Here is a 56,910-nt window from a genome sequence, read left to right on the forward strand (position 1 = left end):
CTTTCGTCTCAACCGAGGCGCGCATTCTACAGCAGCCTCATTTGCTGTCAAGTGATTATTTTCAGAAGTTTTCGAGGTTTTCCTCAACAACTTCAACCACTTGCGCTTCCGATCTCTCGTTAGCGGGAGGCGAATTCTACAGCGTTACACGCTGCTGTCAACACCTCTTTTTCTCCGCTTTCGACCGAGAGGATCGAAACGTTAATAGAGCCAAACAACATTGCTCTACCAACTCCTTCTGGGCTTCGATGGACTGAAGCAACTCGCTGTCGAATTCTGCGTAACTCTTTGTTTACCAAGGAGTTTTCCGTTTCGACTGCGCCGGAAGTGGGGCGAATTATAGACCTCCAGGATCTGCCGTCAACCCTTAATTTTGCTTTTCTATCAATTACTTACGATCGATTAAAAAACAACCAGTTCTTCTATATAAAAACCCCTTCTATATAGAAGAAACACCTCAAATGACCCCCGCCTCCTTTAAAGCGGCTACATGGCCCGCCCCCAGCCCCAGCACCTGGCTAAGAACCTGGGCCGTATGCTCGCCCAGGAGAGGAGGCGCACTGCGATACTCCACCGGCGTCTTGGACAACCGCATAGGGCTCCCCACCTGAGGCACCTTGCCCGCCAGCGGGTGAGGCAACTCTATCGCCAGACCACGCGCCTGCACCTGAGGATCGGCAAACACCTGCGCCAAGTCATTGATCGGCCCACAGGGCACACCCACCTGCTCCAGCTGGGCCACCCACTCAGCAGTGGTCTTGAACACCGTGGCCTGGCGAACCAATGGAATAAGCACCGCCCGATTGGCCACCCGCAGCTTATTAGTGGCAAACCGCGGATCATCGGCCCACTGCGGCTGCCCAGCGACCTGGGCAAACTTGCGAAACTGACTGTCATTGCCCACGGTCAGGATGAAATCGCCGTCAGCCGTAGGAAAGTCCTGATAGGGCACGATATTCGGATGCGCATTACCCAACCGCTTGGGGGATACCCCAGTCGTCAGGTAATTCATCGCCTGATTGGCCAGACAGGCCACCTGGACATCCAGCAACGCCATATCGATATGCTGGCCACCACCATCATGATCGCGGTGCGCCATAGCCGCCAGAATCGCCACCGTGGAGTAAAGCCCGGTCAAAATATCGGTCAGCGCTACACCCACCTTGACCGGACCTTCACCCTCATCCCCCTCGGGGCGCCCCGTCAGGCTCATCAACCCGCCCAATCCCTGGATCATGAAGTCATAGCCAGCCCGCGCCGCATACGGCCCCGTCTGGCCAAACCCGGTGATAGAGCAATAAATCAGCTCTGGGTTGATCTCCCTGAGCGATTCATAGTCCAGGCCATACGCGGCCAAGCCGCCGACCTTGAAGTTCTCGATCAAGATATCCGACTTCGCCGCCAGGTCGCGGACCAGCTTCTGCCCCTCCGGCCGGGTGAAGTCGATAGTCACCGACTCTTTATTACGATTGGCCGATAAGTAGTAGGACGCTTCACTGGTGTTCTGACCATAAGCATCCTTAAGGAAGGGCGGCCCCCAGGCGCGGGTATCGTCGCCACTGCCAGGCCGCTCGACCTTGATCACCTCAGCGCCGAGGTCGGCAAGAATCTGTCCGGCCCAGGGCCCCGCCAGCACCCGTGACAAATCCAGTACCCGCAGATGCGATAGCGCGCCCATGGCCACACTCCTATTAATAGAACGCCTGGATACCGGTCTGGGCGCGCCCGAGGATGAGCGCATGGACGTCATGCGTGCCTTCGTAGGTATTCACCACTTCCAGGTTGACCAGGTGCCGGGCAATCCCGAACTCGTCGGAGATACCATTGCCACCGAGCATGTCGCGGGCCATGCGCGCGATATCCAGGGACTTGCCGCAGGAATTGCGCTTCATGATCGACGTGATCTCCACCGCCGCCGTCCCTTCATCTTTCATCCGGCCCAGGCGCAGGCAACCTTGTAGGGCGAGGGTGATTTCGGTCTGCATATCGGCGAGCTTTTTCTGGATCAACTGTGTGGCAGCCAGTGGGCGCCCGAACTGCTGGCGATCGAGGGTGTACTGGCGCGCCGTGTGCCAACAGAACTCCGCTGCCCCCAAGGCGCCCCAGGAGATGCCGTAGCGGGCCGAGTTCAGGCAGGTGAACGGGCCTTTCAAGCCACGCACATCGGGGAAGATGTTCTCTTCGGGAACGAACACGTTATCCATGACGATTTCGCCGGTAATCGAAGCACGCAAGCCGACCTTGCCGTGAATCGCCGGTGCACTCAGGCCTTTCCAGCCCTTCTCCAGGACAAAACCACGGATGTCGCCCGCATCGTCCTTGCCCCAGACCACAAACACATCGGCAATCGGGCTGTTGGTGATCCACATTTTGCTGCCGGTCAGGCTATAGCCGCCATCCACCTTGCGCGCACGGGTAATCATCGCGCCCGGGTCCGAACCGTGGTTGGGCTCGGTCAGACCGAAACAACCAATCCACTCACCCGAGGCCAGCTTGGGCAGGTACTTCTGTTTTTGCGCTTCGGTGCCGAACTCATTGATCGGCACCATCACCAGGGAAGACTGCACGCTCATCATCGAGCGGTAGCCGGAGTCGACACGCTCCACTTCACGGGCAATCAAGCCGTAGCTGACATAGTTCAAGCCACTGCCACCGTACTGCTCAGGGATCATGGCGCCCAGCAGGCCGGTCTCGCCCATTTCACGGAAAATCGCAGGATCGGTCTTTTCATGACGGAAGGCTTCAAGCACACGCGGCGCCAACTTGTCCTGGGCAAATTGCTCGGCACTGTCGCGCACCATGCGCTCTTCTTCAGTGAGCTGTTGATCCAGCAGCAGTGGATCGATCCAGTTGAAGCTTGCCTTACCGCCCATGAGTGAGTCCTCGCGAAGTAAATCAAAAGTCGTGCATGCAGCCTAGGCCGGGTCAGCGAAGAGGGCAAACGAGGTTTTTGCATAGCCTTGTGCTAATTTCTCACTCCGTGATGATCAAGAAGGGCAAAACCGCCTTTTATTAGTGAGGGTACGGTACATGCATAGGAAAATCCCCAGCACCACGGCCCTGGTCAGTTTTGAAGCAGCCGCCCGCCACGAGAGCTTTACCAAGGCCGCGCAAGAACTTTCTATCACCCAGGGCGCGATCTGCCGACAGATCGCCAGCCTTGAGGAGTTTTTAAGTGTCGAGCTGTTTCGGCGCTCGCGACGCGGGGTAAAGCTCACGGAGGCCGGGCTTTCCTATAGCCGGCGGGTCGCGATGCAATTGGATGCCGTGGAACGCGACACCCTGTCAGTGATGGGCCAGCAGGGCGCCAATGTGATCGAACTGGCGGTAGTGCCCACATTCGGTACGCAGTGGCTGATCCCGCGCCTCAAGGACTTCCAGCAGCAACACCCCGAAGTCACGGTGAACCTGACCAACCGTACCCGCCCGTTCCTGTTTGCCGATACCGAGTTCGATGCCGCGGTGTATTTCGGCGATGCCGACTGGTCCGGCACCGAATCCCACCGGCTGATGGGCGAAAACCCGGTCCCCGTCTGCAGCCCGCGCCTGCTGGGGAACCATACGCACTTCAGCGCAGGGCAAATCGCCGAGCTGCCACTGCTGCAGCAAACCACGCGGCCCTACGCCTGGCGCCAATGGTTCGACGCCCAACAGCTGAATATCCCCCGGGACATGACAGGCCCGCGCTACGAGCTATTCTCCATGTTGTCCCAGGCGGCCATGCATGACATGGGGATTGCGCTGATCCCACCGTTCCTTATTCAGCGGGAACTGGGCGAGAAACAGCTGGTGATTGCCAACCAGCAGGCGCTGACCAGCAGCAAGGCCTATTACCTGATGATTCCCGAGCGAAAGGTCGAATCTGCCTCACTGCACGCCTTTCGAGACTGGTTGATTGATCAGGCACAGCGCTACAGCCAATGATTCCTGGCGGGCCGGCGAATTACTGACTCTGTAGTCAAATAATTAATAAAACTACAGATATAAATATATGTCGCCTTTAGACAGACTGTACCGATCAACTGAAAAATGGCCTGAAAGCCAATGACTGCAAGCTCTACAGCGCTTATTAACGACCAATGACTGGCGACTCATGTCGAAATTTACGCAAATCGTCTTTTCCCGCTAGAAGCCTTTAAACACCTGTATTTAAAGAGGTTATTCCAGCTTATTGCGACAATCAGTCACAGGGTGACTTGTAGTTAATTTTTCGTCACCCGTCATAATCCCTTGAAGGCCGTAAAGTTCGCCTGCAAAATGCCGCGCCCTGCTGTCATTTCAGCGGGGTCGTGCTGATCGGCCGCCCCAGTTGCGCCACTCGCGGTGCACTGGCCTTTTTACAAAAATCAAAAGCAAAAAGATCATGCAGGAGATTTGACGTGCACATTGGTGTTCCTCTCGAAACCCAGACCGGTGAAACGCGGGTTGCTGCAACCCCGGAAACCATCAAGAAGCTGATCGGCCAGGGCCATAAGGTCACTGTACAAAGCGGTGCTGGCATCAAAGCCAGCGTCGTCGACAGTGCCTATGAAACGGCAGGCGCAACCATTGGCAGTGCCGGCGACGCGTTTGGCGCTGAGCTGATTCTCAAGGTGGTCGCCCCCAGCGACAGCGAACTGACGCTGATTAAAAGCGGCACCGTGTTGGTGGGCATGCTCAATCCGTTCAGTAACGAAACCATCACCCGGCTGGCCGAACATGGCATCACGGCCTTCGCCCTGGAGGCCGCGCCGCGCACCTCCCGTGCGCAGAGCCTGGATGTGCTGTCGTCCCAAGCCAACATTGCCGGCTACAAGGCGGTGTTGCTGGCGGCCCATCACTACCCGCGCTTCATGCCAATGCTGATGACGGCCGCAGGTACCGTGAAAGCCGCTCGCGTGCTGATCCTCGGTGCTGGCGTGGCCGGCCTGCAGGCCATCGCCACGGCGAAACGCCTGGGTGCGGTCATCGAAGCGTCCGACGTACGCCCGGCCGTGAAGGAGCAGATCGAATCCCTCGGCGCCAAGTTTGTCGACGTGCCCTACGAGACCGATGAAGAGCGCGAATGCGCCGTCGGTGTCGGCGGCTATGCACGCCCGATGCCCACCAGTTGGATGCAGCGCCAGGCCCTGGCCGTGCATGAGCGCGCCAAGCAAGCCGATATCGTCATCACCACCGCCCTGATCCCGGGCCGCAAGGCCCCGACGTTGCTGAGCGCCGAAACCGTCGCCCAGATGAAGCCAGGCTCCGTGGTGATCGACCTGGCCGCCGCCCAGGGGGGCAACTGCCCTCTGACCGTCGCCGACCAGGTGGTGGTAGAAAACGGCGTGACCATTTGCGGCCCGACCAACCTTGCCGGCGCGGTCGCTGCCGATGCTTCGGCCCTGTATGCGCGCAACCTGCTGGACTTCCTGAAGCTGGTCTTCACCAAGGAAGGGCAGTTTGAAATCAACCTCGAAGACGACATCGTCGCCGCGTGCCTGATGTGCCGCGACGGCCAAGTCATCCGCAAAAACGCCTAAGCAGGGATTCAGACGATGGAAGAGCTTATCTCCCCCGGTATCTACAACCTGATCATCTTCGTGCTGGCGATTTATGTCGGTTACCACGTGGTCTGGAACGTCACCCCCGCGCTGCATACGCCGCTGATGGCCGTGACCAACGCGATCTCGGCAATTGTGATCGTTGGCGCCATGCTCGCGGCCGCACTCACCGTCACGCCGCTGGGCAAGACCATGGGCACCCTGGCCGTGGCCCTGGCCGCCGTGAACGTATTCGGCGGTTTCCTAGTTACCCGTAGGATGCTTGAGATGTTCAAGAAGAAAGCGCCCAAGGCTAAAGAAGAGGTGCAGAAGTAATGAGCATGAACCTCGTGACGACGCTCTACCTGATCGCGTCGATCTGCTTCATCCAGGCCCTCAAAGGCCTGTCGCACCCAACCACGTCCCGACGCGGCAACCTGTTCGGCATGCTCGGCATGGCGCTGGCGGTGCTCACCACCGTGGGCCTCATCTATAAGCTGGGCGCGGAGCTGGCCACTGCCGGCATCGGCTACGTGATTGTCGGCCTGCTGATCGGCGGCACCGCCGGCTCGATCATGGCCAAGCGCGTAGAAATGACCAAGATGCCGGAGCTGGTCGCCTTCATGCACAGCATGATCGGCCTGGCGGCGGTGTTTATCGCCATCGCGGCGGTGGTCGAGCCGCAATCCCTGGGGATCGTCAAGCAACTGGGTGACGCGATTCCTGCGGGTAACCGCCTGGAGCTGTTCCTCGGCGCAGCCATTGGTGCCATTACCTTCTCCGGTTCGGTGATCGCCTTCGGCAAGCTGTCGGGCAAGTACAAGTTCCGCCTGTTCCAGGGCGCACCGGTACAGTTTGGCGGCCAGCACAAGCTGAACCTGGTGCTGGGCCTGGCCACCCTGGGCCTGGGCCTGGTGTTTATGTTCACCGGCAACCTCAGTGCCTTCGCCCTGATGCTGGCCCTGGCCTTCGTGCTGGGCGTGCTGATCATCATCCCGATTGGCGGCGCCGACATGCCGGTGGTCGTCTCGATGCTCAACAGCTATTCCGGCTGGGCGGCGGCGGGTATCGGCTTCTCGCTGAACAACTCGATGCTGATCATTGCCGGCTCCCTGGTAGGTTCGAGCGGTGCGATCCTCTCGTACATCATGTGCAAGGCGATGAATCGCTCGTTCTTTAATGTGCTGCTCGGCGGCTTCGGCAATACCCCGGATGCCGCAGGGCCGGCTGGCTCCAAAGAAGCGCGCCCGGTGAAATCCGGCTCGGCCGACGATGCCACCTTCCTGCTGACCAACGCCGACACCGTGATCATCGTGCCGGGCTATGGCCTGGCGGTCGCGCGGGCACAGCATGCACTCAAGGAGCTGACCGAGAAGCTGACCCATCGCGGCGTTACCGTGAAGTATGCGATCCACCCGGTCGCCGGGCGCATGCCTGGCCACATGAACGTGCTGCTGGCCGAGGCCGAAGTGCCTTACGACCAGGTGTTCGAGATGGAAGACATCAACTCCGAGTTCGGCCAGGCCGACGTGGTGCTGGTGCTCGGCGCCAACGACGTGGTCAACCCGGCCGCCAAGAACGATCCAAAGTCGCCGATTGCCGGCATGCCGATTCTCGAAGCCTTCAAGGCCAAGACGATCATCGTCAACAAGCGCTCGATGGCCAGTGGTTATGCCGGCCTGGATAACGAACTGTTCTACCTGGACAAGACCATGATGGTCTTCGGCGATGCCAAGAAGGTCATCGAAGACATGGTCAAGGCCGTCGAATAAACACTGCTCCAGCGCAATACCCAAAACCCCGGCCTCCCGTAGGCTGGGGTTTTTTATTAGCGGGAAAAACCCGACCAAAGGCTCTAAATCGCGACCTGGCATTCGACCATGGTAGCGGGACGAACGCCTTTGAAATCACTAGACTGCCCACCTTGCCTCCGTTGCCCGAGATAACAATCCATGTACCGTGATCGTATCCGCTTGCCTTCGCTGTTGAACAAGGTCATGAGCGCCGCCGATGCTGCCGCCCTGATCGAGGACGGCATGACCGTCGGCATGAGCGGCTTTACCCGCGCCGGTGAAGCCAAGGCCGTGCCCCACGCCCTGGCCGAACGTGCCAAGACCTCGCCCCTGAAAATCACCCTGATGACCGGCGCCAGCCTGGGCAACGACCTGGACAAGCAACTGACCGAAGCCGGCGTGCTGTCGCGCCGCATGCCATTCCAGGTCGATAGCACCCTGCGCAAGGCGATCAATGCTGGCGAAGTGATGTTTATCGACCAGCACCTGTCGGAAACCGTCGAACAGTTGCGTAACAACCAGCTCAAGCTGCCGGATATCGCGGTCATCGAAGCCGTGGCCATCACCGAGCAAGGCCATATCGTGCCCACCACCTCCGTGGGCAACTCGGCCAGCTTCGCGATTTTTGCCAAGCAAGTGATCATCGAGATCAACCTGGCCCACAACCCGAATCTGGAAGGCCTGCACGACATCTATATCCCGACCTACCGTCCGACCCGTACCCCGATCCCGCTGGTCAAAGTGGATGATCGTATCGGCAGCACCGCGATCCCAATCCCGCCGGAAAAAATCGTCGCCATCGTCATCACCAACCAGGCCGACTCCGCTTCCACGGTCACGCCACCCGACAGCGACACCCAGTGGATCGCCAATCACCTGATCAACTTCCTCAAGGAGGAAGTGGATGCAGGGCGCATGACCAACAAGCTCGGCCCGCTGCAAGCCGGTATCGGTAACATTGCCAACGCGGTGATGTGCGGCCTGATCGAGTCGCCGTTTGAAGACCTGACCATGTACTCCGAAGTCCTCCAGGACTCGACCTTCGACCTGATCGACGCCGGCAAACTGAGCTTTGCCTCCGGCAGCTCGATCACCCTGTCGGAGCGGCGCAATGCCGACGTGTTCGGCAACCTGGCGCACTACAAGGACAAGCTGGTGCTGCGTCCGCAGGAAATCTCCAACCACCCGGAAGTCGTGCGGCGCCTGGGCATCATCGGCATCAATACCGCGCTGGAGTTCGACATCTACGGCAACGTCAACTCCACCCACATCTGCGGCACGCGGATGATGAACGGCATTGGCGGCTCGGGGGATTTCGCCCGCAACGCGCACCTGGCGATCTTTGTCACCAAGTCCATTGCCAAGGGCGGGGCGATTTCCAGCGTGGTGCCGATGGTCAGCCATGTCGACCATACCGAGCATGACGTCGACATCCTCGTGACCGAGATCGGCCTGGCCGACCTGCGTGGCCTGGCGCCACGGGAGCGCGCCCGGGTGATCATCGACAACTGCGTACACCCGGACTATCGCGACGCGCTCAATAACTACTTCACCGCCGCCTGCGCCATCGGCGGGCACACGCCGCACATCCTGCGTGAAGCCCTGAGCTGGCACATCAACCTGGAAGAAACCGGGCACATGCTTAAAGGCTGACAGATACAGATCCGGGCGGATGCAAACACAGTTGCATGCGCCTGGATCTGAACACGGCACCATTACAAAAAACTGTACTACTGTACCGGTCATTTCCTACCGTAAATCCCTACAAATGTTTGCGCAAATGCCTGAAACGCACCAAATAAGTGCTTACAGGTACAGTTGCCCCGTTTTAGTACAGTACAGCCGCTATAAACAGTTAACTGGCCCCTCACAATACAGGTGAACTGTATCTAGAGAGTCTTGCGTCGGAGGAGGATCATTGGCATCAGTTAAACCACTACCTAATCCCGCCACAAGCGGAAGGATGTCATCATGGAACGTACACTCAGTTCCGAACTGTTCTACGAAGATAAAGCTGTCAACACCCAGGCTTCCCTGCCTCTGCGCGTTATCGCCAACCTGATGTTGTGGCAGCGCCGCATCTCCAGCCGCCATCAACTGGCTCGTCTGGACTCGCGTCTGCTGGCCGATGCCGGGATCAGCGAAGCTCAACGCTACGAAGAGCTGAGCAAGCCGTTCTGGCGCTGATTTAGCGCCCGCTGGCCCTGACCTGCCGGGTCCACCGCCAGCACCCCGAATTGTTGTAGCAGAACCCGCCCCGGGTAATCGGAGGCGGGTTTTGTGGTTTTTGGGAGGTCGGAAATCAGCGCCAATCTATCGATAGGTACAATTATAAAAATATGAAAATTGACCAGTACAATTTTAGATCGGTTGATTTTTCCCCGCCAAATAGTCTTTTCAAACAACGACTTCCCATTGCGCACTACCCGAACAGATAGGCGCCAGCTACTATCTCGTCATTAGTTCGTCTCATATACAGGAGTCACCCCATGTCCCGTCTTCGTTTGCTGAGCGCTGCCGCCCTGCTTGCCGTCGCTGCCAATGCCAGCGCTACCAGCCTGATCGTGACCACCGACTCGATTGTTGGCGCGCTCAAAGCCACGTCCGATGCCAGCTCCGATGCCACATCGTCCCTGCGCGACAACAAAGTCGTACGCGCCGCCCGCGACGATGCCGCCAGCTTCGTCGCCAGCGAAGGCGCCATCCGTGGCGTGAAGCTGGAAAGCGCCCTGGCGCAGATCCGCCAACAGGCACCACAACTCAATAGCGCCACTGATGTGCAGCTGGCCCAGGCGATCCTGGCCATCTGAGTCGACCCTGCCTAGGGGTGCCCGCGCTGGCTCTCGCCCGGGCATTGCGCTAGCCTTGGCGCTCGTTTTCAGTTGTCGAGTCCCATGGCTTTTTCATACCGTTTGTTGATTGCTCCCACAGTGCTTGCCATCGGCGGGGCCAGTCCGGCCCAGGCCTTTGACCTGTCCACGCAAGGCCTCGTCGCTAGCGCCTATGCCACCAGCAAAGTGACCTCGGCGCCGTTCGATCGTAAAGTGCTACTGGCCGCCCAGGATGACGCTGCCGCATTTATTGCCACTGACGGCCAATGGCGGGGCGCCCGGCTGGAAAGCGCACTGGATTACCTGCGTCGCACCCAGCCAAAACTTAAGTCCGGTGACCTTGAACTGGCCCAGGCAATTCTCGTCCAATAATCATCTTTACCTTTTGGAGTCTTTCCATGCGTCGCCCGTTGATCGCAGCTGCTCTCGGCCTGTTCCTGCTGGCCGATATCGCCCAGGCACAAACCCTCGTGGCCACCAGTAACATCATTGTTCGTGCCTTCGGCCGCACCATTGATTTCACCTCGGACACCACCACCTCCATCCGCGACTCGAAAGTCGTGCGCGCAGCCCACGATGACGCTGCCAGCTTTGTTGCCAGCCATGGCGAGATCCGCGGCGTGCAACTGGAAGCGGCCTTCGACACCCTGCGCACCCGCGTGCCAGAAGCCCGCGACGCCAGCGACCAGGTTCTCGCCGAAGCCATCCTCGCATTGTGAGGCGCTTCACCGCCTGGCTATTGGCTGCGACGCTGCTGCTGGCTGGCAGCGCCGCCCAGGCCAGCCTGCAACTACGGCTCAAGACCGACGGCTTGAGCCCAGCCCAACAGCAGGCCAGCCAGGCATTGCTCGATGAAGCCATGCAGGCGCTGCCGCCGCGCTTCATCGAGCAGTTGGACCGGCGCATCGACGTCGGCTGGACCGACGACATGCCCGCCAATGCCTATGGCCAGGCGTCGCTGGTGTCCGAACTGGACCTCAACCGCAGGCTACTGGCCAGCCTTACCGATGGCACCGCCGCCACCCAGCAGACCCAGCGCCCCCACGGCACTGTGCGCCGGGAGCTGCTGGCCACCGTGCTGCATGAACTGACCCACATCTACGACCGTGCGCGCCTGTGGCCCAAGGACCAGCGCGGGTTGATCCAGCGCTGCAGCCGCCAGAACAACATCACCGGCCTGGTGGGCCTGCCCGATCAATGCCGTGGCCAGAATGACCGGCGCTTCACCCTCAGCGACGACCCGCGCTTGCTTGACCTGGCAGGCTGGCCGCAATACGTCGGCCGCCGTGGCGAGCGCGAGCAACACAACCGGCAAGTGGCCCGCAGCCCGGACCTGTACGAGATCACCAGCCCCAAGGAGTTCGTCGCGGTCAACATGGAGTACTTCCTTCTCGACCCGAGCTACGCCTGCCGCCGTCCTGCGCTGTATCGCTACTACCAGCAACACTTCGGCTGGGCCCCGCCAGCCAAGGACGCTTGCGCCAACACCTTCGCCTTCCTCAATGCCGGTAACGATTTTGCCAAGACTCCCTTGGGCCAGGTCGATCCCGAGCGTGTGTACGCCATCGACTACCTGCTGGCCGAAGCCAACCAGAACCTGGTAAGCCGCTGGGGTCACAGTATGCTGCGCCTGGTGATCTGTGCCCCGGGCCGGCCCCGTGGCCCGGATTGCCGCCTGGACCTGGACCAGCACCTGGTGTTGTCCTACCGCGCGTTCGTCGGCGACGTACAGCTATCGAGCTGGGACGGGCTGGTAGGCAAGTACCCATCACGCCTGTTCGTATTGCCCCTGGCCCAGGTGATCGACGAATACACCAAGACCGAACTGCGCGGCCTGGCATCGGTGCCCTTGATCCTCTCGCGCCAGGAAATCAACGACACCGTCGAGCACGCCGCCGAAATGCACTGGAGCTACGACGGCAATTACTACTTCCTTTCCAACAACTGCGCGGTCGAAGGCCTGAAACTGCTGCGCAGTGGCAGCGCCAACCCGCAACTGACCACCCTGGACAACATCACCCCCAACGGTTTGCTCGAAGTGCTCAAGGCCCGCGGGCTGGCCGACACCAGTGTGCTGGATGACCGCCGCGAAGCCTTGCGCCTGGGCTATCACTTCGACTCCTTCCGCGAGCGCTACCAGGCGATGTTCGAGGTGCTGAAGAAACATTTGCCGATCCCCCAGACCCAGGTCGAAGACTGGCTGGCCTTGAGCGCCGAGCAACGCAGGCAGTGGTTCGACCAGGCTGACCTGCGCACCAGCGCCGCCTTGCTGCTGCTGGAACAGGCGAGCTTTCGCAAACAGCTGATGCTCGCCCAGGACGAGGTCAAGCAGCGCTACCTCGGTGCCCGCGAGCTGAAGAACGGCGGCATGGCCAAGGCCGATGCGACGTTGCAGCAGATCCTCGCCAACAGCGGTTTCCTCAGTCGCCCGGCGGAACTGCTCGGCAGCGGCGGCTATGGATTGCCCCAACCCAAGGAGTGGCAGCGCCTGGAGTCGGAAAGCGCATCGCGCCAGAAACAGCTGCAATCGTTGACCGGCGACCTGGATAAAGAGGTGAGGGCGCTGCTGGAGCCTTCGCGGGCGGCGGAAATTGCCGCCTGCGAGGCCAATCTCAAACAAGTTGGCGAACACCTGCGGGCCTTGCACAAGGCGGCTGGTGGGTTGCAACTGCCTTAAGATCAAAAGCATCACGGGCAAGTCGAATCGTCGCACCGCCGCTCCCACACTTGAAATGCGATCAAATGTGGGAGCCGGGCTGCCCGCGATAGCGCCCTCACGCCTAACCACTTGTTTCAGACATCAAAAACAGACCAATCCTACGAAACATCTGTTCATCACCTGTTTACCCGGCGAAAGCTGGCTGAAAGCTTTCGCGATTAGGATCGCCCTCACTACCGGCAATAGACCGGTTGGCCAACCTGAGCGTTTTTATGCCCGGGGGCCCAATTAACAACAACAATGGTGATTCTGATGTCCGTTCGTACCCGCCTGTTTCCCCCCACTCCCCCCGTACGCCTCGCGCTTTTCGTTCTGCGCTGACCCCACCCGGTTCGCCATTCCCTAGCCGCGCTACGCCTGGAGTATTCCTATGCTGACTTTCCTTGGCTTTGCCATGGTCATCACGTTCATGTTCCTGATCATGACCAAGCGCCTGTCGGCGCTGATCGCCCTGATCATCGTGCCGATCCTGTTCGCACTGTTCGGTGGCTTTGCGCCGAAGATCGGCCCGATGATGCTCGAAGGCATCACCAAGCTGGCGCCCACCGGCGTGATGCTGATGTTTGCCATCCTCTACTTTGCCTTGATGATCGACTCCGGCCTGTTCGACCCGGCCGTGCGCAAGATCCTCAAGCTGGTCAAGGGCGACCCGCTGAAAGTCTCGGTCGGTACGGCCGTGCTGGCGCTGGTGGTGTCCCTGGACGGTGACGGCGCCACCACCTACATGATCTGCGTGGCCGCCATGCTGCCGCTGTACAACCGCATTGGCATGAGCCCACGGATCATGGCCGGCCTGATCATCCTCGCCGGTGGCGTAATGAACATGACGCCCTGGGGCGGCCCGACCGCCCGTGCCGCCAGTGCGCTGCACGTGGACCCCTCGGACATTTTCGTACCGATGATCCCGGCCATGGCCGCCGGCGTGGTGGCGATCCTGGTGATTGCCTATATGTACGGCCTGCGCGAGCGTGCTCGTCTGGGCGTGCTGCACCTGCAAGGCGATGAAATCGACCATAGCGAAATCAGCGTCTCGCAGTTCCCGGATGCCCGTCGCCCGAAACTGATCTGGTTCAACGGCGCCCTGACCCTGACCCTGATGTGCACCCTGATCGCCGGCCTGCTGCCACTGCCCGTGCTGTTCATGGTGGCCTTCAGTATCGCGATGATCGTCAACTACCCATGCCTGCAGCAGCAAAAAGACCGCATTGCCGCCCACTCGGGCAGCGTGCTGGCCGTGGTCGGCCTGATCTTCGCTGCCGGTATCTTCACCGGCATCCTGTCGGGTACCGGCATGGTCGACGCCATGTCCAAGAGCCTGCTGGCAGTCATCCCCGAGGCCCTGGGCCCTTACCTGGCGGTGATCACCGCGCTGGTGAGCATGCCGTTCACCTTCTTCATGTCCAACGATGCGTTCTACTACGGCGTACTGCCAGTATTGGCCGAAGCTGCCAGCCACTACGGCATCACCGCCGCAGAAATGGGCCGGGCCTCGATTGTTGGCCAGCCGGTACACTTGCTCAGCCCGCTGGTGCCATCGACTTACCTGCTGGTGGCCCTGGCCGGTATCGAATTTGGCGACCACCAACGCTTCACCCTGAAGTGGGCAGTCTTGGTGTGCCTGTGCATAATGGTTGCCGCATTGCTGTTGGGCACATTCCCGCTGTTCAGCACTCTATAATCGTAACAACTCACTGCGCCGGCCTCCCCCCCGGCGCGGTCTAACACTCGCACAAAGGAACACATATGGAATGGCTGACCAATCCAGAGATCTGGATTGCCTTCTTCACCTTGACGGCTCTCGAGATCGTCCTGGGCATCGATAACATCATCATGATTTCGATCCTGGTCAGCCGCATGCCCAAGCATATGCAGGCGCGCACCCGGATCTTCGGCCTGGCCCTGGCCATGATCACCCGGATCCTGTTGCTGCTGTCGATCACCTGGGTCATGCAACTGACCGCCGATTTGTTCACCGTTGCCGGCCAAGGTATTTCCGGTCGCGACCTGATCCTATTCTTCGGTGGCCTGTTCCTGCTGTGGAAAAGCTCCCAGGAGATGTACCACGCTCTGGAAGGTGAAGACGAAACCCACGACGAGCCGACAGGCAAGGGTGGCAAGTTCATCTACACCATCATCCAGATCGCCATCATCGACATCGTGTTCTCCCTGGACTCGGTGATTACCGCCGTGGGTATGGTTTCCCACGTACCGGTCATGGTCGCCGCGATCATCGTTGCGGTACTGGTGATGATGCTGGCTGCCGGCACCATCAGCGAGTTCATCGACAAACACCCGTCGCTGAAAATGCTCGCGCTGTCGTTCCTGCTGGTCGTAGGTACCGTGCTGATCGCCGAATCCTTCGATGTGCATGTGCCAAAAGGCTACGTGTACTTCGCCATGGCGTTCTCCCTGGCGGTAGAAGCGTTCAACATCAAGATGCGTACCGCCGTCGCGAAGAAGAAAAAGCAGCAGGATCCAGTCAAACTGCGCAAGGACATTCCGGGTCAATAAACCCGAAGTGACCGAATGGGGGCTCTTATGAGCCCCCTTTTTTTCGCCCGCAAAAAGCTGATTTCATGACAGTTTTGTTTCAAAGCCGACTTTAGCTATGCGATGCTGGCGCACAGGCCGTTCGCCAACTACAGCTTAAGTACACAACACAAAACGGCACGCGGCACTTTTTGCTCTACATCGAGCACGACTCAATACAGGGGGCCGAGCATGCTGACCCTGCTCAATCTTCTTTCTGCGGTGACCCTGCTGATCTGGGGCACGCACATCGTCCGTACCGGCATCCTGCGGGTCTACGGTTCCAACCTGCGCCAAGTCATCGGGCAGAACATGGCCAGGCGCTGGCTGGCGTTCATTGCCGGGATCCTGGTGACCGCCATGGTGCAAAGCAGCAACGCCACGGCGATGCTGGTGACCTCGTTTGTCGGCCAGGGCCTGATGGGGCTCATGCCCGCCCTGGCGACCATGCTCGGCGCCGACGTCGGTACGGCGCTGATGGCCCGGGTACTGACCCTGGATCTTTCGTGGCTGTCGCCGCTGCTGATCTTTCTCGGGGTGATCTTCTTTCTGTCGCGCAAACAGACACGCGCCGGGCAGATGGGCCGGGTCGGCATCGGCCTGGGGCTGATCATTCTTGCGCTGCAACTGATCGTCGAAGCCGCCGGGCCGATTACCCATGCCCAGGGCGTCAAAGTCCTGTTTGCCTCGCTGACCGGCGACATCCTGCTCGATGCCCTGGTGGGCGCGCTGTTTGCGATGATCTCCTACTCCAGCCTGGCCGCCGTGCTGCTGACCGCGACCCTGGCCGGTGCCGGGGTGATTGGCCTGCATGTGGCCATCGGCCTGGTGATCGGGGCCAATATCGGCAGCGGCGTGCTGGCCTTCCTCAGCACCAGCATGCAAAACGCCGCCGGCCGCCAGGTGGCCCTGGGCAGCCTGCTGTACAAGCTGATCGGCCTGTTGCTGATCATCCCTGTTCTTGACCCACTGGTGCAGTGGATGGACACCCTGGACTACAGCGCCCAGGGCATGGTCATCACCTTTCACCTGCTCTACAACGTCACCCGCTGCCTGATCCTGCTGCCCACCATCGGGCCCATGGCACGCCTGTGCGCCTGGCTGCTGCCGGAACGCCCGGAGGCCAATGGCCTGGCCAAGCCCCGCCATCTCGACCCCACGGCGCTGACCACCCCGAGCCTGGCCCTGGCCAACGCCGCGCGGGAGACCCTGCGCCTGGGCGATCTGATCGACAATATGCTGAGCGCCATGCTGGAAGTGCTGCGCGGCAAACAGACCGCCATCACCCAGCAAATGCGCAGCCTCAGCGATGATGTCGAAGCGCTGTACAGCGCGATCAAGCTGTACCTGGCGCAAATGCCCCGGGAAGACCTCAGTGAGCACGACAGCCGGCGCTGGGCCGAAATCATCGAGCTGTCGATCAACCTGAAGCTGGCCGGCGACTTGATCGAGCGCATGCTGCGCAAGGTCCAGCAGCAGAAAACCTCCCAGCGTCGCTCGTTTTCCGAAGTCGGGCTGGAAGAACTGGCCGACCTGCACAGCCAACTGATCGCCAACCTGCGCCTGGGCCTGTCGGTATTCCTCAGCGCCGACCCGGAAAGCGCCCGCCAACTCCTGCGCGAGAAGCGCCGCTTCCGTGCCCAGGAACGGCGCCTGGCCCACGCCCACGTCAGCCGCCTGCAACGCAAGATCGTGCAAAGCATCGAGACCAGCTCCCTGCACCTGGAATTGATTGCCGACATGAAACGCCTGAACTCGTTGTTTTGCAGCAGTGCTTATGTCGTGTTGGAAACTTCCGAAACCGGGGCGCTGGCCACGGACAATATTGCCGACATCACCCATTCGCCCTGAACGAACCGCCCGCCTGGGGAGTCAGTTAAAAACACCGCCCAACCAAAGTGGGAGCGGGCTTGCCCGCGATTGCGGTGGGTCAGTTGATAAAACAGTTGACTGACACTCCCCCATCGCGGGCAAGCCCGCTCCCACAAAAAGCCAGTTTCAGCCGTTATTACTCGCCAGGAACCCCGTTATGCGTCGCCTGTTACTCGCCTGCCTGCTCCTGGGCTCGTCCCACGCCTTTGCCTTTGATCGCCTGCAGGTCGAAGGCTATATGCTGCCCAACGGCCTGCAGGTGCTGCTCAAGCCGGGCACCGAGCGCGGGCATGTGGCGATCCGTCTGGTGGTGGGCGTGGGCCTGGATGACTTCAGTTGCGCCGACAAGGAACTGCCGCACCTGCTCGAACACCTGCTGTTCAGCGGCATCGACGGCGGCGGCGAAGGCGCGCTGGAAGAACAGATGCAGGCCCTGGGCGGGGAGTGGAACGCCTACACCAGCAATGCCGACACCACCTTCGTCATCGAGGCACCCGCGCGCAACCAACGCAAGGTGCTGGACCTGCTCAAGGCGATCCTGACCCGTACCGAACTGAGCGATGCCGCGATCAACGCCGCCAAGCAAGTGGTAGAACGCGAAGACGGCGGTCACTATTCGCACCTGCAACGCCTGTTGGATCGCCAGGACCTGGGCCATAACGCCAGCCACCAACTGGCGGTGGAACTGGGTCTCAAATGCGCCGAGCGCGCCGAAGCCGGCTACCTGACCCGTGCCCAACTGGAGAAAGTGCGCCAGGACTGGTACGCCCCCAACAACATGACCCTGATCATCGTCGGCGATCTCGACAAACTGCTACCGGCCTATCTGGAACGCACCTATGGCCAGCTCGAGCCGGTAGACCCCAGCGAGCATCGCCTCTTACCGCAAATCCAGGGCACCGCCGCCAGCCATCGCGACCTGATCCGTGGCTGGGTCGGCGATGGCGCCAAACTGCACTGGCTGTTCCCCGAGCCGATGCTGGACGACCAGCACGATGCCACCTACGACCTGCTCAAGGATTATCTGGATTGGGCGCTGTATCGCCAGTTACGCCTGCAGCATGGCCTGTCCTATGGCCCGTGGAGCGAGCGCGAAGTGCTGGGCGGCGTGGGTTTCATGAGCCTCAACGCCGACCTGGACCGCGACCGCCTGCCCGAAGCCGAACACGTCCTCGAAAGCCTCAAGGCCACGTTGCTTGAAGATGGCCTTGACCGGGCCACCTTTAACCGCCTGCAACACGCCGCCATCGACCGCCAGGCCTGGGCCGTGCAGGGCAATAGCGCCCTGGCCGACTACTATTGGGGCGCCTTGGCCGACTACACCGATGGCCGTTTCAGCGACCCGGCCAAGCGCATCAAGGCCGTGAGCCTGGCGCAGGCCAACCAGGCCATGCGCCAACTGTTCAACCAGCCCGGCTACTGGCGCATCGAAAAACCGCTGCTCAGTTACGATGCCCTAAGCTGGATCAGCGCGGGCGCGCTGGGGCTAATCATCATTGGCTGGCTTGGCGTGCGCCGTTATCGCAAAGCAATTGCGTAATCACACGCCACTCAAAGCGCTAAGACGTTATTCTGTCTGGGATTTTTTCCTACAAAGACTGCGAACCGTCGAATGCCAAACCTGACCCTTTTCATACAGCGCATCCTCGAACTGATGAAGCGCTACCCAGGGGTGATCGCACTCGGCGGTTTTATCTCGGGCGTGGGCAGCTTTATCCTGGTGGACCGCCAACAAGGCATGGCCAGCTGGATCGCCATCGTCCTGCTGGTGAGCTGGTTGTGGCTGATGCTGGAAAACAGCTTCACCCAGTTGTTCAGCAAGGTCTTCAAGCGGGAAATCCCCGAACCGTTGCTGCGCTACGCCACACAGATGATCCATCAGGAAAGCCTGTTCTTTGTCCTGCCGTTCTTTTTTGTCACCACCACCTGGAACAGCAGCCAGTCGATTTTCACCGGCCTGCTGGGCGCCGCCGCGCTCATCTCAATCACCGACCCGCTGTACTACAAATGGCTCGCGCCCAAGCGCTGGCTGTTCCTCGCCCTGCACACCCTGACCCTGTTTGCCGCCTTGCTCACCGCGCTGCCGATCATCCTGCACCTGACCACCGCCCAGAGCTACAAGCTGGCGCTGGGCGTGGCGATGCTGTTGTCGATCCCCAGCCTGGCCGTGAGCCTGCCGCTGCGCAGCCTCAAGGGTTGGCTGATGCTACTGGGCGTGACGGTGACGATTGGTTGCGCGGGCTGGTTCCTGCGCAGCTGGGTGCCGCCGGCCACGCTGTGGATGACCGAAGTGGCGATCAGCACTCAAATGCAGGACCGCACCCCCGGCGATGACCTCAAGGAAGTCAGCGCCAGCCAACTGCGCAGCAACGGCCTGTACGCCTACACCGCGATCAACGCACCGCGCGGGCTGGACGAGCGCATCTACCATGTGTGGCAGTTCAACGGCAAAGAGGTCGACCGCATCGCCCTGGATATCCATGGCGGGCGCAAGGAAGGCTACCGGGCCTGGACCCACAAGCAGAACTTCCCGGCAAATGCCGTGGGCCGCTGGCAAGTACGGGTGCTGACCGAAGATGGCCAGGTGATCGGCGTGTTGCGCTTTAAAGTCACTGACACAGCGCAAACGGACACGCCAAAGTAGGACAGATCGTGCTATTACATAGCAATTGTGGAATAGCCAAACAAGCTCGGAGCTTATGACCAGTAGCACAACGGCAGGTAATGCCCATCTGGACGCGTCCACCCAGCCGCCCCAACTGCGGGTCACCGGGGACTGGACGCTGGCCCACTACAGCACCCTCCAGCGGTTGTCCGCGAGCCTCGACGGCCAGTACGACGCCAACACCCGCGTCGACCTCAATGGCCTCGGCGCACTGGACACCGCCGGCGCCTCGCTGCTGGTCGAACTGCTCGGCCCCGAGCGCATCGAGCACAGCGCCGAACAAACCGACTGTACTCTGCCCGCCGCCGACCGGGCGCTGCTCAAGACCGTCTACCGCGCCCTGAATGATTTTTGTGTGCCGGTCAAAGAACCGCAGGAAAGCGCCGGCATCCAACTGCTGGCGCGCATCGGCGGCGCGGTGGATACCGTCTGGCAAGATGCCATGCAGCTGCTGGGCTTTATCGGCCTGATCCTCGAAACCCTCGCCCGCGGCGTGTTCCGGCCCAAGCGCTGGCGCCTGACGCCGATGGTGGCGCATATCGAACAGACCGGGCTCGATGCCGCCCCCATCGTCGCCTTGCTGACCTTTCTGGTGGGCGCCGTGGTCGCGTTTCTCGGCGCCACGGTGCTGGAAAGTTTCGGCGCGAGTATTTTTACCGTGGACTTGGTGGCGTTTTCCTTCCTGCGGGAGTTTGGCGTCCTGCTCACCGCGATCCTGATGGCCGGCCGCACCGCCAGTGCCTTCACCGCACAGATCGGCTCGATGAAGGCCAACGAAGAAATCGACGCCATCCGCACCCTGGGCCTGGACCCCATGGAGTTGCTGGTGCTGCCCCGTGTCCTTGCGTTGCTGGTGGCGTTGCCGATGCTGACCTTCCTCGCCATGATCTCGGGGATTATCGGCGGCGGTGTGGTGTGCGCCGTGGCCCTGGATATCTCGCCGGCGATGTTCCTCTCGCTGTTGCAGTCGGACATTGGCGTCGAGCATTTGCTGGTGGGCCTGGTCAAGGCGCCGATCTTCGCGTTCCTGATCGCCGCCATTGGCTGCCTGGAAGGCTTCAAGGTCAGCGGCAGCGCCGAATCGGTCGGCGCCCACACCACCTCCGCGGTGGTGCAATCGATTTTCGTGGTGATCGTGCTCGACGCGGTGGCCGCACTGTTCTTTATGGAGATGGGCTGGTGAGCCGTTTACAGCGAGCGCCCAGCGCGGCGGTGATTGAGGTGCGTGGCCTGTGCAACCGCTTTGGCCCGCAGAGCGTGCATGAAAACCTCGACCTGGATCTGTACAAGGGCGAAATTCTCGCCGTGGTGGGCGGTTCGGGCAGCGGCAAGTCGGTGCTGCTGCGCAGCATCATCGGCCTGCGCCGGCCCAGTGAAGGCCAGGTGCGGGTGTTCGGGCAGAACCTGCCAAGCCTGTCGGAGCACGAACGCTCCCTGGTGGAACGCCGCTTCGGCGTGCTGTTCCAGAAGGGCGCGCTGTTTTCCTCGCTAACGGTCACGGAAAACGTCGCCCTGCCACTGATCGAGCATGCCGGCCTGAGCCGCGCCGATGCCGAACACCTGGCGGCGGTGAAGCTGGCCCTGGCCGGGCTACCGTTGTCGGCGGCCGACAAATACCCGTCGTCACTGTCGGGCGGGATGATCAAGCGCGCGGCCCTGGCCCGCGCCCTGGCCCTGGACCCGGACATTCTGTTTCTCGATGAACCGACCGCCGGCCTCGATCCCATCGGGGCGGCGGCGTTCGACCAACTGATCCTGACCCTGCGCGATGCCTTGGGCCTGAGTGTGCTGCTGATCACCCATGACCTCGACACGCTCTACACCATCACCGACCGTGTGGCGGTGCTGGCGCAGAAAAAGGTACTGGTGGCGGGTGCCATCGATGTTGTCTCGCAAACGAACGACGCCTGGATTCACGAATACTTTCATGGCCCCCGGGGCCGCGCGGCATTGGATGCCGCTCAACAGCTCAACGAGGTATGACATGGAAACCCGAGCCCATCATGTGATGATCGGTCTGTTCAGCGTGCTCGTCGTGGTCGGCGCCATGCTGTTTGGCCTGTGGCTGGCCAAGTCCAGCGTCGACAGCGCGTTCCAGGATTACGAAGTGATCTTCAACGAAGCGGTCAGCGGCCTGTCCCAGGGCAGCGCGGTGCAGTACAGCGGGATCAAGGTGGGCGATGTCACCAGCCTGCGCCTGGACCCGAAAGACCCGCGCCGCGTACTGGCGCGTATCCGCCTGGCCGGGCAGACACCGATCAAGGAAGACACCCAGGCCAAGCTGGCGCTGACCGGCATCACCGGCACCTCGATCATCCAGCTCAGCGGCGGCACCCCACAAAGCCCCGAGCTCAAGGGCAAGAACGGCGAACTGCCGCAGATCACCGCCTCACCATCGCCCATTGCCCGCTTGCTGAACAACAGCAACGACTTGATGACCAGCATCAACCTGCTGCTGCACAACGCCAATCGCATGTTCTCGCCCGATAACGTCGACCGCCTGAGCAGCACCCTGGCCCACCTGGAACAAACCACCGGGGCCATCGCCGAGCAACGAGGCGATATCAAAGTGGTGATGCAGCAACTGGCCCAGGTCAGCAAACAGGCCGGTGCCACCCTGGAGCAGACCACCGCACTGATGCGCAACGCCAACGGCCTGCTCAACGACCAGGGCAAGCAGATGTTCGGCAGTGCACAAGGGGCCATGCACGCCCTGGAGCAAAGTACCGCGACCATCAACAACCTGTTGAGCGACAACAAAGACTCACTCAACAGCGGCATGCAGGGCCTCAACGAACTGGCGCCGGCCGTGCGCGAACTGCGCGATACCCTCGGCTCCTTGCGGGCCATTTCCCGTCGTCTGGAAGCCAACCCCAGCGGGTATCTGCTGGGCAGTGACAAGAACAAGGAGTTCACGCCATGAAGCGTGCTTACCAAATGATCCTGCCGGTGGCCCTGGCCCTGGTCAGCGCCTGCTCGATCCTGCCCAAGGCCGACCCGTCCAACGTCTATCGGCTGCCGGCAGCCCAGGCCACAACCCATGGCAGCCCGGGCACCTGGTCATTGCGCCTGGCCAAGCCACAGGCCAGTGAATTCCTCGACAGCCCACGCATTGCCGTAGTGCCCCAGGGCGACTTGATCAGCAGCTATGCCCAGTCGCGCTGGAGCGATCCGGCGCCGGTGCTGCTGCGCAACCGTCTGCTGGACGGCTTCCAGCGTGATGGCCGGGTGGCGTTCCTGAGCACCGATGACACCAACCTGCAGGCGGATTTCGAGCTGGGCGGGCAGTTGCAGGCCTTCCAGAGCGAGTACCGGGGCGGGGCAGTGGAGGTGGTGATACGCCTGGACGCGCGACTGGTGCGCGGCAGTGACCAGCGGATCGTGGCGGCCAAGCGCTTTGAAGTGCGCCAGCCGGTGAGTGATACCCAGGTGCCGGCGGTGGTGGCCGGGTTTGGGTTGGCGGGGGATCAGTTGAACAAGCAGGTGGTGGATTGGGTGGTGGCGCAGGGCAATGCAGCGCCGAAACGCTGAGGGCCTCATCGCAGGCAAGCCAGCTCCCACATTTTGATGTGTGAACACCGTCAAATGTGGGAGCTGGCTTGCCTGCGATAGCGGTCTGAAGCTTAGCCAAAGAACCAGTAGCAAACCGCAATCGCCGCCACCACACCCGCCAGCTCCGCCAGCAACGCACACCCCACCGCATGCCGCGCCCGCTGGATGCCCACCGAGCCAAAGTACACCGCCAGCACATAGAAGGTGGTCTCGGTACTGCCCTGGATCGTCGCCGCCACCAGCGCCGCGAAGCTGTCCACGCCTTGGGTCTGCATGGTCTCGATCAGCATCGCCCGCGCCGCGCTGCCGGAGAATGGCTTGACCATCGCCGTGGGCAAGGCGTCGACAAAGCGCGTGTCCAGCCCGGTCCAGGCCACCAGGTGGCGAATACCTTCGAGGCCAAACTCCAGCGCCCCGGAGGCGCGCAGTACGCCAACTGCACACAGCATCGCCACCAGGTACGGCAGCAGGTTCTTGGCGACGTCGAAGCCCTCTTTGGCGCCTTCGACAAACGCTTCGTAGACCTTGACCTTGCGCAACGCGCCGATCAGCAAGAACAGCATGATCAGGCCAAACAGCGTGAGGTTGCCGAGGATCGAGGACAAGCCCGCCAGGGCCGTGGCCGACAGAGTGGCCAGCAAAGCCATGAAGCCGCCCAGCACCAGCGCACCGGGGATCAGGTACGCCAGCACCACCGGGTCCCACAGGCGCAGGCGCTGCATCAGCGCCACCGACAGCAGGCCCACCAGGGTCGAGGCGCTGGTGGCCAGCAGGATCGGCAGGAACACCAGGGTCGGGTCAGGCGCGCCTTGCTGGGCGCGGTACATAAAGATCGTCACCGGCAGCAGGGTCAGGGAGGACGCGTTGAGCACCAGGAACAGGATCTGCGCGTTGGTCGCGGTGTTGGGGATTGGGTTGAGCTCTTGCAGCGCCTTCATGGCCTTGAGGCCGATCGGCGTCGCCGCGTTATCCAGGCCCAGGCCGTTGGCGGCAAAGTTGAGGGTGATCAGGCCGATGGCCGGGTGACCGGCCGGCACTTCCGGCATCAGCCGCAGGAACAGCGGGCCCAGGGCCTTGGCCAGCCACTCGACAATCCCGGCCTTCTCGGCGATACGCAAAAAGCCCAGCCACAGGGTCAAGGTGCCGAACAGCAGCACCATCACTTCCACCGACAGTTTGGCCATGGCGAAGATACTCTCCACCATCGCCGCAAAGATCCCGGCATTGCCCCCCACCAGCCATTGCGCCAGCGCCGAGACCATTGCCACGACAAAGAAGCCAAGCCACAGGCCATTGAGCATCAGTCACACCCCTTTAAATATGTGGCGAATGATAGCGGGGCTGGCAGAAACGACAAACCCCGGATTTACCGGGGTTTGTGCGTATCAAGCAGGGATCAGCCCTGGCTGGTCTCGCCAGCCGGCAGCGCGGTCTTGGTCCGCCAGTGCGGCAGGGAGTTCCAGTAGCGCTCGCCCTTGGCATCGTCGTACATGCCTTCCCAACGCGCGATGACCAACACGGCCAGGGCGTTGCCGATCACGTTCAGGGCGGTACGCGCCATGTCCATGATGCGGTCGACACCGGCGATGAAGGCCAGGCCTTCCAATGGGATGCCCACACTGCCCAGGGTCGCCAGCAGGACCACGAAGGACACGCCCGGCACGCCGGCGATACCTTTGGAGGTGACCATCAGGGTCAGTACCAGCATCAGTTGCTGGCCAACCGACAGGTCGATGCCATACAGCTGGGCAATAAAGATCGCCGCAATACTCTGGTACAGGGTCGAACCGTCAAGGTTGAACGAGTAACCGGTCGGCACCACGAAGCTGCAAATGGCTTTCGGCGCACCGTAGGCTTCCATCTTCTCGATCACCCGTGGCAGCACGGTCTCGGAGCTGGCGGTGGAGTAGGCCAGTACCAGCTCATCCTTGAAGATGCGCATCAGCTTGATCACCGAGAAGCCAAACAGGCGGGCGATCAGGCCAAGAATCACAAAGGCGAAGAACAGGATGGCGACGTAGACCAGGATCACCAGCTTGGCCAACGGCAGCAGCGAGGCGAAGCCGAAGTTGGCCACGGTCACGGCGATCAGGGCGAATACGCCGATAGGGGCGTACTTCATGATCATGTGGGTGACTTTGAACATGCTCTCGGACACGCCCTGGAACATCGTTACCAGGGGCTCGCGCAGGTCTGGCTTGAGGCTCGACAAGCCCAGGCCGAACAGCACGGAGAAGAAGATGATCGGCAGCATCTCGCCACGGGCCACGGCGGCAAAGATGTTCGACGGGATCAGGTTGAGGATGGTCTCGATGAACGCATGTTCATGCTGCACCTCGGCGGCGGTCGCCTGGTACTTGGAGATATCCACGGTGCCCAGGGTGCTCATGTCGATCCCGGCACCGGGGTGGAACAGGTTAGCCAGCAGCAGACCGACCACAATCGCAATGGTCGTGACCACTTCAAAGTAGACAATGGTCTTTACACCGATCCGACCGAGCTTTTTCGCATCCCCCACACCAGCGATTCCGACAATCAGCGACGAAATCACGATCGGGATCACGATCATCTTGATCAGGCGGATAAAGATATCGCCCGCCGGCTGCAATACGTTGCTGATCCACCAGGCTTTTTCGGCACTGAAGTGGTTGAGTACAGCACCGATTGCAATCCCTAGTACCAGACCGATGAGGATCTGCCAGGCGAGGCTTAATTTTGCCTTCTTCATGTCATTACCCTTGTTTCAAGTGGACTCAGGCAGATGCGCCAGCTGGAACGCCCGGGAGCGAAAAAGTGTGAGCATCAGCCTCCATTGAAGGTCACCGCAGATGGCCGATATGGCTTACTGGCAAGCGAAAAAAGGCGCAACTATTCCGATGCGTGGGGGCATAGTCTAATGCCGTAAACGCCTACCCTATGCCGAATCGGCATGGGTTTTTGCAAAGAAAATTGTCTGTTTGGTCAGTTTGAATGCGACATTTTGTCAGGCATACATGCCGTGAACCGGCCATTTCAGGCTCGCTCAGGGATTTTCGGTTTTTTTGCCGGGCGGGAAAAACTCGTGATAATTCCTAGGCATACCCTCAAAAAACCAGTCTGGCCGAGGGCAAACTTTCTCGATAGATGGTCGTGCAGTAACACTGTGAAACGGTTGGGATGAGGCAGAAGGGAATTTTTCAGCTATGTGCGGCATAAGCGCCGATCGGTCATGCACCGCCGTTACCCGGCGGTGCACACAGGCCTAGTACCAATTCGGGTCTTTCTTGAGTTGTTCCATCAGCAGCTTCTGCATGCCTTCATCCGGCTTGCCGATGAAGCGGTAACTGGCGTGCCGGGTCGGCGACTTATCGGCGGGCAGCCCGGCAGGTACTTCGACCAACATTGCGTAGGCGTCCTCCTTATCCAGGCTGAAAGCAACGATCAGGCGTTTATTCAGGCAGGTATCAGCCGTTTCACACAGCGGGCCTACCAAATACCCGTCACTGTCTTCCGTCACGGCATTCATTTGTTCAGACGTGCCCGAAAGGTTGATCACCCAGTCAGGCAAGCGCTCTTCCTTCTTGACCACACCTTGCCAGGTTTCCCGATACTGCGGGTCGGCATTGAGCAGCTCATTGGCCCGCGCCTGGCCGTCATTGGCGGCCATGGCCAAGCCACTACCGCCCAACAGCAGGGCGGCAGCAAGGGTTTTGAGAGACAAGTTGGACATGTTCAGCCTCGACCACGACGGCCAAAGAAGAAAGAAGCGATGAACATCACCAGGAAGACGACAAAGAGAATCTTGGCGATACCCGTGGCGGTGCCCGCGATACCACCGAAGCCCAGGACTGCAGCCACAATGGCAATGATCAGAAATGTGATTGCCCAACTCAACATGGTGATTCTCCTTTTACGTCTCTAAGAGGACTGCTATGTCGCCCCCCAGGGGCGGCAGGTTCGTGCCTAGAACACCCAGCGTTCCTGGACCGGTTCGTCATACAGGGCAATGTCCTGTTCGACCGCCATCATGCGTGGGGCTGTCACGTCAGCGCTGTGGCTGCCAACGGAACGGAAATGGGTCTGCGTCATGTGGGCGCGCTCGAACTGCGGGGCCGACTGCTGGCTCTGCTGCCAAACCTGTAATTGCTGACCACCGATCAAGGTCACCATCAAGGCGAGGCTGGCAAACAGCCCCTGTTGAAGGCGCAGTGGCGATACACGCAATGGCTTGAGGCTTTGGCGAGTCATCCTGAATCTCTCCCGCATGTTGTTTTGTTCGTTGATCACGCTTGTAGGAGAGGTATTGCAGAGTGCATGCCAGTTTTTTAATCAAATAAAAATCAATAAAATCAGTGTGTTATAAGATCAAAGAGTTTCTTCCCAACAGCATCCTGCACGATGCGCCTATCCTCACCGTGCGAAATGCACGATGGTCAGGGCTCGGCTTATGGAATCAGAAGGGGCTGTAGGACTGGCGAAGCATCAAGAAAGGTCGAAAACGCACTGCACACGCGCATAAGTAGGAAGGGTCGTAGATAGCTGCGCGATAAGGCTTTCAATCAATCAGAATAAACCATGCAACTTGCCCGATTATTCCGGGACTAACCAAGATCAATCATTTTTAGGAGCGCGGGACAGATGGAATCAGCCAAGGAACTTCAAGGCCGCATTCTTTTAGTGGACGACGAGTCCGCAATCCTGCGCACCTTCCGCTACTGCCTGGAAGATGAAGGCTATACCGTAGCCACCGCCAACAGCGCGGCCCAGGCCGATGCCCTGTTGCAACGCCAGGTGTTCGACCTGTGCTTCCTGGACCTGCGCCTGGGCGAGGACAACGGCCTGGATGTGCTGGCGCAGATGCGTATCCAGGCGCCGTGGATGCGCGTGGTGATCGTCACCGCCCACTCGGCGGTCGATACGGCCGTGGATGCGATCCAGGCCGGCGCGGCCGATTACCTGGTCAAGCCCTGCAGCCCGGACCAACTGCGCCTAGCCACCGCCAAGCAACTGGAAGTGCGCCAGCTGTCGGCCCGCCTGGAAGCGCTGGAAGGCGCAGTGCGCCAGCCCAAGGATGGCCTCGACTCCCATAGCCCCTCGATGATGGTGGTGCTGGAGACGGCCCGCCAAGTGGCCGGCACCGATGCCAATATCCTGATCCTCGGCGAATCCGGCACAGGTAAAGGTGAATTGGCCCGGGCGATTCACGGCTGGAGCAAAAGGGCGAAAAAATCCTGCGTCACCATCAACTGCCCGTCCCTGACCGCCGAACTGATGGAAAGCGAGTTGTTCGGCCACAGCCGCGGGGCCTTTACCGGCGCCAGCGAAAGCACCCTCGGCCGGGTCAACCAGGCGGACGGCGGCACCCTGTTCCTTGACGAGATCGGCGATTTTCCCCTGACATTGCAACCCAAGTTGCTGCGTTTTATCCAGGATAAGGAATATGAACGTGTCGGCGACCCGGTCACCCGGCGCGCCGATGTACGCATCCTGGCGGCGACCAACCTGAACCTGGAAGACATGGTGCGCGACGGGCGTTTTCGCGAAGACTTACTGTATCGACTGAACGTCATCACCTTGCACCTGCCGCCCTTGCGCGAGCGCAGCGAGGATATCCTGACCCTCGCCGACCGCTTCCTGGCGCGCTTCGTCAAAGAATATGCGCGACCGGCACGCGGCTTCAGCGATGACGCCCGCGAAGCGCTGCTCAACTACCGCTGGCCCGGCAATATCCGCGAACTGCGCAACGTGGTGGAACGCGCCAGCATCATCTGCGCCCAGGAAAAGGTCGAAATCAGTCACCTGGGGATGGCCGAGCAACCGGCCAACAACTCACCGCGCATTGGTGCGGCGTTGAGCCTGGATGAGCTGGAAAAGGCCCATATTGGCGCCGTACTGGCCACCAGCGACACCCTGGACCAAGCGGCCAAGACCCTGGGCATCGACGCGTCGACGCTGTATCGCAAACGCAAGCAATACAACCTGTGAGCTGCACCTTATGAAGCTGGCGATGAAACTGCGCACGCGGCTGTTCCTGAGCATTTCTGCGCTGATCACCGTGGCCCTGCTCGGGTTGCTGCTGGGGCTGGTGAGTGTCATGCAAATGGCCAAGACCCAGGAATCCTTGATCCGCAGCAACTTCATTACCCTGGACCTGGGGCTCAAGCTGCGCCAGACCCTGGGCGACCAGTTGATCATGATGCTCAACGACACACCGGACCCGCTCGCGCTGGAGGCGTCCAAGCAACAGTATTTCAAGCTGTTGGACCAAGGCATCAGCCATGAAATGAGTGTCGCCAAGATCGGAGGTTTCACTCAGGCCAAGGCTAATTACCTGACGTTCCTGGAAGCATTTGAAGAAAACGAACACACGCCTGCGTCCCTGCGCAATAACGAAAAAATCACGGCCAGTTTCAACGTCTTGCGCAACGGGCTGATCAGCGAACACAAGGGCGCACTGGAAAACATCAATGACACCGAACGCCAGTCTCGCGAACGTGCCCTGTGGATCGCCGGCCTGCTCGGCCTGGTGGGCCTGGCGGTACTGATTATCGGCTTCATCACCGCCCATGGTATCGCCCGGCGTTTTGGCGGGCCGATCGAAGCCCTGGCCAAGGCGGCCGACAAAATCGGCCAAGGCAACTTTGATGTCACCCTGCCGATTTCCTCGGCAGCAGAAATGAATCAGTTGACCCGGCGCTTTGGCATCATGGCCGAAGCCTTGCGCCAGCATCAGGCGACCAATGTCGACGAACTGCTCGCCGGCCAGCAACGCTTGCAGGCAGTGCTCGACAGTATCGACGACGGCTTGCTGATGATCGACCGCCAAGGGCGCCTGGAACACTTCAACCCGGTCGCCCAGCGCCAGTTGGGCTGGAACGAGACCCGCCTGGGGCAGGGCCTGGGTGAAGCACTGCAACGCCCCGAGATGGATGAGCAACTGCATCTGGTACTGCGTGGCGGCAACCTGGAACGTGCACCGGACGATCTGGAAGTGGAGGTCGAAGGCGAATCACGCCTGTTGACCTACAGCATGACGCCCGTCAGCCACCATCAGGGGCATATTCTCGGCGCCGTGATGGTGCTGCATGACGTGACCGAGCAACGCGCCTTCGAGCGAGTGCGTAGTGAGTTCGTGCTGCGTGCCTCCCATGAACTGCGTACGCCGGTCACTGGCATGCACATGGCATTCGGTCTGTTCCAGGAACGGGCGAAATTCCCCCCAGAGTCCCGCGAAGCCGACCTGTTGAACACGGTCAACGAAGAAATGCAGCGCTTGATGCAACTGATCAATGACCTGCTGAACTTTTCCCGCTACCAGAACGGCCTGCAAAAGCTCACCCTGGCGCCGTGCGACATCAACAACCTGCTTGAACATGCCCGCGCCCGTTTTGCCGAGCTGGCGAATGCGCAAAACATCGACCTGGTGATAGAAGCACAAGCGCAACTGCCCAGGCTGCATGCCGACCAGGCGCAATTGGAACGAGTCCTCGACAATCTACTCGGCAATGCCCTGCGCCATACCAGCGACGGCGGGCAGATTCGCCTACAGGCGCGGCGCCATGGCGAACGGCTGATTATCAGCGTCGAGGACAACGGCGAAGGCATCGCCTACGGCCAGCAGGGCAGGATTTTCGAGCCTTTTGTGCAGGTGGGCCGCAAGAAAGGCGGCGCCGGCCTGGGGCTGGCGCTGTGCAAGGAGATCGTACAGTTGCACGGTGGCCGCATGGGGGTCTATTCCCGGCCGGGGCAGGGCACGCAGTTCTATATGGCGTTGCCGTTATAGATGCAGCTGCAAGTAGCCTAGCGCTTGCGCTCGTTCAGTGCCTGCAATATGGCTGCGCTTTGCGCATCCGGCGTGCCATCGAACAGCGCCGGCCGGAAGCGCATCTGGAAGGCGGCAAGCACACGCCGCGTTGCCACATCCAGCTCGCCGGTCTGCGGCGTGGCATACCCCAAGCGTGTCAATGCTTCCTGGAACCAGGTGATGCTCGGTAGCTGAGCAGCGTACTGCGCCTGATACCGCGCGACCGCCTGGGCCTCGGGCCAGATCCCCAGGCCTTCATCCGCCAGGCGCTTCCACGGGAACAGTGGACCCGGATCAAGTTTGCGACCGGGGGCAATATCGCTATGACCGATAATGAACTTTGGGTTGATCCGGTTGCGCTGGCTGATGTCCTTGAGCAAGGCCACCAGGGAGCGGACCTGCGCTTCGGAGTACGGATACCAGACACGCCCGGTGGGTGTATCGCGGTAGCCCGGGTTGACGATCTCGATACCAATGGAGCTGGAGTTGAGCCAGGTACGCCCCATCCATTCACTTTCCCCGGCATGCCAGGCGCGCTTGCCTTCATCCACCAGCTTATAGATGGTCGCACTGGCGTCATCGCCAATCAGGTAGTGGCTGCTGACCTGGCCTTTGGTCAATAGCGCCAGCGACCCTTGAAGGTTGGTAGCGGTGTAGTGCAGGACGACAAACTGCACGCGATTGTCGAAGTTCGCCGACGGGTGGCTGGTATCCAGCCGCGGCCCACTCGCACAGCCGCCGAGCGTGAGCAACACAAGAGCAATAACTAGAAATTTCATGGCAACAGACAGTACGCTAAAGACAATAATGCAACAGTGTAACGTACCATTTGCCGGTCAGCGGCCAGCTTACAAAATGGAACAACTTTTCAGGCCGCCTGTACCTGGTTGCGTCCTGCCGCCTTGGCCCGGTACAAGGCTTCGTCGGCGCGCTTGAGTGCCAGGTCGCTGCGCTCGCCGGGCTGGAACTGCGCCATGCCGATGGACATGGTGATGGTCACCCGCTCCCCCTTGAAGTGAAACGGGCACGCTTCAATGGCCGTCCGCAGGTGCTCGCCAAGCTCCAGCGCATCGCCCAGCGCCGAATCCGGCATCAGCAGCACAAATTCCTCCCCCCCGAAGCGCGCGATGAAATCCGTCGGCCGCAGGTGCTTGCTCAACACATTGGCAATGATCTTCAGCACCTTGTCGCCCGCCAGATGGCCGTAGCTGTCATTGATGCGCTTGAAATGATCGAGGTCCAGCATCGCCAGTGACAAGCTGTTGCCCTGTTGGTGCCAGGTATTGACCTCATACTCCAGGCGCTCGCTCCAGGCCGCACGATTGGGCAAGCCGGTGAGCGGGTCGATCAGCGCTTTTTGGCGCTGGACCTCAAGGTGGTCACGATAACCCTGGGCCTCCTGCTCCATGCTCACGACCCGCTCGGCCAGCCCCTGCAACCGCGCAGCGACTTCATGTTCACGCTGGTCACGCTGCTTTTGATGCTCATCCATGGCGCCCAACAGCCCCTCAAGATGACTTTCCAGCACTTGCTTGAGGTCATCGAGATCGGATGCTTCCTGGACACTGCTTTGCAGGCCATCCATCTGTTCACGGATTTGCGTATCCATCTCGCGCGCGGCGCTGCGGCTGTCGGCGTGCCCGTCGCTGGCCGCCTGCAGATTGCTCTGGAAGGCCTCCAGCCGCTCGTTGAGACGCTTGAGATAGGCTTCAAACTCGTGCTGGCCGCTATCGGTGATGGCCAGCATCAATACCGCCAGGTCATCGAGGATCGGTAGCAATTCGTACCAGTTCAGCCCGTGGGCCAGGCGTTCGCGCATGGCTTCAGCCTGGGGCCGGTGATGCTCGGGCAGGTCGAGGTCGCTCAGCAGGCCGAGCAGGGTGCCTTCAATGTGCTTGGCAACTGAGCTGTAGGAAGGCTCTGGGGAATCAGGCAGGGCGTACAGCGCCTCGGGATCGACTTCAGCCGCCTCGTCATCCAGCACAGGCGGCAACGATAGGCTGCCGATTGCGGTCGGTTGCGGCACCTGCGGCAAAGCCTGAGGCACAACCTCCGCCACTGCGACCGCGCTTTCACGCAGCGGCGTAGCGCTCACCGCGACCGGCTCGGGCAGTTCCGGGGGCTGGGCTGCAACCGTGGGCATTTCGACCGGCGATAAGCGGGGAGCAGCAACCTGGGGCAGTGCTACCACGCGATCATCCACATCCGCCCGGGGTGCAACGGGCACCGGCGCAGGTGCGGCCTCAGGCACCGCCGGCGGCGGGGCCTGGACTTGCGGTGTAAAGGCACGCAGGGCCTGGGCCAGCTCGGGCGTTTCCTCCGGCGCCTGCGGCACTGGCTGCGGCGCAGGAGCGGCTGCCAGCGCAGGACCCTCCCGGGCAGTCGGCGAAACGGCGGGCTCAACCGGCGCGACGTCAGCCTCCGCCTCCTTGGCACCAAACAGGCGCTGCAACAAACCTGGGCGCGGCTCGTCATTCGACTCAAGATTGCTCAGGGCCTGCCCTTGCAGGCCGCTCAACTCGCTGAGCAGCAGGGGAATTTCTCGCGCCTGGCCGACGCGGCTGTCCAACTGCTTGGCAAAGCTCTTGAGCGGGCGACTGACTTCCCGCGGCAAGGGCAGCGCCTGCAGTTGCGCCACCAGGGCGGTCAGCGCGGTGCTGATCTGATCGACCCGTGTCTCACGGCGTTGTTCGGAGTCCAGCACGGCCTTTTCCAGGCGTGGCAACAAGGCGGCGAGCGCGGCGTCCATGTCATCGGTGCGCACCACATCGCGCATCTCTTTCATGCACTGGTCCACGGCCCGGTCCGTGCCTTCGGCCGCCAGCGTGCTGCGCACCAGCCCACGGCGCAGCAAGTCGAGGCGCGCAGCCCAACGGCGTTCGAGCTTGTCTTGTTGCTCGATGCTTAACAGGTATTTTTCTTTCCAGCGCTGGGCGTCGTCGCTCATGCAAGGGGTCCGCGGGGGCCAGGGCTCAACGCGGGTAATGCATCCACCGTGAGCGAACCCGGCAGACGAATCTCTACCGCGACCGGCAGGTGATCGGAAATGGGTTGGGCCAGTACCTGCACACTTTCCAGCGTCAGGGTCGGGCTTAACAGAATGTGATCCAGGCAGCGTTGCGGACGCCAACTGGGGAACGTAGCCTCGACCTGCGGCGCCAGCAGCCCCAAGTCGCGCAACGGAGAGTTCTGCAGCAGGTCGCTGGCATGGGTGTTCATATCCCCCATCAGCACCTGGTGTTTGTAATCGCCGATCAGCTCACGGATGTAGGCCAATTGCAGGGTCCGGGTACGCGCGCCCAGCGCCAGGTGCATCATGACCACCACCAGCGCCTCCGGGCCCTCGCCAAACCGCACGAGAATCGCCCCGCGCCCTTTCGGGCCCGGCAGTGGATGGTCTTCGATCACCCAGGGCTTCAAGCGGCTGAGTACGCCATTGCTGTGCTGGCCCAAGCGCCCGAGGTTGCGATTGAGTTGTTGATACCAGTAGGGAAAGGCACCGAGCTGGGCCAGGTGTTCGACCTGGTTGACGTAGCCCGAACGCAGGCTGCCACCATCGGCCTCCTGCAGGGCCACCAGGTCGAAGTCACCCAGCAGGTCGCCAATCTTCTGCAGATTGTCGGCCCGACCATTGTGGGGCAGCAGGTGCTGCCAGCCACGGGTCAGGTAATGCCGATATTTCTCGGTGCTGATGCCAACCTGGATATTGAAGCTCAACAAGCGCAGCCGGCTGTCCGCCGGCAGGCCGGTGGACGCGAGGTGGTGTTCATTGACCTGTGGATCGTGCCGGCCAACCACCCGTTCAGTACCCCAGCGACGCATGGCGTGCCCCTTACTTGGCTGCGCGCTCTTTGGCGATCAACTGGTCAGCAACGTTGAGGGTCGCTTCAGGACCGCCGGTGGAGCCGAGGTCAAAGCGGTACTTGCCGTTGACGATCAGGGTTGGCACGCCTTGCACGCCGTACTTCTGCGCAAGGTCCTTAGCCTGTTTGACCTGGCCCTTGATGGCAAAGGAGTTGAAGGTGGTGAGGAACTTGTCCTTGTCCACGCCCTGGGTGGCGAGGAAGTCAGCCATTTCTTCAGGCTTGGTCAGGCGCTTGCCTTGTTTTTGGATCGCATCGAACACCGCGCCGTGAACCTTATGCTCCACACCCATGGCTTCCAGGGTCAGGAACATCTGGCCGTGGGCATCCCAAGGGCCGCCGAACATGGCCGGGATGCGCTTGAAGTTCACGTCCGATGGCAGCTTCTCGGCCCAAGGGTTGATGGTGGGTTCAAAAGAGTAGCAATGCGGGCAGCCATACCAGAACAGCTCTACGACTTCGATCTTGCCCGGCACGGAAACCGGCACTGGATTGGTCAATTCAACATAGGTTTTACCCGCTTCAAGCGGCACATCGGCAGCTTGGGCGGTCATGCCGAACAGGCTGGCAGTGACGAGAGCGGCGCTGAGGATCAATTTACGCATGCTTTACTCCTGGACAAATAAAGTCGCCTCGCGCGACCTTTTTTATGACAGGCCGGCACGGGCATGAGTTCGTTAGTGTAACGGTAGCAGCCACAAAAAAGGGCAGCCGCAGCTACCCTTTTTATGCTTGCATCAACGGATTAATCGAGCGTTAACGTTACACGGCATGTCGGCCCTTGCAACGCAGGTTTATCCAGGCCTTACTTGTGCAAGCCTTGGATGTAGCTGGCTACCGCTGCAATGTCTTCGTCACTCATCTTACGCGCGATGGTACGCATGGTCATGGCATCGCCATCGTTGGCCCGACCGGCTTCTTCCTTGCGGAAATCAGTCAATTGCTTGGCGATGTACTGGGCGTGCTGGCCACCCAGGTGCGGGAAGCCTGCTGCGGCGTTACCCGAACCGTCCGGGGAGTGGCAACCGGTACAAGCCGGCAGGCCTTTTTCCAGGTTGCCGCCACGGAACAATTGTTCACCACGGGCGACCAGTTTCGGATCTGCCGCGCCCACACTGCCGGCCTGGCTGGCGTAGTACGCCGCGATATCCGCCAGGTCCTGATCGCTGAGGTTGGTCAGCAAGCCGGTCATTTCCAGGACGGTGCGCTTGCCGTCCTTGATGTCGTGCATCTGCTTGGTCAGGTATTTCTCACCCTGGCCCGCCAGTTTTGGAAAGTTGGGTGCCGGGCTGTTGCCATCCGGTCCATGGCAGGCACCACATACGGCGGCCTTTGTCTGGCCAGCAGTAGCGTCACCTGCAGCATGGGCAACACCAGTGATGCCCAAGGTCAACAGCAGACTCACGATCAATTTGTTCATCAGCTAATCCAATTACGGCTAAAGGTTATAGAGTTATGGACCGGGTCTACTCGCTCATCAAAAGGATGATGGCCTGGTAATCCTCGGCACGGCATTCCATGCACAAACCACGCGGCGGCATCGCCTTGAAACCCTGGGTCACACGCTGCACCAGCGTATCCATGCCTTGCGCCAGTCTCGGCGCCCAGGCTGCCTGGTCACCCCGCTTGGGGGCCATTGGCAACTGCCCGGCATGACAAGCCGCACAAACGCGGTTGTACACAGCTTCCGGATCCTGTGTAGCCTGCGCACTGTAAAGTGGTAACAGGACACCGACAGCTAGCAGCCACTGGGTCATACGTCGACCTTTTCAGGGTTTGGAAGCGTTTTGCGTTCTAATGCGCAATAAAGGTCTATCGCTCCCGTGAACTTCATCCTTCGCTGGGACAAAGCACACACAAAATCTGCGGCATTATATACTGGCGCCACTGAAACGGGAACGACACTACTTGCCGCACCCATTCCCGGCACCGCCCACATCGGAAATCCCATGCAACTCAAGAACCCCATCCTCGGTCTGTGCCAACAGTCCACGTTCATGCTCAGCGCCGCCAAAGTCGACCAATGCCCCGACGACGAAGGCTTTGAAGTGGCCTTCGCCGGGCGCTCCAACGCCGGCAAGTCCAGCGCGCTCAACACCCTGACCCATGCCAGCCTGGCTCGCACCTCGAAAACCCCGGGCCGCACACAGTTGCTCAACTTCTTCAAGCTAGACGATGATCGGCGTCTGGTCGACCTGCCGGGCTACGGTTACGCAAAAGTCCCTATCCCATTGAAGTTGCACTGGCAGCGTCACCTGGAAGCCTACCTGGGTGGCCGCGAAAGCCTGAAAGGGCTGATCCTGATGATGGATATCCGTCATCCCATGACCGACTTCGACCTGTTGATGCTCGATTGGGCAGTCGCCAGCGGCATGCCGATGCACATTTTGCTGACCAAGGCCGACAAGCTGACCTACGGCGCCGCCAAGGGCACCTTGCTCAAAGTGCAGGCGCAAATCCGTAAAGGTTGGGGTGATGCAATCACCATCCAGCTGTTCTCGGCGCCCAAGCGCATGGGCCTGGAAGATGCCTATACCGTGCTGGCCGGCTGGATGGAGCTGGCGGACAAGGGCGCAGAACTGGCCGAGTAACTTTTCTGCGGGCAAAAAAAACCCCGGACTTCGTATGGGGAGGGGAAGTTCGGGGTCCAAGTTCCGGACCGCTAGGGCGGGGTCCAGATATCTGCCAACACTTAACACAACATAGGAGCATTGAAGGGCTTCACCACCCATTCAGTAACTCTGAGTGACTTTTCAGGGGTTAAGTTCCGGCGCAGCGCAAAACTATTGGAAATAACCCTCGGAGCTTTCCGATCTAACAGGCACAGCTGCGACGTCATGCCGCAGCCATGCCAGCCGATCAGTGCGCCTCGTCCCAGTTGTCCCCCACCCCGACTTCCACCAGCAACGGCACATCCAGTTGCGCAGCACTGCTCATGTGCTCGCGAATTTTCTCGCGGACCTCAGCCACCAGGTCTTCGCGGACCTCCAGTACCAATTCATCGTGCACCTGCAGGATGACTTTGGCGTCGAGCCCCGACTCCGTCAGCCAGTTGTCGACCTTGACCATGGCCTTCTTGATGATATCGGCGGCAGTGCCCTGCATCGGCGCGTTGATCGCGGTGCGTTCTGCGCCCGCGCGCTCCTGCGGCTTGTTGGAGTGGATATCCGGCAAGTACAGGCGACGTCCGAACAGGGTTTCCACATAGCCTTGGTCGGATGCCTGGGCGCGGGTGCGTTCCATGTACTCGCGCACCCCCGGGTAGCGGGCGAAGTACACATCGATGTAGGCCTTGGCCGTCTTGGTATCGACGCCAATGTCCTTGCCCAGCTTCTGCGCACCCATGCCGTAGATCAGGCCGAAGTTGATCGCCTTGGCGCTGCGGCGCTGGTCGGACGTGACCTCGCCCAACTCGACCTTGAACACCTCGGCCGCCGTGGCCGTGTGCACATCCAGGTTATCGCGGAAGGCGTTGAGCAAGCCCTCGTCCTTGGACAGGTGCGCCATGATCCGCAGTTCGATCTGCGAATAGTCCGCCGCCAGCAGTTTGTAGCCCTTGGGCGCGACGAATGCCTGGCGGATCCGCCGGCCTTCGGCGGTGCGCACCGGGATGTTCTGCAGGTTCGGATCACTGGACGACAAGCGCCCGGTGGCGGCCACGGCCTGGTGATAAGAGGTGTGGATACGCCCGGTACGCGGGTTGATCTGCTCGGGCAAACGGTCGGTGTAGGTGCTTTTGAGTTTGCTCATGCTGCGGTACTGCATCAGCACCTTGGGCAGCGGGTAGTCATCCTCGGCCAACTTGGCCAGCACTTCCTCGGCGGTAGAGGCCTGGCCCTTGCCGGTCTTCTTCAACACCGGCAGCCCGAGTTTTTCGTAGAGGATCGCCCCCAGTTGCTTGGGTGAACCGAGGTTGAACTCTTCGCCGGCGATCTCATACGCCTGGCGCTCCAGTTCCACCATCTTGTTGCCCAGCTCGATGCTCTGCACGCCAAGCAACGCGGCATCCACCAGGGCTCCCTGGCGCTCGATCCGCGCCAGTACCGGCACCAATGGCATCTCGATATCCGTCAGCACGCTGGCCAGGCTCGGCAAGGCGCTGAGTTGCTCATACAGCGCCAGGTGCAGGCGCAGGGTCACATCGGCATCTTCGGCGGCGTAGGGGCCGGCCTGTTCCAAGGCAATCTGGTCGAAGGTCAGCTGCTTGGCGCCTTTACCAGCGATGTCCTGGAAACTGACGGTGTCATGCTCCAGGTACTTCTTCGCCAGGCTGTCCATGTCGTGGCGGGTCGCCGTGGAGTTCAGCACGTAGGATTCGAGCATGGTGTCGAAGGCGATGCCGCGCACGGTGATGCCGTGCGCCGGGTCGCCGCCGATGGCGCAATTGGCCAGGATGTTCATGTCGAATTTGGCGTGCTGGCCGACCTTGAGCTTGTTCGGGTCCTCCAGCAGTGGCTTGAGCGCCAACAACACCGTATCGCGATCCAGTTGCTCAGGCACGCCGATGTAGGAATGGGTCAGCGGGATGTAGGCCGCTTCATTGGCCTGCACGGCAAACGAAACCCCCACCAGTTGCGCCTGCTGGGCATCGATACCGGTGGTTTCGGTATCGAAGGCAAACAATTTCGCGTCATTGAGTTTTTTCAGCCAGACGTCAAAACGGGCCTGATCGAGGATGGTCTCGTACTGCGCCTGGACCGGGGCCACAGGCGCTTGGGCCTCAACTGCAACCTGGGCCGGCGCAACGTCAGCGGCGGCCTTGAGTTCGACCCGCTTGGCGTCGCGCTGAATCTCATCGATCCAGCTCTTGAACTCCAGCAGGGTGTACAGCTCAAGCAACTTCTCGCGATCCGGCTCGATCAGGTGCAAATCGTCCAGGCCGACAGCCAATGGCACATCGACCTTGATGGTCGCCAACTGGTAGGACAGGAACGCCATCTCCTTGTGCTCTTCCAGCTTGGCCGGCAGGGTCTTGGCCCCACGGATCGGCAGGGTCGGGACAATATCGAGCTGCTCGTAGAGCTCTTTCAAACCGCCGTTCACCCCGACCAGCAGTCCCGAAGCGGTCTTAGGACCGATACCAGGAACACCCGGGATGTTGTCGGAGGAATCGCCCATCAGTGCCAGATAGTCGATGATCTGCTCGGGAGCGACCCCAAATTTCTCCTTTACGCCGTCGATGTCCATGGCGCTACCGGTCATGGTGTTGACCAGGGTAATGTGCCCGTCGACCAATTGCGCCATGTCCTTGTCACCCGTGGAAATCACCACCGGGCGGTCGGCAGCCGCGCTGCTGCGGGCCAGGGTGCCGATCACGTCGTCGGCTTCAACGCCTTCGACGCACAGCAGCGGGAAGCCCAGGGCAATTACGCTCTGGTGCAGCGGCTCGATCTGCACGCGCATGTCATCGGGCATGCTCGGGCGGTTGGCCTTGTATTCGGCGTACATGTCATCGCGAAATGTCCCACCCTTGGCATCGAACACCACCGCGAACGGGCTGTCCGGGTACTGCTTGCGCAGGCTTTTGAGCATGTTCAACACGCCCTTGACCGCACCGGTCGGCAGGCCTTGGGAGGTGGTCAGCGGCGGCAGCGCATGGAAGGCGCGGTACAGATATGAAGAACCGTCCACCAGGACGAGGGGGGCTTGGCTCATGAGCAGGATCAACCTTTTCGGCGGGTCAGGCGCTAGAATAGCCGGACCAATGACAACAAAGGGACAAGGTTATCATGCGTACATTCAATCGCCTGCTGTTGACCAGCTTGATTGCACTCGCTCCGATGGCTGCCATGGCGGCAGACGATGCTCCTTCGGGCGACCCGCAAGTTACCATTCGCACGGAAGGCGACAAGACCATCCAGGAATACCGCCAAAACGGCTTTCTGTATGCCATCAAGGTAACGCCCAAAGGCGCGCCCCCGTATTTCCTGGTACGCGCGGACGGAACCGATGCGAACTTCATCCGCTCGGACCAGCCGGATATGCTGATCCCGTCATGGAAGATCTTTGAATGGAAATGATTTCTTAATTTTAATCGGCGCTGCGGCCTGTGGCGCCCGTACTGGCAGTTTTAACCATGTCTGTGTTCACCCCCCTGGCTCGGCCCGAGCTGGAAACCTTTCTCGCCCCTTATGGGCTCGGCCGCCTGCTCGATTTCCAGGGGATTGCCGCTGGTAGCGAAAACACCAACTTCTTTATCAGCCTGGAACAGGGCGAATTCGTCCTGACCCTGGTTGAGCGCGGCCCTGTGCAGGAAATGCCGTTCTTCATCGAACTGCTCGATGTGCTCCACGACGCCGACCTGCCTGTGCCTTACGCCCTGCGCACCACCGATGGCGTGGCCCTACGCGAATTGGCGGGCAAGCCGGCGCTGCTGCAACCGCGCCTGGCGGGCAAGCATATCCAGGACGCCAACGCCCAGCATTGTGTACAAGTGGGCGAGTTGCTCGGCCACTTGCACCTGGCCACCCAGGGCGACAAGGTGCTGGAGCGCAAGACCGATCGCGGGCTGGACTGGATGCTCGACGAGGGCGCACAGCTGATTTCGCACCTCGACGCCCACCAACAGCAGTTGTTGCAACTGGCACTGGATGAAATCCGGCAGCACAAAGGGCAGATCCTCACGCTGCCACAGGCCAATATCCACGCCGACCTGTTCCGCGACAACGCCATGTTTGAAGGCACCCACCTGACCGGGTTGATCGACTTCTACAACGCGTGTTCCGGGCCGATGCTGTACGACGTAGCGATTGCCCTGAATGACTGGTGCTCGGACGCCGCCGGGGTGATCGACGGCCACCGCGCCCGCGCACTGCTGGGCGCCTACGCGGCACTGCGCCCGTTCAGCACCAAGGAAGCCGAGCTGTGGCCGACGATGTTGCGCGTGGCGTGTGTGCGGTTCTGGCTGTCACGGCTGATTGCGGCGCAGACGTTTGCGGGGCAGGACGTGTTGATCCACGATCCGGTAGAGCTTCAACAGCTGCTGGAGCAGCGCCAGCAGGTCACTCTGCAACTGCCGCTTGCCCTCTGACGCTGTGGGAGCGGGCTTGTGTGGGAGCGGGCTTGCCCGCGATAGCGGTGTATCAGGCGCTCATTAAGGTGACTGACACACCCTCATCGCGGGCAAGCCCGCTCCCACAGGGGTTCTATGTCGCCTGTTACAGTGACTCCAGGCACCCTGCCAAATCATTGCCCAGCTTCTCCAGCAACTGCTCATACCCCTGGCCCGTGGCCGGGGTGTAGCCGCCCAGGGCATCCAGTTCCGCCAGTTTCACCGGCAGGCCGGCCACCAGGGTCTCGGCCAGGCGCGGGCGCAAGGGGGGTTCGCTGAACACACAGGTCTTGCCCACTTCCTGCAGGCGCGTGCGCATCGCGGCCACATGCTGGGCCCCCGGTTGCACCTCGGCGGCCACGCTGAACACACCGGTGTGCTTGAGGCCGTAAGCCTGTTCAAAGTAGTCGAAGGCTTCATGGAACACGAAGTAAGGCTTGCCGGCGATCCCCGCCAGGCGCGCCTTCAAACGCAGGTCCAAGGCATCCAGGCGCGCCTCGAAGGCTTGCAGGTTGCTCTGGTAACGCGCCGCATTGGCGGGGTCTGCGGCGCTCAAGTCCGCCGCCATTTTGCTGGCGATCACCCGCGCATTCAGCGGCGACAGCCACAAGTGGGCATCCAGGCTTCCGGGGCGATGGTCGTGATCATGGTCGTCGGTTTCTTCGCCATGGGCGTGCTTATCTTCGGCGAAATACCGCAGTTTCAGGCCCGGCAGCTCCTGCACCGCCACCGTCGGCAAGCCGCGCCCCTTGAGGACCCGTGGCAGGAAGCCTTCCATGTCCGGGCCGATCCAATACAGCAGGTCCACCGATTGCACACGCCGTACGTCGGATGGGCGCAATGCGTAGTTATGCGGCGAGGCGCCCGGTGGCAACAGCACCTCTGGAATCGCCACGCCGTCCTGCACCGCAGCGGCAATCAGCTGTAACGGTTTGATGCTGGTGAGCACCCGAACCTCGGCCTGGGCAGCCCCGGCCATCAATAAACTGGTGACAAATACGACAAAAACGGCAAAAAGTCGGGACACGATGAGCACTCAAGTCAGCAGGAACGGGTAACATAATAACGTCTCTCACAAATATCTGTCGCCGCTCATGCCTAAAACACCGCTTGCCAGCCGCCCCCATGACCACTCTCACTGCGTGCACAACGCACTGTCAGAGGCCGACGCCCTGTGCGCACGCCAAGGCCTGCGCCTGACTGCCCTGCGCCGGCGGGTGCTGGAACTGGTGTGGCAGAGCCACAAGCCGCTGGGCGCCTACGACATTCTCGGCGTGCTCAGCGAGCAGGACGGCCGCCGCGCCGCGCCGCCCACGGTGTACCGTGCGCTGGACTTCCTGCTGGAAAACGGCCTGGTGCACCGCATCGCCTCGCTCAACGCCTTTGTCGGCTGCAACCACCCGGAACATGCGCACCAGGGCCAGTTCCTGATCTGCCGCGAATGCCACGCCGCCATCGAGCTTGAACAAAAAAGCATCAGCGACGCGATTATCAAGAGTGCCAGCGATGTCGGCTTCCAGGTCGAAGGGCAGACCGTCGAAGTGGTCGGCATCTGCTCGGGCTGCCAGGGGTCTTGATGAGCACTGCGCTAATCCGCCTGGAACAGGTCGGCGTCACGTTCGCCGGCCAGAACGTGCTGGACAACATTGACCTGAGCGTCGAGCCGGGGCAGATCGTCACCCTGATCGGCCCCAACGGCGCGGGCAAGACCACCCTGGTGCGTGCCGTACTCGGCCTGCTCAAGCCCGACAGCGGCCGTGTCTGGCGCAAGCCCAGGCTGCGCATCGGCTACATGCCGCAAAAACTGCACGTCGATCCGACCTTGCCACTGTCGGTGCTGCGCTTCCTGCGCCTGGTGCCTGGCGTGGACCGCGCCCGCGCCCTGGCCGCGCTCAAGGAAGTCGGCGCCGAGCAGGTGATCGACAGCCCGGTACAAAGCATCTCCGGCGGCGAAATGCAGCGCGTGCTGCTGGCCCGTGCCCTGCTGCGCGAACCCGAGTTGCTGGTGCTCGATGAGCCGGTGCAAGGCGTCGACGTGGCCGGCCAGGCCGAGCTCTACAGCCTGATCACCCGCCTGCGCGACCGGCATGGCTGCGGCGTGCTGATGGTGTCCCACGACTTGCATCTGGTAATGAGCACCACCGACCAGGTGGTATGCCTCAATCGCCACGTCTGCTGTTCCGGCCACCCGGAGCAGGTCAGCGGCGACCCGGCCTTTGTCGAGCTGTTCGGCAAGAATGCCCAGAGCCTGGCGATCTACCACCACCATCACGACCACGCCCATGACCTACATGGCGCGGTAGTCGCCGATCCGGTCGCCCCTCATACCCACGTCCATGGAGATGGCTGCAAGCATGGCTGACTTTCTGCTCTACGCCCTGCTTGCAGGCTTGGCTCTGGCGCTGGTGGCGGGCCCGTTGGGTTCGTTCGTGGTCTGGCGGCGCATGGCCTACTTTGGCGATACCTTGTCCCACGCGGCCCTGCTCGGCGTGGCCCTGGGCTTTTTGCTGGACGTCAGCCCGACCATCGCCGTAACCGTCGGCTGCCTGCTGCTGGCGGTGCTGCTGGTGACCCTGCAACAGCGCCAGCCCCTGGCCTCGGACACCCTGCTGGGGATCCTTGCGCCAAGCACCCTGTCCCTGGGCCTGGTGGTGCTGAGCTTTATGCATGAAGTGCGCATCGACCTGATGGCCTATCTGTTCGGCGACCTGCTGGCGATCAGCCCTACGGACCTGGCCTGGATTCTCGGCGGCAGCGCGGCGGTATTGATCCTGCTGGTGGCCCTATGGCGCCCGCTGCTGGCCATTACCGTCCACGAACAACTGGCCACCGTCGAAGGCTTGCCCGTACCCGCACTGCGCATGACCCTGATGTTGCTGATCGCGGTGGTGATTGCTGTCGCAATGAAGATTGTCGGCGTATTGTTGATCACGTCGCTATTGATCATCCCCGCTGCCGCCGCCCAGCGTCATGCACGCTCGCCGGAACAGATGGCGATTGGCGCCAGTTTGCTGGGGATGCTCGCCGTGTGTGGTGGCCTGGCGCTGTCCTGGTTCAAGGACACCCCGGCCGGGCCGTCGATTGTGGTCACGGCCGCCGCACTGTTTCTGCTGAGTTTTGTCCTGCCCCGTCGAGGGGTGTAGACTTGCTCGCTTTTTGCGCAATTAGAGAGTCGCAGGAATGAAGCCGTTCACCTCCCGTTATCTGCTCCTTGCCGCATTTTCCCTGCTGCTGGGCGCCTGCCAAAGCACCCCGCCCGCTGCCCCCGAGGCGCCGGACGCGCGCGCTGCGGCCATTGCACAGCTGGAACAAAACCTGGCCAGCAGTGAGCTGGCCACCGCCGAAGACCAACTCGCTGCGTTGCAGGCCCAGTCGCCTGACGATGCAACGCTGGAGTCTTACCAGCGCCAACTGGCCGAAGCCTATCTGCAGCGTAGCCAGATCGTCCTGCAAAAAGGTGATGTCAACGCCGCCGCCACAGCCCTGAGCCGCGCCCGGGCCTTGATGCCCAAGGCTCCGGCGCTGACCGGCGGGGTCAACAGCGCCATCGCCCACGCCCGCAAGGCTGAGCTGGATAAAGCCGAGGCCGCCCTCAAAGCCGCCGAAGCCAAGCCACCGGCCAAGGTCATCGACCCCACCGCCGAGAGCACCACGGTTGCGCTGAACCTCACGGATATCCAGCAATTGCGCCATCAACTGGATGCCATCGCCACCGATGTGGTGAATTACCAGTGTGATGTGAGCCTCCAGGTGCCGCGCACCGAGGATTACCCCTGGCTGAACACGCTGTTGAGCAAGCGGGTGAAGCGGATTGATGCAGGATATGACTTGAAGATTCACCGGCAGATTCTCAAACACATACCGGCGCAGGTGGTGCTGATTCCGCGTAAGGCGGACTGACCCCATCGCGAGCAAGCCCGCTCCCACATTTTGCACGGTGAATACATTCAAGTGTGGGAGCGGGCTTGCCCGCGATGGCTGCCTGACAAACAACCAATGACTTAAGCCGGAACCGCCTTGGCCCGAGGCTCGCGCTCCCACACCCGATGCTGGGCAATTGCCGCAATAAACGCCTTCAACGCCTTGGCATCCCCGCCCACAATCAAGCCCGCATCCGCCTCCAGCTTCAACACCGCCAGCAACTGCTTCGCCTCACCGGCCAAGGCAATCGCCTTCAAATGCTTGTAGGCCTCCAGCAGGTAATGCAACGCCACGCCATCGCTACTCAAGGCCTGGATCGACTTCGCCCCACCCGGCACAAACACCGCGTCGAACGCCACCGACGGCAAGCCTTCCATCGAGGCATCCACCGCCAGGTGCTTGCCATCGGCCGTGGTTACTGGCGCCGAGGTCGGCCCCAGCAGCTTGGCATGGGCGCCTTCCTTGGCCAGCGCCTTTTGCAACGCGGCGATGGCTGCCCCATCCACACCATTGGCCGCCAGAATCGCCACCTTGCGCGTCTTGATATCCCCCGACAGCAGATTGGCCTGGCTCAAGGCCGGCGAGCGTTCTGGCGCGGTCTTGCGCACTGCCACGGTGCCTTTTTTCGGCGCCGGCAGGCCGAGGTTCTGCGCCACGCGCTTGGCCAGCCCCAGATCGATATTGGCCAGGATCTCATTGACCTGGCACGCCCGGATAAACTCACGCTCGACCTTGCCCAGCTCAAAGCTGTAGGCCGCGATGATGTGCTCCTGCTCGTGCGGGCTCATGCTGTTGAAGAACAGGCGCGCCTGGGAAAAGTGATCGCCGAACGACTCGCTGCGCTGGCGGACCTTGTGCGCATCGACGCGCTCTGGATAGCTTTCAAAACCGCCATCCTGCGCTGCCGGCGGGGTTTCCTTGGGCCAGCCGCCATCAATCGAGTTGGGCTCATAGGACGCACGCCCCTTGTCGATGGTCGAGCGGTGCATCGCATCACGCTGGCCGTTATGGAACGGCACTACTGGCCGATTGATCGGCAACTCATGAAAGTTCGGGCCACCTAGACGGCTGATCTGCGTGTCGGTGTAGGAAAACAGGCGACCTTGCAGCAGCGGATCATTGGAAAAGTCGATACCCGGCACGATATGCCCTGGGCAGAAGGCTACTTGCTCGGTCTCGGCAAAGTAGTTGTCCGGGTTGCGATTGAGCACCATCTTGCCCAGCGGCATGATCGGCACCAGCTCTTCAGGGATCAGCTTGGTCGGGTCAAGGAGGTCGAAGTCGAACTTATGCTCGTTTTCTTCGGGAATGACCTGCACCCCCAACTCCCATTCGGGATAGTCACCACCCTCGATGGCCTCCCACAGGTCACGCCGGTGGAAGTCGGTATCCTTGCCTGCCAGTTTTTGCGCCTCATCCCACACCAGCGAGCAGGTGCCCACCGTAGGGCGCCAATGAAACTTGACGAAGTTGGACACCCCTTTGGCATTGATCAAACGAAAGGTGTGCACACCAAACCCCTGCATGCTACGCAGGCTTTTCGGGATCGCCCGATCGGACATGGCCCAGATCACCATATGCGCCGACTCCGGCACCAGCGACACAAAGTCCCAGAACGTATCGTGGGCCGAACCGCCCGTGGGCATTTCGTTATGGGGCTCGGGTTTTACCGCGTGCACAAAGTCCGGGAACTTGATGGCGTCCTGGATAAAAAACACCGGCATATTGTTGCCAACCAGGTCGAAGTTGCCCTCTTCGGTGTAGAACTTCACCGCAAAGCCGCGCACATCACGCACGGTATCACCTGAGCCGCGTGGCCCTTGTACCGTGGAAAATCGCACGAATACCGGGGTTTTATGCCCGGGATCCCGTAGGAAGCCGGCCTTGGTCAGTGCTGAATGGTTCTCGTAGGACTGAAAGTAACCATGGGCCCCCACACCGCGGGCATGCACGATGCGCTCCGGGATACGCTCATGGTCAAAGTGCGTGATCTTTTCACGCATGATGAAATCTTCCAGCAGCGAAGGGCCGCGAGCGCCGACCTTCAAGCTGTTCTGGTTATCGGAGACTTTCACCCCCTGGTTGGTGCGCAGCGCCTGACCAGTGGCGTCGGAACGGAATTTTTCCAGACTGTGCAGCTTGGCATTGGTGTTGCCACGGTCCAGGGTGTCGGTGCCTGCAAGCGCGCTCTTGGGTGGCGCGACGGGTTTCTTGGTGCTCATCAGTCAAAACTCCTCGTTTGCGTAGTCCAGGGCGATCCCTGGCCCGTTTGAGCAAAACCCCGGGCACGGCACCCGGGAAGTCGAGTTGCTTATGTAGTGACTGATGGGTTTTTTTACCGTTCCTTTTTTATGACCTTTGATCGCGTTATTGCCAAATCGCTGGTTGAATACGAAATAAATGCTAAGAAACACTATACGGACAGGCTAAAATGCGCGCCCGGCTAACCGCTGATCCCTTTTCAATGCGCCCCACAAGGTTCGCTACGTGATCGAGTTTCATAACGTCCATAAAACCTACCGGGTCGCCGGCAAGGATATCCCCGCACTGCACCCCACCAGCCTGCGTGTCGAGAACGGCCAGGTGTTTGGCCTGATCGGCCACTCCGGTGCAGGAAAAAGTACCCTGCTGCGCCTGATCAATCGCCTGGAAGAGCCTTCGGGCGGCCAGATCACGGTCGATGACGAAGACGTCACCGCCCTGGATGCCAACGGCCTGCGCCGTTTCCGGCAGCAGGTCGGGATGATCTTCCAGCACTTCAACCTGCTGGCCTCCAAGACCGTCGCCGACAACGTGGCGCTGCCACTGACCCTGGCGGGCGAACTGTCGCGCCGCGAGATCGATGCGCGCGTGGCCGAACTGCTGGACCGGGTCGGCCTGTCCGACCACGCCAAGAAGTACCCGGCGCAGTTGTCCGGCGGCCAGAAACAGCGCGTCGGCATCGCCCGCGCCCTGGCCACCAAGCCGAAAATCCTGCTGTGCGACGAAGCCACCAGTGCCCTCGACCCACAGACCACCGCCTCGGTCCTGCAATTGCTGGCCGAGATCAACCGCGAGCTGAAGCTGACCATCGTGTTGATCACCCATGAAATGGACGTGATCCGCCGTGTCTGCGACCAGGTCGCGGTGATGGATGCCGGGGTGATTGTCGAGCAGGGTCCGGTGGCCCAGGTGTTCCTGCACCCCACGCACCCGACCACCAAGCGTTTTGTGCAGGAAGCCGAGCAGGTTGATGAAGGCGAGCAGCGCGATGTATTCGCCCATGTACCAGGCCGCATCGTGCGCCTGACGTTCCAGGGCGAAGCGACCTACGCGCCCCTGCTGGGCACCGTCGCCCGCGAAACGGGTGTGGACTACAGCATCCTCGCCGGTCGCATCGACCACATCAAAGATACCCCTTACGGGCAACTGACCCTGGCCATCACCGGCGGTGACATGGAAGCGGCATTCGCGCGCTTTACCGCCGCCGATGTGCACATGGAGGTCCTGCGTTAATGGACGTGCTACTGCATTATTTCGACAACGTCGACTGGGCCGATATCTGGGTGGCCACCAACGACACCCTGCTGATGCTCGGCACTTCGTTGTTTTTCACTGTGTTGGTGGGCCTGCCATTGGGCATCCTGCTGTTTCTGTTCAGCCCACGCCAGTTGCTGGAGCAAAAAGCCACCTATGCCGCCCTGGCCTTCGTGGTCAACGCCATCCGTTCTCTGCCGTTTATCATTCTGCTGATTGTGATGATCCCGACGACCGTGTTTCTCACGGGCACTTCGCTGGGCGTGGCCGGCGCGATTCCACCGCTGGTAGTCGGCGCTTCGACGTTCTTCGCACGGCTGGTGGAAACCGCCCTGCGCGAGGTCGATCGCGGCATTATCGAGGCGACCCAGGCCATGGGCGCGACCACGCGGCAGATCATCACCAAGGCGCTGCTGCCCGAGGCCAAACCCGGCATCATTGCGGCAATCACCGTGACCGCCATTGCCCTGGTGGGCTACACCGCCATGGCGGGTGTGGTGGGTGCTGGTGGCCTGGGTGACCTGGCGATCCGTTATGGGTACCAGCGCTTCCAGGATGACGTGATGATCGTCACCGTGGTGATGTTGATTGTGCTGGTGCAGATTCTGCAAACCATCGGCGATAAGCTGGTGACCCACTATTCTCGAAAATAACGGCCATGGCCGGCCACCGCCGGCAAATGCCCGAACAAGGAGCTTGTTGGATGAAAAAACTACTGGTTGCTTTCGCCGCGGTTGCCGCGTTTTCCGCCCATGCCGCCGAGACCCTGACGGTCGCCGCCACACCGGTGCCGCACGCTGAGATCCTTGAGTTCGTGAAGCCGGCCCTGGCCGCGCAAGGCGTGGACTTGAAGGTCAAGGTGTTCACCGACTACGTGCAGCCGAACGTACAAGTGGCCGAGAAGCGCCTGGACGCCAACTTCTTCCAGCACCAGCCGTACCTGGATGAGTTCAACAAGGCCAAGGGCACCCACCTGGTGAGCGTGGCCGGCGTGCACCTGGAGCCACTGGGCGCCTACTCCAGCAAGTACAAGACCCTGGCCGAGCTGCCGAACGGCGCCAACGTGGTGATCCCCAACGACGCCACCAACGGCGGCCGTGCGTTGCTGCTGCTGGCCAACAAGGGCCTGATCAGCTTGAAGAACCCGACCGATATCCTGTCGACCATCAAGGACATCACCGGCAACGAAAAAGGCCTGAAATTCCGCGAACTGGAAGCCGCCACCCTGCCGCGCGTGCTGACCCAGGTTGACCTGGCGCTGATCAACACCAACTACGCCCTGGAAGCCAAGCTGGACCCGTCCAAGGATGCCCTGGCGATCGAAGGCAACGACTCGCCTTACGTCAACATCCTGGTAACCCGCGAGGACAACAAGGATTCGGACGCGGTGCAGAAGCTGGTCAAGGCCCTGCACACTCCAGAAGTGAAGAAGTTCATCAACGAGAAGTACAAAGGCGCGATCCTGCCGGCGTTCTGATCTGAAATACGCTCTCTGAAGCCGAGCAAAGCAAAGTGTGGGAGCTGGCTTGCCTGCGATAACGGTGGGTCAGCAACCAAGAGGCTGGCTGACCTGACGCTATCGCAGGCAAACCAGCTCCCACACTTGATCGGTGTTGTCAGCTAGTTGCGCTGCAACAACCCCGGCAACTGCGCCACCAGCTTCTGGTTATTCAACGGCGCACGGATAAACCCACGCTGGGTACCATCCGGCCCGATCAACGCCAGGTTGCCGCTGTGGTCGACGGTGTAGTTCGGCTTGCTGGTATCCGCCGGGATAAACGGAATGCTCACCGCATTCGAGACCTTCTGCACATCCTCCACATTCGCCCCGGTCAGGCCTGCAAATTGCGGATCGAAGTAGCTCAGGTACTGCTTGAGCTGCGTCGGGGTATCGCGGTGCGGGTCAACGCTGACCAGGATCACCTGCAGCTTATCCACCACGTCCTTGGGCAGCTCGCTCTTGATCTGCCGCAGTTGGGCGAGGGTGGTCGGGCAGATGTCCGGGCAGAAGGTGTAGCCAAAGAACAGCACGCTCCACTTGCCCTTCAACTCATTGACCAGCACCGGCTGGCCGTCCTGGTTGGTCATGGTCACAGGCGGCAGCTGGCGGCTTTGCGGCAGCAGGATAATCCCTGCGTCGACCAACGCCGTAGGGTCGCCCTGGCCTTTGCCAGACAGGACTTTGTTGACGGTCAGGCCCATGATCAACGCCACCAGGGCCACCAGGATAAAGACAGTTTTTTGAGTTCGAGTCATAGGTTCAACAATAAGTAGTGGTCTACGAGCAGGGCGATAAATAGCAAAAACAGGTACCAGATAGAGTACTTGAAGGTATTGATCGCCGCGTGCGGCCGACTGCCACGGTACAGCACCCAGGCCCATTGCAGAAAGCGTGCGCCCAAAACCAGCGCACAACCCAGGTACAACAGCCCGCTCATGTGGATCACATAGGGCATCAGGCTCACCGCCAGCAGCGCGAAGGTATAGAGCAGGATATGCACCTTGGTGTAGTGCTCGCCGTGGGTTACCGGCAGCATCGGGATATCGGCCTTGGCATATTCCTCCTTGCGATGGATGGCCAGGGCCCAGAAGTGTGGCGGGGTCCAGGCAAAGATAATCAGCACCAGCAGCAACGGTTCGGCACTCACATGCCCGGTGACCGCCACCCAGCCGAGCAACGGTGGCGCCGCGCCGGCCAGGCCGCCGATCACGATGTTCTGCGGCGTCGCCCGCTTGAGAAAGCCGGTGTAGATCACCGCATAGCCCAGCAGCGAGGCCAGGGTCAGCCAGGCCGCCAAGGGGTTGGTAAACGCCAGCAACAGGCCCAGCCCGGCCACTGCCAGCACCAGGGCAAATATCAGCGCGGCGGCCGGGGAAACCCGGCCTTCAGCCAGCGGCCGCTTGTGAGTGCGCGCCATCAGTGCGTCGATGCGCCGGTCCACCACATGGTTGACCGCCGCCGCGCCGCCGGCACACAGGGCAATCCCCAGGTTGCCGAAGATCAGCACCGGCCACGGCACCCCGGCGCGGGTGGCGAGAAACATGCCCACCAGCGAGGTGATCAGCATCAGCACTACCACCTTGGGCTTGGTCAGCTCCAGGTAGTCGCGCCAGATCGCCTGGCTGTGACGTGCGCCAATCAAGGTCGCCATGGCATCTCTCCTTTAAGGGTGATCAGGCCCGAGACGTGTTTGCGCGGGCTGAAGCGCCAACCGAACGGCACCTGATGACGGACCCGCACCAGGCTGGTACGGGCGTGGTAATTGACCAGCACCAGGGTCAGCAACAAGGCTGCACCGCCGGCGTTATGGGCGACCGCCACCGGCAGCGGCAAATGAAAGTACACATTGCTCAAGCCCAGGCCGATCTGCACGGCCAGGGCGGCCAGCAGCAGGCCCGCCAGGCGGGTCATGCCCACCGCCTTGAGCTGCCAGGCCAGGCCCAGCAGCGCCACAGTCACCACCAGCGCGCCCAGGCGATGGGTCAGGTGAATCGCCGTGCGTGCATCACTGTCCAGTTGCCCGCCCAGGTAGTTGGGGCCGATATGCTGGGTCAGGTGGAAGCCATTGGCAAAGTCCGCCGCCGGCCACCACTCGCCATGGCAGGTCGGCAAGTCGATACAGGCCACCGCCGCATAGTTGGAACTGACCCAGCCACCCAGGGCAATCTGCCCGATCACCAGCACCAGACCGGCCGTGGCCCAATACTGCAAGCGCCGGGGCACGATCAGCGCCGGCAAGACCCCGGACAGACGCAGGGTCAGCAGAAACAACAGGCTCAAGGTGGCAAAGCCCCCCAGCAAATGCCCGGTGACCACCTGCGGCCACAGCTTGAGGGTCACCGTCCACATGCCAAAGGCCGCCTGGGCAAACACCACCGCCAGCAGGAACAACGGCAGCTTCAAGGGTTGCCCCGGATGCCGCCGATGGGTCCAGGCGCGGGTGGCCAACAGCGCGATCAACAGCCCCAGGGCGCCCGCCGCATAACGATGGATCATCTCGTTCCAGCCCTTGTCGGCCTCCACCGGCGCGTCGGGGAAGTGCAACTCGGCATGGGCCAGTTGGGCCTCGCTTTTCGGCACGCTGATAAAGCCATAGCAACCCGGCCAGTCCGGGCAACCGAGGCCGGCATGGGTCAGGCGCGTGTAGGCGCCCAAAAGCACCACAATCAGCGCCAGCAGGGTGGCAAACAGCGCGAGGCGAAATCCAGGTTTGGCCATGACGATGCCCTTATCCGATATTCGACAGTTTCAGCAGGTGGCGCAGGTCGTTGAGCAGGTCCTTGCCCTTGACCCGGGCGTCGTAGCGCAGCACCAGGTTGCCGTGGGGGTCGACGATCCACAGTTGGGCATCGCCGGGCGCAGCAGCGTTTTGCTTGAAGGTCGGCAGGTCCAGGGGCAAGCGCTGCAATTGCGGGTATTCGGCTTTGAGCTTGGCCTCGTACTCGGCACTGACCGGCTGCGCACTGGCCAGGGCATGGCTGGCACGGGACGCATCACGCCCCAGGCCGATCTGCAGCTGGCGCGCGAGGTAGACCAACTGCCGGCAATCGGCGGCGCAGGCCGCAGGCGCGGTGACCAGCAATTGCCAGCGGTCCTCGTCGGCCTGCACGCCGATATCGGCGCGGGTCTGGCCATTACCGATCATCTCGCCATGGTCACTGCGGCTCTCAGGCACCCAGAACTGCAACTTGTACATCAGGGTCGCCAGCACCATCGGGCCGATCACCATCAGCAGGATCAGGATCAGTTGCCAGCGCCCCTTGCTGCGATTGGGCGCCGCCGGCGTGTCAGACATGTTGAGTGGATTCATGGCCGCTCCCATGGTGCTTCTCCCTTGCGTTGTGCCAGCCGAGGTAGAGGTAAAGGCCCAGCAGCGCCAGCGCCATGGCGAACCACTGCACGGCATACCCCAGGTGTTTTTCCGGCCCCATGGCCACTACCGGCCACTGGGTTTCATAGGTCGCGGGGCCCGCTTCGGCCCGCAGCTCAAAGGCAAACCCGCTACGCTCCAGCTCGGCCCACAACACCTGCGGGTGCAACACCGTCAACAGGCGCGGCCATTGCGCGGCTGCCGGGTCGGCATGCAACTGAAACGTCTCGCCCGGGGCGACATATACCCAGGCGTTGATATTCAAAGGCTGGTCGGGGGTGGTGAAGGCTGGCGGCGTGCGCCGATCCGGCCACGGTAGCCAGCCGCGATTGAGCAGCAGCCACTGGCCGCTGGCCTGGTCATGAAAGGGTTGCAACAACTCGACGCCCGCCTTGCCGTCGCGCATGCGGTTATCCAGCAGCACGCTGTGCCCGGCGTCGAACTGCCCGCGCAACTGCACCCGGCGAAAGGCCGGATCCGCCACTGTCTCCAGTTGCACAACGCTGATGGGCTGCGCCGCCCGACGCTCGGCGTAGCTCTGGAGCAGCGCCTGTTTTTCCTGGCCACGGGACACTTGCCAAAAACCCAGGAACACCATCAGCGGCAGCAACACCAGCACCACCAACGTCGGCGCAATCCCGGGGCGAAAGCGTTTCATGGCGTTACCACGAAGGTCGATGCTGCGCTGGCTATACTGAATCTCATTGCCCGCCCCTCAAAATAAGAGCCCTGGAGCCTGACCATGCTCAAAGCCGCCATTGCCCTGATGCTGATCGCTACCGTTGTGAGCCTGTTCAGTGGCTTGTTCTTCCTGGTCAAGGACGAGGGCCACTCCAATCGCCTCGTCACCGCCTTGACCGTGCGTGTGGTGCTGGCCGTGATCACCCTGGCGCTGATCACCTGGGGGTTCTTCAGCGGCCAACTGGTGTCCCACGCCCCCTGGTAAGGCGCTACAGCACGTAGACGAAGAAAAACAACCCGATCCACACCACGTCGACAAAGTGCCAATACCAACTGGCCGCCTCGAAACCGAACTGATGCTCGGCATTGAAATGCCCCTTGAGGATGCGCATCAGCATCACGAACAAAATGATCGTGCCGATGGTCACGTGGGCGCCGTGAAAGCCCGTGAGCATGAAGAATGTCGCGCCATACACCCCCGAGCCCAGGGTCAGGCCCAGCTCTTTATAGGCGTGGATATATTCCTCGGCCTGGAACCCCAGGAACGCCACCCCCAGCAACACGGTGAGCGCCAGCCAGATCTTCAGCGCGCCGCGATGGCCCTTGCGCAGGGCGTGATGGGCGATGGTGATGGTCACGCTGGAACTCACCAGCAAGATGGTGTTGACCAACGGCAGGCCCCACGGGCTGATGGTGCCTTCCGGCGCCGGGAACAGCTTGGGGTCCGGGTTGTTGAGCAGCGGCCAGGCGAACTCGAAATTGGGCCACAGCATATGGGCAATGCCCTTGGACCCTTCGCCGGCCAGCCATGGCGCCGACATGTGCCGCACATAGAACAGCGCGCCAAAGAACGCGATAAAAAACATCACCTCGGAAAAAATGAACCAGGTCATGCCCCAGCGGAACGAACGGTCCATCTGCGCGCTGTACAACCCGGCGCGGCTTTCCTTGATCACCGCGCCAAACCAGCCAAACATCATGTAGGCCAGCAGCAGGCTGCCGACGAAAAAGATCAGCGGGCCGTGGGATTCCGGGCGGGCCGCCTTGAGGTCGTTGAACCACACACCCAGGCCATACACGGTGATCAACAGCCCAAACGTGGCAATTATTGGCCACTTGCTTTGCGCTGGTACGTAGTACGTATCATGAGTCGACATGTATCCGTTCTCCTAATCGAGCCCGCAGGCACGCCTAGCCGCCGGTATGGACAGCCACGGGCGGTTGGCGCGCAGTGATATCGAACAGCGTGTACGCCAGGGTCAAATGCTTCACATCCTTGGGCATGTCGCGATCGACAATGAAGCGCACCGGCATCTCGATGCGCTCTCCCGGTTGCAGCACTTGCTGGGTAAAGCAAAAACACTCGGTCTTGTGGAAGTACATCGCCGCTTCGGCCGGGGAAATACTCGGGATCGCCTGGGCCGTCATCGGCTTGTCGGTGGGGTTGAAGGCCACGAACACCATCTCGTTGACCGCACCGGGGTTGACCACAATCTCGTCGGCCTTGGAGTGGAACTCCCAGACCATATCGATGGCATTGGTCGACAGGAACTGCACCCGTATCTGGCGCGACGGGTCGACCACCTGTGAGCCTTCGTACTGCCCGGCGGTCTTGCCATTGATGCCGAAGGCCTTGCACATCACGTCGTAGATCGGCACCAGGGCAAAACCGAAGGCGAACATCGCCAGCACCAGAATCAGCAGGCGCGTGACCAGGCGGTTGAGGGGCACGGAATCAGCCATGGCGTCCACCTGCTCTTGG

54 protein-coding genes and 1 pseudogene are annotated in these 56,910 nt (G+C 61.2%); 32 read left to right on the forward strand and 23 right to left on the reverse strand.

Annotation, left to right across the window (positions count from 1 at the left end; translation table 11 throughout):
* Positions 1–457 precede the first annotated feature (457 nt).
* Both AC07W7_RS22800 and AC07W7_RS22805 read right to left on the reverse strand, forming a co-directional pair.
* On the reverse strand, positions 458–1,678 hold the full coding sequence (locus AC07W7_RS22800; RefSeq protein WP_236309269.1) for a CaiB/BaiF CoA transferase family protein: 1,221 nt from the start codon (positions 1,676–1,678) through the stop codon (positions 458–460).
* Between the two features lie 13 nt (positions 1,679–1,691).
* Positions 1,692–2,873, reverse strand: coding sequence for an acyl-CoA dehydrogenase (locus tag AC07W7_RS22805; protein ID WP_029290432.1), 1,182 nt, complete (start codon positions 2,871–2,873; stop codon positions 1,692–1,694).
* A gap of 157 nt (positions 2,874–3,030) precedes the next feature.
* Between AC07W7_RS22805 and AC07W7_RS22810 the strand changes: the two genes are divergently transcribed.
* The 19 genes from AC07W7_RS22810 (at position 3,031) to AC07W7_RS22900 (ending at position 23,441) form a co-directional block, all read left to right on the forward strand.
* Positions 3,031–3,924 (forward strand): LysR family transcriptional regulator, encoded by an 894-nt coding sequence (locus AC07W7_RS22810; protein WP_495040174.1) that lies wholly within the window; start codon positions 3,031–3,033, stop codon positions 3,922–3,924.
* A gap of 455 nt (positions 3,925–4,379) precedes the next feature.
* Complete coding sequence (locus AC07W7_RS22815; protein WP_076963400.1) at positions 4,380–5,501, forward strand: Re/Si-specific NAD(P)(+) transhydrogenase subunit alpha; 1,122 nt, start codon at positions 4,380–4,382, stop codon at positions 5,499–5,501.
* A 15-nt stretch (positions 5,502–5,516) separates the two neighbouring features.
* Positions 5,517–5,837 (forward strand): NAD(P) transhydrogenase subunit alpha part 2, encoded by a 321-nt coding sequence (locus AC07W7_RS22820; protein WP_003233786.1) that lies wholly within the window; start codon positions 5,517–5,519, stop codon positions 5,835–5,837.
* Positions 5,837–7,273, forward strand: coding sequence for an NAD(P)(+) transhydrogenase (Re/Si-specific) subunit beta (locus tag AC07W7_RS22825; RefSeq protein WP_038444899.1), 1,437 nt, complete (start codon positions 5,837–5,839; stop codon positions 7,271–7,273). The genes AC07W7_RS22820 and AC07W7_RS22825 overlap by 1 nt, the downstream gene beginning before the upstream one ends.
* 180 nt (positions 7,274–7,453) lie before the next feature.
* Complete coding sequence (gene scpC / locus AC07W7_RS22830) at positions 7,454–8,947, forward strand: succinyl-CoA:acetate CoA-transferase ScpC (protein ID WP_169897646.1); 1,494 nt, start codon at positions 7,454–7,456, stop codon at positions 8,945–8,947.
* A 318-nt stretch (positions 8,948–9,265) separates the two neighbouring features.
* Positions 9,266–9,481 (forward strand): DUF1127 domain-containing protein, encoded by a 216-nt coding sequence (locus AC07W7_RS22835; RefSeq protein ID WP_076963398.1) that lies wholly within the window; start codon positions 9,266–9,268, stop codon positions 9,479–9,481.
* A 302-nt stretch (positions 9,482–9,783) separates the two neighbouring features.
* Complete coding sequence (locus AC07W7_RS22840; protein ID WP_099169542.1) at positions 9,784–10,104, forward strand: DUF2388 domain-containing protein; 321 nt, start codon at positions 9,784–9,786, stop codon at positions 10,102–10,104.
* Between the two features lie 84 nt (positions 10,105–10,188).
* On the forward strand, positions 10,189–10,497 hold the full coding sequence (locus AC07W7_RS22845; protein WP_076963396.1) for a DUF2388 domain-containing protein: 309 nt from the start codon (positions 10,189–10,191) through the stop codon (positions 10,495–10,497).
* 26 nt (positions 10,498–10,523) lie between these two features.
* Positions 10,524–10,844, forward strand: a complete 321-nt coding sequence (locus AC07W7_RS22850) for a DUF2388 domain-containing protein (protein ID WP_099169544.1) — start codon at positions 10,524–10,526, stop codon at positions 10,842–10,844.
* A complete protein-coding gene (locus tag AC07W7_RS22855; protein WP_495040175.1) occupies positions 10,841–12,802 on the forward strand; it encodes a DUF7844 domain-containing protein in 1,962 nt (653 codons plus the stop codon). The genes AC07W7_RS22850 and AC07W7_RS22855 overlap by 4 nt, the downstream gene beginning before the upstream one ends.
* Before the next feature lie 412 nt (positions 12,803–13,214).
* On the forward strand, positions 13,215–14,522 hold the full coding sequence (locus AC07W7_RS22860) for a CitMHS family transporter (protein ID WP_076963393.1): 1,308 nt from the start codon (positions 13,215–13,217) through the stop codon (positions 14,520–14,522).
* A gap of 65 nt (positions 14,523–14,587) precedes the next feature.
* A complete protein-coding gene (locus AC07W7_RS22865; RefSeq protein WP_076963392.1) occupies positions 14,588–15,355 on the forward strand; it encodes a TerC family protein in 768 nt (255 codons plus the stop codon).
* Between the two features lie 210 nt (positions 15,356–15,565).
* On the forward strand, positions 15,566–17,224 hold the full coding sequence (locus AC07W7_RS22870) for a Na/Pi cotransporter family protein (RefSeq protein WP_495040176.1): 1,659 nt from the start codon (positions 15,566–15,568) through the stop codon (positions 17,222–17,224).
* Positions 17,225–17,402: 178 nt separating this feature from the next.
* A complete protein-coding gene (locus AC07W7_RS22875; protein ID WP_076963390.1) occupies positions 17,403–18,785 on the forward strand; it encodes a M16 family metallopeptidase in 1,383 nt (460 codons plus the stop codon).
* Between the two features lie 72 nt (positions 18,786–18,857).
* Complete coding sequence (locus AC07W7_RS22880; protein ID WP_169902002.1) at positions 18,858–19,889, forward strand: DUF5924 family protein; 1,032 nt, start codon at positions 18,858–18,860, stop codon at positions 19,887–19,889.
* A 55-nt stretch (positions 19,890–19,944) separates the two neighbouring features.
* Positions 19,945–21,093 carry an MlaE family ABC transporter permease gene (locus AC07W7_RS22885; RefSeq protein ID WP_169865807.1) on the forward strand — a complete coding sequence of 383 codons (1,149 nt, stop codon included), beginning with the start codon at positions 19,945–19,947 and terminating at the stop codon, positions 21,091–21,093.
* Positions 21,090–21,893: an ABC transporter ATP-binding protein gene (locus AC07W7_RS22890; protein ID WP_076963387.1), complete on the forward strand. Its 804-nt coding sequence runs from the start codon at positions 21,090–21,092 to the stop codon at positions 21,891–21,893. Before AC07W7_RS22885 ends, AC07W7_RS22890 begins: the two co-directional genes overlap by 4 nt.
* Position 21,894: 1 nt before the next feature.
* Entirely contained in the window at positions 21,895–22,833 is a 939-nt protein-coding gene (locus AC07W7_RS22895) for an MlaD family protein (RefSeq protein ID WP_076963386.1), read from the forward strand.
* Positions 22,830–23,441 carry an ABC-type transport auxiliary lipoprotein family protein gene (locus tag AC07W7_RS22900; RefSeq protein ID WP_099169547.1) on the forward strand — a complete coding sequence of 204 codons (612 nt, stop codon included), beginning with the start codon at positions 22,830–22,832 and terminating at the stop codon, positions 23,439–23,441. Before AC07W7_RS22895 ends, AC07W7_RS22900 begins: the two co-directional genes overlap by 4 nt.
* A 92-nt stretch (positions 23,442–23,533) precedes the next feature.
* Here the strand turns inward: AC07W7_RS22900 and AC07W7_RS22905 are convergent, their stop codons facing one another.
* The 5 genes from AC07W7_RS22905 to AC07W7_RS22925 all read right to left on the reverse strand — a co-directional run bounded on the left by AC07W7_RS22905 (position 23,534) and on the right by AC07W7_RS22925 (position 27,689).
* A complete protein-coding gene (locus AC07W7_RS22905) occupies positions 23,534–24,763 on the reverse strand; it encodes a nucleoside recognition domain-containing protein (protein ID WP_076963384.1) in 1,230 nt (409 codons plus the stop codon).
* Positions 24,764–24,858: 95 nt separating this feature from the next.
* Positions 24,859–26,190, reverse strand: a complete 1,332-nt coding sequence (gene gltP, locus AC07W7_RS22910) for a glutamate/aspartate:proton symporter GltP (protein WP_057444842.1) — start codon at positions 26,188–26,190, stop codon at positions 24,859–24,861.
* 513 nt (positions 26,191–26,703) lie between these two features.
* On the reverse strand, positions 26,704–27,171 hold the full coding sequence (locus AC07W7_RS22915) for an inhibitor of vertebrate lysozyme family protein (RefSeq protein WP_495040177.1): 468 nt from the start codon (positions 27,169–27,171) through the stop codon (positions 26,704–26,706).
* Between the two features lie 2 nt (positions 27,172–27,173).
* Positions 27,174–27,338, reverse strand: a complete 165-nt coding sequence (locus tag AC07W7_RS22920) for a DUF1328 domain-containing protein (protein ID WP_003170804.1) — start codon at positions 27,336–27,338, stop codon at positions 27,174–27,176.
* 66 nt (positions 27,339–27,404) lie between these two features.
* Positions 27,405–27,689: a hypothetical protein gene (locus tag AC07W7_RS22925; RefSeq protein WP_076963382.1), complete on the reverse strand. Its 285-nt coding sequence runs from the start codon at positions 27,687–27,689 to the stop codon at positions 27,405–27,407.
* A gap of 390 nt (positions 27,690–28,079) precedes the next feature.
* On the opposite strand from AC07W7_RS22925, the gene algB reads away from it, so the two are divergent.
* Both algB and AC07W7_RS22935 read left to right on the forward strand, forming a co-directional pair.
* A complete protein-coding gene (gene algB, locus AC07W7_RS22930) occupies positions 28,080–29,426 on the forward strand; it encodes a sigma-54-dependent response regulator transcription factor AlgB (RefSeq protein ID WP_076963381.1) in 1,347 nt (448 codons plus the stop codon).
* Positions 29,427–29,436: 10 nt separating this feature from the next.
* Positions 29,437–31,224, forward strand: coding sequence for a KinB sensor domain-containing domain (locus AC07W7_RS22935; RefSeq protein ID WP_076963380.1), 1,788 nt, complete (start codon positions 29,437–29,439; stop codon positions 31,222–31,224).
* 17 nt (positions 31,225–31,241) lie between these two features.
* On the opposite strand, the gene AC07W7_RS22940 is transcribed toward AC07W7_RS22935, so the two are convergent.
* From AC07W7_RS22940 to AC07W7_RS22965, 6 genes are all read right to left on the reverse strand, one after another.
* Positions 31,242–32,024, reverse strand: coding sequence for an N-acetylmuramoyl-L-alanine amidase (locus AC07W7_RS22940; protein ID WP_099169549.1), 783 nt, complete (start codon positions 32,022–32,024; stop codon positions 31,242–31,244).
* A gap of 89 nt (positions 32,025–32,113) precedes the next feature.
* The gene (locus tag AC07W7_RS22945) at positions 32,114–34,192 is read right to left on the reverse strand and encodes a diguanylate cyclase (RefSeq protein ID WP_495040178.1); all 2,079 of its coding nucleotides are present in this window, start codon (positions 34,190–34,192) and stop codon (positions 32,114–32,116) included.
* Complete coding sequence (locus AC07W7_RS22950; protein ID WP_076963377.1) at positions 34,189–35,067, reverse strand: endonuclease/exonuclease/phosphatase family protein; 879 nt, start codon at positions 35,065–35,067, stop codon at positions 34,189–34,191. Before AC07W7_RS22950 ends, AC07W7_RS22945 begins: the two co-directional genes overlap by 4 nt.
* Before the next feature lie 10 nt (positions 35,068–35,077).
* Positions 35,078–35,713, reverse strand: coding sequence for a thiol:disulfide interchange protein DsbA (gene dsbA, locus AC07W7_RS22955; RefSeq protein WP_076963376.1), 636 nt, complete (start codon positions 35,711–35,713; stop codon positions 35,078–35,080).
* 200 nt (positions 35,714–35,913) lie between these two features.
* Positions 35,914–36,528, reverse strand: coding sequence for a c-type cytochrome (locus AC07W7_RS22960; RefSeq protein ID WP_495040179.1), 615 nt, complete (start codon positions 36,526–36,528; stop codon positions 35,914–35,916).
* 46 nt (positions 36,529–36,574) lie between these two features.
* Positions 36,575–36,865 carry a c-type cytochrome gene (locus AC07W7_RS22965; RefSeq protein WP_076963374.1) on the reverse strand — a complete coding sequence of 97 codons (291 nt, stop codon included), beginning with the start codon at positions 36,863–36,865 and terminating at the stop codon, positions 36,575–36,577.
* A gap of 192 nt (positions 36,866–37,057) precedes the next feature.
* Between AC07W7_RS22965 and yihA the strand changes: the two genes are divergently transcribed.
* Positions 37,058–37,699, forward strand: coding sequence for a ribosome biogenesis GTP-binding protein YihA/YsxC (yihA, locus tag AC07W7_RS22970; RefSeq protein WP_076963373.1), 642 nt, complete (start codon positions 37,058–37,060; stop codon positions 37,697–37,699).
* A gap of 268 nt (positions 37,700–37,967) precedes the next feature.
* Here the strand turns inward: yihA and polA are convergent, their stop codons facing one another.
* Positions 37,968–40,763: a DNA polymerase I gene (gene polA / locus AC07W7_RS22975; RefSeq protein ID WP_495040180.1), complete on the reverse strand. Its 2,796-nt coding sequence runs from the start codon at positions 40,761–40,763 to the stop codon at positions 37,968–37,970.
* Positions 40,764–40,837: 74 nt separating this feature from the next.
* On the opposite strand from polA, the gene AC07W7_RS22980 reads away from it, so the two are divergent.
* Together AC07W7_RS22980 and AC07W7_RS22985 are read left to right on the forward strand one after the other, a co-directional pair.
* On the forward strand, positions 40,838–41,128 hold the full coding sequence (locus AC07W7_RS22980; protein WP_076963371.1) for a DUF2782 domain-containing protein: 291 nt from the start codon (positions 40,838–40,840) through the stop codon (positions 41,126–41,128).
* Between the two features lie 56 nt (positions 41,129–41,184).
* Entirely contained in the window at positions 41,185–42,138 is a 954-nt protein-coding gene (locus tag AC07W7_RS22985) for a homoserine kinase (protein ID WP_076963370.1), read from the forward strand.
* Between the two features lie 127 nt (positions 42,139–42,265).
* Here the strand turns inward: AC07W7_RS22985 and AC07W7_RS22990 are convergent, their stop codons facing one another.
* Complete coding sequence (locus AC07W7_RS22990; RefSeq protein WP_495040181.1) at positions 42,266–43,186, reverse strand: zinc ABC transporter substrate-binding protein; 921 nt, start codon at positions 43,184–43,186, stop codon at positions 42,266–42,268.
* Between the two features lie 67 nt (positions 43,187–43,253).
* Here AC07W7_RS22990 and zur point away from each other — a divergent pair, with 67 nt between their 5' ends.
* The 4 genes from zur to AC07W7_RS23010 are packed head-to-tail and all read left to right on the forward strand — an operon-like array spanning position 43,254 to position 46,059.
* Positions 43,254–43,736 (forward strand): zinc uptake transcriptional repressor Zur, encoded by a 483-nt coding sequence (zur, locus tag AC07W7_RS22995; protein WP_495040182.1) that lies wholly within the window; start codon positions 43,254–43,256, stop codon positions 43,734–43,736.
* Complete coding sequence (gene znuC / locus AC07W7_RS23000; RefSeq protein ID WP_495040183.1) at positions 43,736–44,521, forward strand: zinc ABC transporter ATP-binding protein ZnuC; 786 nt, start codon at positions 43,736–43,738, stop codon at positions 44,519–44,521. Before zur ends, znuC begins: the two co-directional genes overlap by 1 nt.
* Complete coding sequence (gene znuB / locus AC07W7_RS23005) at positions 44,514–45,302, forward strand: zinc ABC transporter permease subunit ZnuB (RefSeq protein ID WP_076963366.1); 789 nt, start codon at positions 44,514–44,516, stop codon at positions 45,300–45,302. The genes znuC and znuB overlap by 8 nt, the downstream gene beginning before the upstream one ends.
* Before the next feature lie 37 nt (positions 45,303–45,339).
* Positions 45,340–46,059, forward strand: coding sequence for a PA5502 family lipoprotein (locus tag AC07W7_RS23010; RefSeq protein ID WP_169897651.1), 720 nt, complete (start codon positions 45,340–45,342; stop codon positions 46,057–46,059).
* Positions 46,060–46,160: 101 nt separating this feature from the next.
* On the opposite strand, the gene katE is transcribed toward AC07W7_RS23010, so the two are convergent.
* On the reverse strand, positions 46,161–48,302 hold the full coding sequence (gene katE, locus AC07W7_RS23015; protein ID WP_495040184.1) for a catalase HPII: 2,142 nt from the start codon (positions 48,300–48,302) through the stop codon (positions 46,161–46,163).
* A 265-nt stretch (positions 48,303–48,567) separates the two neighbouring features.
* On the opposite strand from katE, the gene AC07W7_RS23020 reads away from it, so the two are divergent.
* Genes AC07W7_RS23020 through AC07W7_RS23030 form a run of 3 tightly spaced genes read left to right on the forward strand, consistent with a single transcriptional unit; the run spans position 48,568 to position 51,073 of the window.
* Positions 48,568–49,575: a methionine ABC transporter ATP-binding protein gene (locus tag AC07W7_RS23020; protein WP_076963363.1), complete on the forward strand. Its 1,008-nt coding sequence runs from the start codon at positions 48,568–48,570 to the stop codon at positions 49,573–49,575.
* On the forward strand, positions 49,575–50,249 hold the full coding sequence (locus AC07W7_RS23025) for a methionine ABC transporter permease (RefSeq protein ID WP_099169555.1): 675 nt from the start codon (positions 49,575–49,577) through the stop codon (positions 50,247–50,249). Before AC07W7_RS23020 ends, AC07W7_RS23025 begins: the two co-directional genes overlap by 1 nt.
* 50 nt (positions 50,250–50,299) lie before the next feature.
* Entirely contained in the window at positions 50,300–51,073 is a 774-nt protein-coding gene (locus AC07W7_RS23030; RefSeq protein ID WP_076963361.1) for a MetQ/NlpA family ABC transporter substrate-binding protein, read from the forward strand.
* Positions 51,074–51,216: 143 nt separating this feature from the next.
* Here the strand turns inward: AC07W7_RS23030 and AC07W7_RS23035 are convergent, their stop codons facing one another.
* From AC07W7_RS23035 to AC07W7_RS23055, 5 genes and pseudogenes are all read right to left on the reverse strand, one after another.
* Entirely contained in the window at positions 51,217–51,852 is a 636-nt protein-coding gene (locus AC07W7_RS23035) for an SCO family protein (RefSeq protein ID WP_076963360.1), read from the reverse strand.
* Entirely contained in the window at positions 51,849–52,748 is a 900-nt protein-coding gene (cyoE, locus tag AC07W7_RS23040; protein ID WP_495040185.1) for a heme o synthase, read from the reverse strand. The genes AC07W7_RS23035 and cyoE overlap by 4 nt, the downstream gene beginning before the upstream one ends.
* Before the next feature lie 12 nt (positions 52,749–52,760).
* Positions 52,761–53,815, reverse strand: a pseudogene (locus AC07W7_RS23045) (COX15/CtaA family protein).
* A gap of 10 nt (positions 53,816–53,825) precedes the next feature.
* Positions 53,826–54,419: a PA_0111/PP_0108 family redox-active disulfide protein gene (locus AC07W7_RS23050; RefSeq protein WP_495040186.1), complete on the reverse strand. Its 594-nt coding sequence runs from the start codon at positions 54,417–54,419 to the stop codon at positions 53,826–53,828.
* The gene (locus AC07W7_RS23055) at positions 54,385–55,125 is read right to left on the reverse strand and encodes an SURF1 family protein (RefSeq protein ID WP_495040187.1); all 741 of its coding nucleotides are present in this window, start codon (positions 55,123–55,125) and stop codon (positions 54,385–54,387) included. The genes AC07W7_RS23050 and AC07W7_RS23055 overlap by 35 nt, the downstream gene beginning before the upstream one ends.
* An 84-nt stretch (positions 55,126–55,209) precedes the next feature.
* Between AC07W7_RS23055 and AC07W7_RS23060 the strand changes: the two genes are divergently transcribed.
* Positions 55,210–55,413 carry a twin transmembrane helix small protein gene (locus AC07W7_RS23060; protein ID WP_017528731.1) on the forward strand — a complete coding sequence of 68 codons (204 nt, stop codon included), beginning with the start codon at positions 55,210–55,212 and terminating at the stop codon, positions 55,411–55,413.
* 4 nt (positions 55,414–55,417) lie between these two features.
* On the opposite strand, the gene AC07W7_RS23065 is transcribed toward AC07W7_RS23060, so the two are convergent.
* Together AC07W7_RS23065 and AC07W7_RS23070 are read right to left on the reverse strand one after the other, a co-directional pair.
* Positions 55,418–56,305, reverse strand: coding sequence for a cytochrome c oxidase subunit 3 (locus AC07W7_RS23065; protein ID WP_029290317.1), 888 nt, complete (start codon positions 56,303–56,305; stop codon positions 55,418–55,420).
* Positions 56,306–56,339: 34 nt separating this feature from the next.
* Positions 56,340–56,891, reverse strand: a complete 552-nt coding sequence (locus AC07W7_RS23070; protein ID WP_099169560.1) for a cytochrome c oxidase assembly protein — start codon at positions 56,889–56,891, stop codon at positions 56,340–56,342.
* Between the last annotated feature and the right edge of the window lie 19 nt (positions 56,892–56,910).

The organism is Pseudomonas sp. GW821-FHT01D09, assembly GCF_059422465.1.

Coding starts and splice junctions, on each gene's coding strand:
- AC07W7_RS22820 (WP_003233786.1), top strand. CDS start 5,517: ATGGAAGAGCTTATCTCCCCCGGTATCTACAACCTGATCATCTTCGTG.
- algB (WP_076963381.1), top strand. CDS start 28,080: ATGGAATCAGCCAAGGAACTTCAAGGCCGCATTCTTTTAGTGGACGAC.
- katE (WP_495040184.1), bottom strand. CDS start 48,302: ATGAGCACCAAGAAACCCGTCGCGCCACCCAAGAGCGCGCTTGCAGGC.
- AC07W7_RS23035 (WP_076963360.1), bottom strand. CDS start 51,852: ATGACTCGAACTCAAAAAACTGTCTTTATCCTGGTGGCCCTGGTGGCG.
- AC07W7_RS22865 (WP_076963392.1), top strand. CDS start 14,588: ATGGAATGGCTGACCAATCCAGAGATCTGGATTGCCTTCTTCACCTTG.
- AC07W7_RS22885 (WP_169865807.1), top strand. CDS start 19,945: ATGACCAGTAGCACAACGGCAGGTAATGCCCATCTGGACGCGTCCACC.
- AC07W7_RS22900 (WP_099169547.1), top strand. CDS start 22,830: ATGAAGCGTGCTTACCAAATGATCCTGCCGGTGGCCCTGGCCCTGGTC.
- AC07W7_RS22960 (WP_495040179.1), bottom strand. CDS start 36,528: ATGAACAAATTGATCGTGAGTCTGCTGTTGACCTTGGGCATCACTGGT.
- zur (WP_495040182.1), top strand. CDS start 43,254: ATGCCTAAAACACCGCTTGCCAGCCGCCCCCATGACCACTCTCACTGC.
- AC07W7_RS23055 (WP_495040187.1), bottom strand. CDS start 55,125: ATGAAACGCTTTCGCCCCGGGATTGCGCCGACGTTGGTGGTGCTGGTG.
- AC07W7_RS22800 (WP_236309269.1), bottom strand. CDS start 1,678: ATGGGCGCGCTATCGCATCTGCGGGTACTGGATTTGTCACGGGTGCTG.
- AC07W7_RS23070 (WP_099169560.1), bottom strand. CDS start 56,891: ATGGCTGATTCCGTGCCCCTCAACCGCCTGGTCACGCGCCTGCTGATT.
- AC07W7_RS22940 (WP_099169549.1), bottom strand. CDS start 32,024: ATGAAATTTCTAGTTATTGCTCTTGTGTTGCTCACGCTCGGCGGCTGT.
- znuC (WP_495040183.1), top strand. CDS start 43,736: ATGAGCACTGCGCTAATCCGCCTGGAACAGGTCGGCGTCACGTTCGCC.
- AC07W7_RS22805 (WP_029290432.1), bottom strand. CDS start 2,873: ATGGGCGGTAAGGCAAGCTTCAACTGGATCGATCCACTGCTGCTGGAT.
- AC07W7_RS22925 (WP_076963382.1), bottom strand. CDS start 27,689: ATGACTCGCCAAAGCCTCAAGCCATTGCGTGTATCGCCACTGCGCCTT.
- AC07W7_RS23030 (WP_076963361.1), top strand. CDS start 50,300: ATGAAAAAACTACTGGTTGCTTTCGCCGCGGTTGCCGCGTTTTCCGCC.
- dsbA (WP_076963376.1), bottom strand. CDS start 35,713: ATGCGTAAATTGATCCTCAGCGCCGCTCTCGTCACTGCCAGCCTGTTC.
- AC07W7_RS23025 (WP_099169555.1), top strand. CDS start 49,575: ATGGACGTGCTACTGCATTATTTCGACAACGTCGACTGGGCCGATATC.
- AC07W7_RS22895 (WP_076963386.1), top strand. CDS start 21,895: ATGGAAACCCGAGCCCATCATGTGATGATCGGTCTGTTCAGCGTGCTC.
- AC07W7_RS22985 (WP_076963370.1), top strand. CDS start 41,185: ATGTCTGTGTTCACCCCCCTGGCTCGGCCCGAGCTGGAAACCTTTCTC.
- AC07W7_RS22935 (WP_076963380.1), top strand. CDS start 29,437: ATGAAGCTGGCGATGAAACTGCGCACGCGGCTGTTCCTGAGCATTTCT.
- AC07W7_RS22825 (WP_038444899.1), top strand. CDS start 5,837: ATGAGCATGAACCTCGTGACGACGCTCTACCTGATCGCGTCGATCTGC.
- scpC (WP_169897646.1), top strand. CDS start 7,454: ATGTACCGTGATCGTATCCGCTTGCCTTCGCTGTTGAACAAGGTCATG.
- AC07W7_RS22845 (WP_076963396.1), top strand. CDS start 10,189: ATGGCTTTTTCATACCGTTTGTTGATTGCTCCCACAGTGCTTGCCATC.
- znuB (WP_076963366.1), top strand. CDS start 44,514: ATGGCTGACTTTCTGCTCTACGCCCTGCTTGCAGGCTTGGCTCTGGCG.
- AC07W7_RS22860 (WP_076963393.1), top strand. CDS start 13,215: ATGCTGACTTTCCTTGGCTTTGCCATGGTCATCACGTTCATGTTCCTG.
- AC07W7_RS22905 (WP_076963384.1), bottom strand. CDS start 24,763: ATGCTCAATGGCCTGTGGCTTGGCTTCTTTGTCGTGGCAATGGTCTCG.
- AC07W7_RS23050 (WP_495040186.1), bottom strand. CDS start 54,419: ATGGGAGCGGCCATGAATCCACTCAACATGTCTGACACGCCGGCGGCG.
- AC07W7_RS22835 (WP_076963398.1), top strand. CDS start 9,266: ATGGAACGTACACTCAGTTCCGAACTGTTCTACGAAGATAAAGCTGTC.
- AC07W7_RS23065 (WP_029290317.1), bottom strand. CDS start 56,305: ATGTCGACTCATGATACGTACTACGTACCAGCGCAAAGCAAGTGGCCA.
- AC07W7_RS22920 (WP_003170804.1), bottom strand. CDS start 27,338: ATGTTGAGTTGGGCAATCACATTTCTGATCATTGCCATTGTGGCTGCA.
- AC07W7_RS22880 (WP_169902002.1), top strand. CDS start 18,858: ATGCCAAACCTGACCCTTTTCATACAGCGCATCCTCGAACTGATGAAG.
- AC07W7_RS22850 (WP_099169544.1), top strand. CDS start 10,524: ATGCGTCGCCCGTTGATCGCAGCTGCTCTCGGCCTGTTCCTGCTGGCC.
- polA (WP_495040180.1), bottom strand. CDS start 40,763: ATGAGCCAAGCCCCCCTCGTCCTGGTGGACGGTTCTTCATATCTGTAC.
- AC07W7_RS23010 (WP_169897651.1), top strand. CDS start 45,340: ATGAAGCCGTTCACCTCCCGTTATCTGCTCCTTGCCGCATTTTCCCTG.
- AC07W7_RS22875 (WP_076963390.1), top strand. CDS start 17,403: ATGCGTCGCCTGTTACTCGCCTGCCTGCTCCTGGGCTCGTCCCACGCC.
- AC07W7_RS22840 (WP_099169542.1), top strand. CDS start 9,784: ATGTCCCGTCTTCGTTTGCTGAGCGCTGCCGCCCTGCTTGCCGTCGCT.
- AC07W7_RS22810 (WP_495040174.1), top strand. CDS start 3,031: ATGCATAGGAAAATCCCCAGCACCACGGCCCTGGTCAGTTTTGAAGCA.
- cyoE (WP_495040185.1), bottom strand. CDS start 52,748: ATGGCGACCTTGATTGGCGCACGTCACAGCCAGGCGATCTGGCGCGAC.
- AC07W7_RS22980 (WP_076963371.1), top strand. CDS start 40,838: ATGCGTACATTCAATCGCCTGCTGTTGACCAGCTTGATTGCACTCGCT.
- AC07W7_RS22965 (WP_076963374.1), bottom strand. CDS start 36,865: ATGACCCAGTGGCTGCTAGCTGTCGGTGTCCTGTTACCACTTTACAGT.
- gltP (WP_057444842.1), bottom strand. CDS start 26,190: ATGAAGAAGGCAAAATTAAGCCTCGCCTGGCAGATCCTCATCGGTCTG.
- yihA (WP_076963373.1), top strand. CDS start 37,058: ATGCAACTCAAGAACCCCATCCTCGGTCTGTGCCAACAGTCCACGTTC.
- AC07W7_RS22870 (WP_495040176.1), top strand. CDS start 15,566: ATGCTGACCCTGCTCAATCTTCTTTCTGCGGTGACCCTGCTGATCTGG.
- AC07W7_RS22915 (WP_495040177.1), bottom strand. CDS start 27,171: ATGTCCAACTTGTCTCTCAAAACCCTTGCTGCCGCCCTGCTGTTGGGC.
- AC07W7_RS22950 (WP_076963377.1), bottom strand. CDS start 35,067: ATGCGTCGCTGGGGTACTGAACGGGTGGTTGGCCGGCACGATCCACAG.
- AC07W7_RS22945 (WP_495040178.1), bottom strand. CDS start 34,192: ATGAGCGACGACGCCCAGCGCTGGAAAGAAAAATACCTGTTAAGCATC.
- AC07W7_RS23060 (WP_017528731.1), top strand. CDS start 55,210: ATGCTCAAAGCCGCCATTGCCCTGATGCTGATCGCTACCGTTGTGAGC.